The organism is Mycobacterium kyogaense (genome assembly GCF_003254575.1).
GTDB classification, from domain to species: Bacteria; Actinomycetota; Actinomycetes; order Mycobacteriales; family Mycobacteriaceae; genus Mycobacterium; species Mycobacterium kyogaense.
In genome coordinates this window covers 57,672-115,342 of the sequence record NZ_QJUA01000006.1, presented here as the reverse complement: position 1 = coordinate 115,342, position 57,671 = coordinate 57,672, and the positions used below count along the sequence as shown (strand labels likewise).

Here is a 57,671-nt window from a genome sequence, read left to right as displayed (position 1 = left end):
GTTCACACGGCGCTTCGCGAGTTCGGACACATCGACATCCTCGCCAACATCGCCCAGGGTGCGATGGGCGACATGGTCTTCCTGGATGCGACCTCGACGAGCCAGGCTCTCGAGTCCTACGTCACCGGGCCGTTGCAGAGCATGCTGTTCATGCAGAAGTGCCTGCCGCACATGAAGGCGCAAAATTACGGGCGGATCATCAACACGGCCTCCCATTCGGCACTGCGCGGTGAGCCCGGTTTTGCCGCCTACGTGATGGCGAAGGGCGCGGTCATGGCGCTGACTCGGTCCGCCTCGCAGGAATGGGGTCGGTACGGAATCGTGACGAACACCTTTCTTCCAGTGATTCGGACGCCTGCCTATGACCTCACTGAGCAGGGTAGGGCGGCAGCCAAGATGGTCGAGGCGCAGAATCCTTCCGGCCGCTTCGGCACCGCCTACGAGGACTGTTCGCCCGTCATTGCCTTTCTTGCCAGCGAAGGGGCCGGCTACCTCAACGGTCAGGCCATCGGGATCGACGGGGGCCAGACGCTGATCGCCTGATCAGTTGCCCCGGGACGCTCCAGCGGTGTCGATCACCGCCTTCTCGGTTGAAGGTCATACCTCGCCCGACCAACACGGCGCGCGAACGGAGCTGCGCTACTGCCGGTGCCGGCTAGGTATCGGCTGGCGCCGTCGGGGTGTCCCGCTTGCGCTCGTCGAGGTGCAGCAACTCCCTCACCGCAGTGCGGGTTCCGTACGGACGGAACATTCGGCTGGCCGGGCTGGGCCGGACGTTGCGCGGCCACCAGAACCAGCGGCCCAGTAGCGCCGCGATCGCCGGTGTCATGAACGAGCGCACGACCAGGGTGTCGAACAACAGACCGAGTCCGATCGTGGTGCCGATCTGACCGAGCACCACCAGATCGCTGAAGATGAACGACGACATCGTCGCCGCGAAGACCAACCCTGCTGCAGTGACGACGCGGCCGGTACCGGCCATCGCTCGGATGATGCCGGTCCGTAGGCCCGCATGCATCTCCTCCTCGAACCGCGAGATGAGCAGCAAGTTGTAGTCCGCACCGACCGCGAGCAACAAGATGATCGCCAACGGAACGACGATCCAGAACAGGTGGATGCCGAAGATGTACTGCCACAACAGGACTGACAACCCGACCGACGCCCCGAGGGACAGTGCCACGGTGCCGACGATCACGATCGCGGCCACGATGCTGCGGGTGATGAACATCATGACCAGCAAGATCAACGCCAACGCTGCCAGCGCGGAGATCAGCAGGTCGTACGTCATTCCCTCCTGGATGTCCTTGTTGGTCGACGCGAGGCCCGCGACGTAGATCTTCGCGTCCGACATCGGGGTGGCCTTCAGTGCGTCGAACGCCGCGTCCTTGATGGCATCGATGTGCGGAATGCCCTCGGGGTCAGCCGGATTGCCCTGATGGGTGACGATCATTCTGGCCGCTTTGCCGTCCGGCGACAGGAACAGCTTCAGGCCACGCTTGAAGTCCGGGTTGTCGAAAGCCTCCGGCGGAAGGTAGAACGAGTCGTCGTTCTTGGCGTCGTCGAAGGCCTTCCCCATGGCAGTGGCATTGACCAGGGCCTCTTGGCTCTGGTTGTTGGTTCCACCTGTGGTCGCGTAGTTCGACAGCGTCAGCTCGCGGTTGCGTTCCTGAATGGCGATCTGCGGTGGCAGCAGCGCAACCAGTTGGGGCTGGAGTGCATCCAGTTTGTCCAGGCTGGCGGTGATGGCATTGAACTTGTCAGCCAGCTCCGAGATCCCGTCGAGGGAGTCGAACACCGAGCGCAGCGCCGCGCACATCGGGATGTCGAAACAGTGCGGCTCCCAATAGAAGTAGTTGCGCAGCGGCCGGAACTGATCGTCGAAGTTGGCGAGCTTGTCACGCAGATCGGTGACCGTGTTGACGGTGTCGTGGAACGCCTCGGTCTGCTCGTGTGTGACTGCGGCACTTTGTTGTTGCAGGGCCAACTGCTGCCGGAGCACGTTGATGGTGTTGTCGATTTCATTGGCCTGCTTGAGCAGATCCTGAGCACGGTCTTGCTGGTAGCTCAGGTTCATGATCTGGCTGGCACTCGACGCACTGATCTGGAACGGGATGGAGCTGTGCGTGATCGGCGTCCCGAGGGGCCGGGTGATCGACTGGACCAGCGCAATACCCGGCGTGTGGAGGACCGCTTTGGCGACGCGCTCCAGGATGAGCATGTCGGCCGGATTACGCATGTCGTGATCGGTCTCGATCATCAACAGCTCCGGATTGATGCGAGCTTCGGTGAAATGCCGTTCGGCGGCCTGCATACCGACCACACCGGGCGCACTGTCCGGGATGTAGGGCCGGTTGTCGTAACTGGTCTGGTAGCCGGGCAGGGCGAGCACGCCGATCAGCGCGATGCCCAGTGTCACCACCAGGATGGGGCCCGGCCAGCGCACGATGGCGGTGCCGATCCGGTGCCACCCGCGGGCCTGTAGCTTCCGCTTCGGTTCCAGCAACCCAAAACGGCTGGCGATCAACAGAACTGCGGGCCCCATCGTCAACGCCGCGGCCAAAGTGACCAGCACGCCGAGCGCCGCCGGTATGCCCAGGGTCTGGAAGTAGGGCAGCCGGGTGAATTGCATACACGCGACAGCGCCCGCGATGGTCAGGCCCGAGCCGAGGATGACGTGCACGGTGCCGCGGTACATGTCGTAGTAGGCCGGCAATCGTTCGAGCCCTTTGCTGCGCGCCTCCTGGTACCGGCCGACGACGAAGATCGCGTAGTCCGTCCCAGCCGCGATCGCTATCAGCGTCAACAGATTCGTGGAGTAGGTGGACAGGCCGATGAAACCGGAATGGGCCAGAACTGCGACCACCCCGCGGGCCGCCATCAGTTCGACGGCCACCGTGAGCAGAACGATCAGCATCGTCACCACCGAGCGGTAGACGACCAGCAGCATGATCGCGATGACGAGGAAGGTGATGGCCGTGACCTCGTGGGTGCCCTCGCTGCCGACTTCGAAGTTGTCGGTGACCAAGGGCGATGCGCCGGTGACATAGGCTTTCACACCCGGCGGCGCCGGAGTGTCGGCGACGATCTTGCGGACCGCGTCGACCGATTCGTTGGACGCCGCCTCACCCTGATTTCCGTGCAGGTAGAGCTGCACGGTTGCGGCCTTGCCGTCCTTGCTCTGCGATCCACCGGCCGTGAGCGGGTCACCCCAGAAGTCCTGGATGTGCTCCACGTGTTCGGTGTCCGCCGACAGCCGCTTGACCAACCGGTCATAGAACTCGTGTGCGTCGGCACCCAACGGCTTGTCGCCCTCGAGCACGATCATCGCCGCGCTGTCGGAGTCGAATTCACCGAACACCTGCCCGATGTGGCGCATCGCCATGATCGACGGCGCGTCCGGCGCGTTGAGACCCACCGAGCGTTCTGCGCCGACGACCTCGAGTTGGGGGGCCATCACGTTGGACAGCACCGCGATTGCGACCCAGATCAACACGATGGGGAGTGCGAGCCGCCGGATCAGGCGGGCCATCCGTGACCCCTCGACGGTCTCCGCGCTGTGGTTGCTCATGCGGTCTTGTCCAGGCAGGAGATGTAGCCGTTCACGTTGTTCGTGGACCTTTCGTCCTTGACTATCCCGTTGACCGTGATGCGGCATCCGATGGTCGCGCCGTCGCCTTGAGCGCGCAGGTCGGCATACAGCGTCGGGTCGTCAGTGGTCAGCGTCTGCGTCCACGGCAGCGGAACGTCGTCGACGCGCTGCGGTTGGGCGTGTATGTCGAGGTAATTGATCGTGGCCACCGATCCCGGGGACCCGAAGACCTCGAAGATCACCTGCTTGGGGTTGAACCCCGTGTTCTCCAACGCGTCCGACCCTGGCCGGGACACCTCGTTGTCGGATCCGAAGATGCCGTGCAGCCGGACCACGGTGAACGCAACCACCGCGACGACAACGACGGCGACGATGACGGTCCACCACCGCCGCGCCAACCGGCCAACCGAAATCCCACTCACTGGTGCGCCTTTCGCATCCGGCCGACACAGCCGGCACCGGCCGCGTCTGTCGGTCATCCCGTAGACCGCATGAGAACGGTACGGTACCGTTCAACGCGTCGCAACCGCTTGACGCGCGCACGAACGACTGCTCTCCCCGCTGCGAACGTCAGTGATCGCGGATGCATTCCGATCTAAGGTGAAAAATGTGAACACCGAGTCCACGGAAGACACCGCGCAGTGTCCATGGACGACGCGTGAAGCTGAACTGCTCGCCGTCACGCTGCAGCAGTTGCAGCAGCACGGATACGACCGGCTGACCGTCGAGGCCGTCGCGGCGGCAGCACGGGCGAGCAAGGCGACCATGTACCGGCGCTGGCCCTCGAAAGCAGACCTGGTGCTAGCGGCATTCATCGAGGGCACCCGCAGCTCATCGGTGCCGCCCCGTACCGGCTCACTGCGTACGGATCTGCTCGAGATCGGGCGCGCCGTGTGCGAGCATTCCCGCGACCACACTCCGACCATGCGGGCGGTACTGAACGAGATGTCCCACAACCCGCGGCTCAGCCAGGCATTTCAGCAGAAGTTCGTCATACAGCGCAAGATGATCATCGACGGCGTGCTCGCCGCCGCGGTGGAACGAGGCGAGATCGACGCATCGGCGATCAACGAGGAGATCTTCGATCTGCTGCCCGGATACCTCGTGTTCCGAGCGTTGGTCGCCGACCGACCGCCGACCGAGGAAACCGTGCGAACCCTCGTGGACACGGTGCTGCTGCCCAGCTTGACCAGGAGGGTCACCGACTTCTAGTGGCAGTGCACGTGCTCGACGGCCGTTGCCGCGGTCACCGGATCGACCGCGACATCCGAGCCCACGCGATCGGTCAGCGTTCCGGTCGAGTGCGCGACCGTCCCGTCGACCATCGTCAGCTCGGCGCGCTGGTGCAGTAGCGCCTCCGGCGAGCTCTGGTAGTCGTACAGGTCACCGGACCACACCACGAGATCGGCCAACAGCCCGGTCCCGATGCGGCCCCGGTCATGTTCCGCGTGCCACGCGCGCGCACCGTGGACGGTGTAGGCCTCCAGGCCGCGATCCAGGCCGACCCGTTCGTCGACGGTCCACGGATCGGAACCGTCCAGCCCGGCTCGCGTCGCCGCCGAGTACAGGCCGACGAGCGGATCCATCTCCCCCACCTGCCAGTCGCTCGAGAATGCCACGGTCGCACCGGATTCCAACAGGCTGCGGAAACGCCACGCGCGATCCCACCGCTCCTCGCCCACGTTCTCCATCCAGGTGCCCGCGACCAGATCCGGCGAGCAGTGTCGTGGTTGCATCGCCGCCGTCACACCCAGTTCCGCGAACCTCGGCAGGTCGTCGGGGTGCAGGCACTCGACGTGCACGATTCCGTGCCTGCGGTCGCGCGTCCCGTTCACCCGAGCGGCGTCCTCGATTGCGTCGAGGGTCAGGCGTATTCCCGCGTCTCCCGTCGCGTGGGTGTGGGTCTGGAATCCCATCCTGTCGAGTTCGCCGATGACGGCGACGAGATCGCGTCCCGGATAACTCGGCCGTCCTCGCTGACCCGGCCGGTTGGCGTAGTCCTCGAGCATCAGCGCGGTGTGCGGTTCGATGACGTCGTCGGCGTACAACTTGACCGGACCCAGTCGCAGCATCGGGTGGTCCGCCGCTGAATCGACCGCGTCACGCAACCGCCGGCGGAAGCCGCCGTCGGCGCCGACGGGATGGAACAGCGCCGCGATCACCCGCGACGTCAACACCCCCTCGGCCAACGCCCGTTCGAACAACGGCAATTCAGCAAGCGGCACCTGTGGTTCCACGACCGTGGTGATGCCCAGCGCTGTCGCCATCCGCATGCTCGACTGCAGCTTTCGATAGCGGCGGTCGGGCGAGTACATCGGGACGTCGGCTTGCAACGCCGCAAGGCCCGCCTCGGTCATGGCGCTCGTGTAGAAGTCGGTCACCCACCCGGTGGGATCTCCGGTGACCTCGTCGCGTTCGGGCCGTCCCCACGGCACGTCGGTACCGTCAGCGATGCCGAGCACCGCCAGCGCTGCGCGGTTGAGCCATACCGAGTGCTGGTCGTAGGTCGTAATGAACAGCGGCTTGTCGGTGAGCCCGTCGAGGTCGCCCGCGTTGGGGCGACGTCCCTCGACCACCGAGTAGACAGCGTTCTCGGCGCAGATCCACGTCAGATCACCTCGCCTGCCGGCGAATTCGGAGATGCGTCGGCGGACCTCCGTGAGATCGTGTGCACCCTCGAGCGACACGGCGTCCTCGTCGAAGCCGAGCAGCAGGTGGTTGTGGCTGTCGACGATGCCCGGCGTCACCAACCGGCCACCCGCATCGATCACCTGCCGGGCTGCGGGAGCGTCGGCGGCGGGGCCGACGAAGGCGATGCGGCCGGCACGGACGCCGACCACCTCGGCCCACGGCAGGGCGTCGTCGAACGTACGGACGCGCGCGTTGGTGATGAGAGTGTCCATCTGCGTCAGCCCTCCTCATCGCGCACGTCGAGCAACAGCAGGTGAGTGCCCGCCCGCGAGCGCAGATAGCAGAAGTAGTAGGCGTATCCGGCCGCGACGATGCCGACCGCGATGCCGAGACTCAGCCACTGGTTCGGGTCGAGCACGCCGACCACGAAGATCGCCACGATCGCGAGCAGCGCGGCCACCGGCGGCAGCGGCCACCACGGCATCCTGTAGCCGTCGCCGGGAGAAGACTTGCGCCGCATGATGATCGCGGCGAGCGCTATGAACCCGTAGCTGAAGGCCAGTGTCGATCCGGTGGCATTGAGAAGCACGTCCAGCGGTACCAGGCAGCCGGCTGTGGCGAGCACGCCCATCACGATGGTCGCGGCCCACGGCATCTGCGTCGACGCCGATACGCGGGTCAGCGGGGCCGCGAGCGAGGCGGGCAGGGCCTGGTCGCGTGCCGCGGCGAACAGCAGGCGGCCGGACTGCAGTGCGATCGCGATGATCGCGTTGACGATCGCCAGCGCGATCGACACCAGCACGAACACCGTCACGGCGTGTCCGGCACGTTCCTCGAGGAACGCCTCGACCGGCAGATCCGACCCGAACAGATCGGTCAGTGAACCCGTGCCGAGAAGGATCGCGGCCAACGGAACGATCTCCGCTGCGATCGTGATCGCGGCGCTCCACAGCACCGCGCGGGCGACAGCACGCCTGGCGTTCTTCGTCTCCTCGGCGAAGTACACCGCACCGCCGTAGCCGTTGTAGGAGAAGATCCCCTGCGTGACGGCGATGACGAGGCCGGCGATTCCCAGCGGCGCCAGGCCACCCGTCGCGGCGTCGAACGCCTGCGGATCGAGCAGGGCACTGACCGGCCGCTCGACGTGTACGAAGCCGAGGACGGCCAGCAGCGCAAGTGCGGCCATCTCCACGAACAGGAACGCGCCGGTGACCCACGCGTTCGCGCGGATGTTCAGGCACGCCGTCGCCGTGGCCAGCACCGTCACGACGACCGCCGTCCACAGCGGGTCCAGGCCTGCGATCGCGACGCCGAGGTAGTCGGCGACGCCCAGCGCGAAGATCGCCACGATCAGCGGCAGCGTGACCAGGCCGACGAAGAACACCGCGACACCCGTTGCGGGGCCGAGGGTTCGGCTGACCAGCGAGTAGTCACCGCCCGCGACGGGATGGCGGGATGCGAGCTCGGCGTAGCAGAGCGCGATCAGCAGGCTGATCGCACCGGCGATCGCAAAACCCCAGAACACCCCCGTGCCGTAGGCGGTCAGCGCGGCGCCGCCGAGGACGAAGACGCTGGAGGCCGGCGAGATGCCCGACAGTGTGATCAGGACGTTGCCGCCCACGCCGAGCGAACGCGAGAGCACGCCGTCGTAGGTCGCAGGCGGCTGGCCGGTGACGCCGGGGGGCGTCGTCGATCGGGTCATTTCGGGTCCAGACGTCGGGGTGAAGAATTCTTTGACAGTAACGTCGAAGAATGTGACATGTGACCTCGATTACTGTCAACCCATGGCTCGACCGCGTAATCAGGGCGCCCGCCGACAGGCCCTCATCGAGGCCACCTACAGCGCCGGACAGAAGCGCGGCCTGCGATCGCTGTCCCTCACCGATGTCGCCGAGCAGGCCGGACTGAGCCGCGGCACGGTGCTCTACTACTACGACGACCTCGACGCACTGCTCGTGGAGGCGCATTCCGCCGGCGTGGAGCGATTCTGCGACGAGCGCGATCGCCTGGTCGGCGAGACGACGGACGCTCGCAGGCAACTCGGCATCGCGATCCGGGCGGGCCTTCCCAGCGGACCCGACGACGCGCTGATGCGACTGCTCTACGAATTCGACTTTCTAGCAGGCAATTCCGCGCTGCACGATGAACTCGTGCAGAAGATGTACCTCCGCCAGACCGCCACCTACCGCGGCATCGTGGCCTCGGGCAGGCGCAGCGGCGCGTTCACGCCGAACCTCGACGACGATCAGCTCGCGATGACGTTCGTCGCGCTCGAAGACGCCTACGGGTTGCACGTCGTCGCGGGCAACTCGCTGCTCACGGTGGACGCCGCGGCGGCCGCCATGGTCGCGGTAGCAGCTGAATTGGGTTGCCCACCAAGCGAATAGACGGCGGTCCATGGACGTCGTGATCGTTCGCCCATCCAGAACTCGTCATTGAATCAGGGCATCAGCCCGCTACCATCGCATGACACGCATACTCCGCCGCCCCCACGGCCCCGTCCTCCCGCCCCGTCTGGCATATCCCGATCACGAGCCCCTTGGTCGCTGCCGGCCGGGCATGCTCGTACACCTGCTGCCGCACCGCCGACAGGACCACATTCTCCGCGCCCCGGATGCCCGTCGAGACGAAGACCGCCGCGGGGTTGAGGATCGTCACCAACCCGGCGATCGCATAACCCACGTCTTTTCCCGCAGAACGCAAGAGCGCTGTCGCAGAGGGATCTTCCAACAGCGCCGCCTGCCCGATTGTCTGCATCGACAGCGGGCCCGCAGCACGCAACTCCGCCAGGGCCGGCGAAGCCCCCGACGACGCCAGCGCTTCCGCCTCCCTCACCAACGCCGGCGCTGACACCGACGCCTCCAGGCATCCCGTGTTACCGCACGCGCACACCGCATCGCTCGCCGGGTCGACGCACACGTGCCCGATGTCCCCCGCGTACCCGTCGCTGCCCCGCACCAGCGCGCCGTTCACCACGAGCCCGCACCCCACGCCGCTGGAGATCTTGACCACCGCGTAGTTACGCAACCCAGACGCCGGCCCACCCCTAGCCCGCTCCGACACCGCCAGTACATTGACGTCGTTCTCCACGTAGACCGGAACACCGAACCGGCCCGAGAAAAAAGCCCCGATCGACACACCCGCCCACGCCGGCATCGTCGGAGGAGGCTCCGATACCTGACCCGCGTTGTCGATGTCGGCCGCGATCGACACCCCGATCAACCGCATCGTGGTCCGCGCACTGGTCAACTCTGCCTTCAGCGCCACAGCGATCGCTGTCAAGGACGGCCCAGGATCCGAGGGTGCCGAACACTCCACCACTCGCCGCGTCACAACCGTCCCGTCGAGCTGCATCAGCACCAGCGACACCCCACCCGCGTCGATGTCCACCCCGGCCGCCACACCGAACGAGCCGTCCCCCAGAGCCAACCGTGTCGCCCGCCGGCCACCCGTCGAGGCCATCGACTCTTCCTCACGCACAACTTTTTTCGTGATCAGCGATCCCACTTCCGGCGACAACCGCGACCGCGACACGTCCAGCCGTTCCGTCAGATCCGCCCGCGCCAGAGACCCTCGGGTCAACAGCTCCCCCACGACCCGACGTTGCAGCGGCGTCAGCCGCACCAGTTCCGTCATGAAAAGACGCAAGATGTTCTAGACACGGACAGAAGGGTCTCATAGCGTCGAGAACGACAGCAAGACCCCGACGTTCTAAGGGATGGCAATGAGGCTCGGCTTCTACACCGACTACAGCGGCGACATCGCAAAGTTCGCCCAGGACACCGGTTTCACGTCAATGGAGCTGTCCGCGTGGCCCCAGTCGTCACTCAACGCCGACGAGGTCACCGATGAACGGCTCAGAGAGATTCGAGCCGACCTCGACAACCGCGGCATCGCGATCTCCGCGCTGGGTTATTACCCCAACTACCTCGCTGCCGACGAAGCCGAAGCCACTGAGTACAAGCGCTACTTCCGTAAGGTGATGCAGCTCGCCGCTCGCATGGAGGTTCCCGCCGTCTGCACATTTGCCGGTATGACCCCGGGCCTCAGCGTCGAAGACTGCATGCAACCCTTCACCAACCTGTACACCGAATTCACCAAAGAGGCAGAGGATCTCGGTATCAAGATCGGCATCGAGAACTGCCCGATGCTGCATCACAAGAACCGCACCGGCGAGAACCTCGCCTTCTCTCCCGAGATCTGGCAGGCGATGTTCGAGGCCGTCCCCTCCCCCGCCCTGGGCCTGGAGATCGACCCGTCACACCTGGTGTTTCTCGGCATCGACTACCTCCAGGCGATATACGACTTCGGCGACCGCATCGTGCATTTCCACGCGAAGGACATCGACATCGACGAGCGCAAACGCGGCCGCCTCGGCTTCTACGGCAACGCCTTCGGGCCGATGCAGGGATTCGGAAACGGTTGGTGGCGATTCCGCGCCCCCGGCTGGGGTGTCATCGACTGGCGCCGCGTCATCACCGCCCTGACCGATGTCGGCTACACCGGCAACCTCGACATCGAGCACGAGGACGAGGTGTTCGCCAAGGCCGCGATGTCGAAGATCGACAGCGAGGCCGACATCGTCGAGATGCTCGGAAAAGAGCCCAACGCCTTGGTTTTGGGGTACCGCTATCTGGCGCCGATGATGCCGCTGGACTCTGCAGAACTGCTTCCGCACTAACCCTCAGGAGCCGGTCATGAGTCGCATCAAACACATCCTCGCCGTCACTGCAGTCGGTGTCCTCGCCATGGGAGGAGTTTCGGCCTGCGGCAGCTCCAGTGAGAGCACCTCGTCGTCCGGGGCATCCAGCGCCGGTGTCACGGAGAAGCCGGCCACCAAACCCGGCCGCCTCGTCATCCGCATCTGGAGCGGCGACCAGGAGAAGGTCTACGCCGACACCGCCGCGGCGAAGTTCACCAAGGACACCGGCATCCCTATCGTCTGGGACACCACAGACGAAGCGGTCAGCTACACCAAGCTCAACCAGGAGATGCAGTCCGACCAGCGTCCTAGCGCCGACGCCTCTTTCAACGCCCAGCAGCGTGCCTACACCAATGCCGCACGCGGATGGACGATTCCTCTCAACCCCGAAGTCGTCCCCAACCTGAGAAAGGTCACCGCTGAGACCGCCGCCCCGCCCGACCACACCGACGGACCGTGGGCGTACCTCAACCCCTACAGCTTGACCGTGCCGTTCCTCGTCCGCACCGACAAGATCGACCCTGCGACCGTGAAGACCTGGGACGACCTGTTCAAGCCCGAACTGCGCGAAAGTCTCGCCGTCGACACCATCTACTCGTCGACCGCATTCGGCTTCGCCCAGTCGATGGGGGTCGACCCCGCGAACAACCCGCCCGCCGGCATGGATTACGTCTGGGCCAAGATCTCCGAACTCAAACCCAACCTCGCTCAACTCGGTTCCAATTCCGACCTCGTGACCGCACTGACCACCGGCTCGGTCAAGATGGCGATCAGCAATTCAGGCACCGGCATCCAGGCGCAGAACGCAGGTGCCCCCGTCGCACTCGTCGCACCGTCCGAAGGCATCTATGTCGTCGGCGACGCCTACTACATCCACAAGGGGATTCCGGACGAGAATGCCTACTACGCCCAGGTTTTCGCCAACTACCTGCTCGACCCCGAGGTGCAATCGGTCGTCGCCGACAAGCTGGGCCTGATTCCGGTCAACCCGGACGCCACCGTGCCCGCCTACATGGCAGACAACAAGGCCGTTTTTCCACGCAGCGCTGAGGACCTGAAAGCCGTCAAAGCGGTCGTGGCGCCCATCCCGCTGATGGCGAAGAATGACGAGGCATGGCAGAAGGCCTACGACGCTGCGATCGGCCGCTAGGACGCACGTGATGAACTCGACCGCCGCCATCCGGGTGGAGCATGTCGTCAAGACCTACGGGCACATGACTGTGCTCGACGATGTGTCCGTCGAGATCGGCGTCGGCGAGTTCTTCACGCTCCTCGGCCCTTCGGGCTCCGGCAAGTCCACCCTGCTCAGGGTCATCGCCGGCCTGCTCGCCGCCGACAGTGGTGACGTCATCATCGATGGCCGCAGCATGACCGGCCGCCCGCCGCACACCCGCGACCTCGGCGTCGTGTTCCAGTCTCTAGCCCTGTTCCCCCACCTGTCCGTCGGTGACAACGTCGCATTCCCGCTGCGGATGCGTCGGGTCGGCCGCAAAGAGATCGCCCGGCGCGTCAGCGAGGCACTCGATCTCGTTCAGCTGCCCAACCTGCAGCAGCGCGCCGTCAGCGAGCTGTCCGGCGGGCAGAGCCAACGCGTTGCATTGGCGCGTGCGCTCGTCTACGAACCACGCATCCTGCTTCTCGACGAACCGCTCTCCGCGCTCGACCGCCGGCTGCGCGAATCCATGCAGCTAGAACTCACCCGCATACACCGCGAGCTCGGCGTCACCATCGTCAACGTCACCCATGATCAACGCGAAGCCCTCCTGGTCAGCGACCGCATTGCCGTCATGGACGCCGGCCGTGTCGTGCAGTGCGGACCGGGTTCCGAGCTGTATGCCAATCCTGCAACCACATTCGTGGCCGGATTCCTCGGCGACCCGCTTCTCCTCGAGGGCTCCGTCGACAGCGCGGGGACGTTGCGGTGCTCCGCCGATATCTCGGTCACCGTCGCCGTCGGGTCCTCCGTGCCACTGGGCCGTGCCACCGCGGTCATGCGGCCCGAACGCCTGCGCCTCGTCCCCGCGGACGAGCGACATTGCTATGACAACGGGCTCCCGGGCGAGGTGCAGTTCTCCGCGTTCGACGGCCAAGGCACCTTCTATCAGATCCGACTGGAGTGTGGGCCCACCGCCGCCGTGCACATCCCTGCCAGTCGCAACGGCATGACCCACGACGTAGGCGACGCTGTCGTCGTCGCCTGGAACACCGACGACGTCCCCATAGTCACGCAGGCGTGACCGATGCACTCGCGCAACGTCTCCGAGAAGTGGCACTCCCAGGACACCCCTGCGCTGTTCCGCATCATCGACAGCCTCATCGTCGTGCGCACAGCCGTCTACAAGGCTGTGCCTGCGCGGGTCGGACGCATCGCCGCACTGATACCCGGACTGATCCTGGCCGGCTCCCTGGTCGCCGGACTCGGCGTGCTGCTGTGGAGCAGCATCCGCGAGTACGACAGCTTCCTCGCCGATGAGGGCGACCTGTCCTTCACGCAGTACCGTGACCTCGTCGCCGACCCCCAGTTCCACACCGTGCTGTCGCGATCGCTGGTGATGGCTGTGCTCGTTCCTCTGGTGGCGATCACCATCGCCATCCCGTATGCGTTGACACTGACCCGAATCCGGTTGCGTTGGCTGCGCCTCGCCCTCCTCATCGGAGTGTTCGTGCCGATGCTCACCGGAGACATCACCCGCACCTTCGGCCTGCTCGTGACCATCGGGCCGGGCGGGCCCGTCGAATGGATGACCGGCGCATCCCTGGTCGGTGGCCTGTGGGGCATCGGGATCGGTATCGTGCAGATCCTGCTGCCCGCTGCCGTCGTCGTGCTGCTCCCCGCCGTGCTGCGCGTCAACCCTGAACTCGGCGCCGCTGCAGCCACTCTCGGGGCCACACCGTTCATCGTCTTCCTACGAATCACGCTGCCGCAGTTGCGAGTCGGGATCATTGCCGCTTATGCCGCCTGCTTCGCGCTGACGATGGCCGCGTTCGCCGACCCCGCCATCCTCGGCCGCGGCCTGAAGAATTTCGTGTCGAACTTCCTGCAAGACCGCTACCTCGGGCTGGGCAACCCACCGCAGGGCGCCGCGATCGGCATCTTGCTGCTGCTCATCCTCAGCGTCGGCACTGCGCTCATCCTGTTCCTCGGACGGGCCAGGAGAGGCCGGTGAAGCGCATCCGCGTCACCGCCGTCATCACCGGCCTGGCGCTGATCCCGCTGTTGGCGCCGACGCTGCTGGTACTCGTGGCGTCGCTGTCGTCCGGCGAGGTGCTGACTTTCCCGCCGCAAGGCTTCACGACGCACTGGTACACCGACATGTTCAGCAACCCCGACGTGTGGATGGCGCTGGGCAACAGCCTTTTCGTCGCGGGCATCAGCGTGGTCGTCAACGTCGTCTGCGGCGTCCCGGCCGCGCTGGCGCTGCCAAATGTGGGGCGTTACAGCAGGATGCTTTTCACGGTGTTGCTCTCGCTGGGGTTGTCGTCGCCGACGATCGTGACGGCATTCGCCTATTTCGACCTGTACGGCTGGCTCGGGGTCCGCGGCAGCCTGACCGCGGTCGCCGTAGCCGTTGCGGTGACGTGCTTCCCTTTCATGCTGTGGACGGTGCTGGCAGCGATCGAGGACACCGACCCCAACCTGGTGCCCGCCGCGGCCACGCTGGGAGCAGATCCCGTCGAACAATTCCTGTTCGTGCGGCTGCCGCTGCTGGCGCCTGGCATCGTCACGGGCGCATTGGTGGTGTTCGTCCTGAGCATGACCGACTTCGTCGTCAGCCAGGTGCTGACCAACATCGACAACCAGACGCTGCCGGTGTTCGTGTACTCCGGTCTGCGGGGCGCGATCACGCCCGCCCTCGGAGCGGTGTCCGCGTTCTTCATCGCGGTCGTGGCCTTGGCGTTCGCCATCGTGCTGCGCCTGGGCAAGGTGGAAAGGTTTCTGTTCCGTTCATGAAAGCTGGCATCGTCGGAACGGGCTTCATGGCCCGCACCCACGCAGAGGCCCTCGCTCGGCTCGGTATTTGCGTCGGCGGTGTCGTCGGATCGCGGACCGTCGACTTCGCGCCCACCTACGGCAGCTTCGACGACATGCTGGGCGACGCGGACGTCGTACACGTCTGTTCGCCGAACCATCTTCACTTCGAGCAGGCGCTCGCCGCATTGCGGGCCGGCAAGCATGTCGTCTGCGAGAAGCCGTTGGCCCTGTCGTCGTCGCAGGCGCATCAACTCTGCTCTGCCGCGGACGAATTCGGTCTCGTCAACGCTGTCTGCTTCATTTCGCGGTTCTACCCGCTGTGCCAGGAGGCAGCGTCTCGGTTCCCGGGCGAGGTGCGCCTCATCACCGGAAGCTATCTCCAGGATTGGCTGTCGAAAGACACCGACTGGAATTGGCGACTCGACCCCGCTGTGGGAGGACCGCTGCGCGCAGTCGGCGACATCGGTTCGCATTGGCTCGATCTCGTCAGCTACGTGACGGGTCAGCGGATTGAGGCCGTGATGGCAGATCTGACGACGGTAGTGCCCACTCGTCAGCGACCGACCGGCGCGGTGGAGACGTTCGCCTCCTCGTCCGGTCCGATTGAGCCAGTGCAGATGTCGACAGAGGACGTGGCAGGAATGCTGCTGCGGTTCGAGGGCGGCGCGCGCGGGGTACTGACACTGTCGCAGGTGTCGCCGGGCCGCAAGAACCATCTGAGCTTCGAGATCAGCGGCGCCTCGGAATCTCTGGCTTGGAACACCGAGGATCCCGAGCGCCTGTGGATCGGGCATCGGGACGAGCCCAACCAGATCCAGCTGCGTTCCACCGGCGACTACCCGGCCGGCCACGCCCAGGGCTACCCGGATGCGTTCAAGGCACTGTTCCGCGCGGTGTACGCCGCCGTCGACGGCGGCCCAGCAGAGGGTTATCCGACATTCGAGGACGGCTTCGAACAGGTCGTCGTCGGCGAGGCCATCGCGGAGAGCGCACGCTCCGGACAGTGGGCGTTCGTCCAGCGCTGAGTGGCTCTACCGCCATCGCGGTGGGGCGAGGGTCGTGCGGGGTGACTGGACATGGCTGGGGCTGGAGCACAGAGGCAGCGCAGGTGCGCGTGGCGGTGCAGATACCCATTAGGGAAATTGAACGACGTGAAGAATCTTTAGCTGTACTTGCTCCCGCAGGCTGCCTACCGTCGTCGTCATGTCCCCCGCCGCCCTGGTTCTCCTGACGGGCTTCGCCACGTCCATGGCGCTGATCGCCGCGATCGGCGCGCAGAACGCCTTCGTACTTCGACAGGGCATCCGCGGTGAACACGTCCTGCCGGTCGTCGCTGTGTGCACGGTGTCGGATCTCGTCCTCATCGCCGCCGGCATCGCGGGCTTCGGGGCACTGGTCAGCGCACACCCGCGACTCGTCGACGTCGCAACCTATGGCGGCGCGGCATTCCTTCTCGTCTACGGGCTCCTCGCCGCGCGCCGCGCATTACGCCCAGGCGTGCTGACCGCCGCCGACGCCCGGCCGGCGCGCCTGGCCGGTGTCCTCGCCACCTGTCTCGCGCTGACCTTCCTCAACCCGCACGTGTATCTCGACACCGTGGTCCTGCTCGGCACCCTGGCGAACGAGCATCGCGATCAGCGGTGGTTGTTCGGGGTCGGTGCCGTCACGGCCAGCGCCGTCTGGTTCACCGCGCTGGGCTTCGGGGCCACGCGACTGCGCGGTTACTTCGCCTCTCCGCGCACGTGGCAGGTGCTCGACGGGACCATCGCGGCAGTGATGATCGCGCTAAGTGTGACACTTGTCCTCAGCTGATCCGATTCGCAGATCTGCGCTCAAGACTGCCGCCACAATCGACGGATGTCCCTAGAACACACTGAGGGGCTTCGCGAACGCAAGAAGCGTCAGACCCGCGAAGCGGTGCGATGCGCCGCCTTTCGGCTCTTCGAGCAACTCGGCTACCCCAACACGACCGTCGAGCAGATCGCCGCGGCGGCCGACATCTCGCCGCGCACCTTCTTCCGCTACTTCCCCACCAAAGCCGCGCTGCTGATCCCCGATCAGTTGACTGAGCCGGTCATCGAACTGTTCCTGGCGGCGCCCGCCGAACTCTCTCCCATCGCGGCCTACCGGTACGCCGTCGAGCAGATGTTCACCGGCATGGACGGACCGGTGTGGCGCGACGAGATGGCACGCCAGCGGCTGCTCTACACGCTGCCGGAGGCCAACGGCGCGCTCTACATGACCTATATCGAGACCATCGAGCTGATCACCGACGCCCTCGCGACCCGGCTCGACCTCCCGGGCGACGACCCGCGCCTGCGCATCACCGCCGGCGCGATGACCGGGGTCATGATGGCCGCGCTGCACAACACCCCCATCGATCCGGCCGCGATCAGCAGGGGGCTGAACTTCCTCGACGAGGGTCTACCGCTGACGTCATAGCTCGGCAATGTCCGGCGACGTCGGGGTCGGCTCTATATTCTCGCCGGGTGCCCGAAGTGTGGACCCGGCGGAATGTTCTGGCATTGACGGCAGTGGCGGCGATGCTGACCGCCTGTCGATCCGAGAAGCCGGGTGCGGTGGCCTCCGACGGTTCGGTCACCGTGACACACGCCTTCGGAGAGACCAAGATTCCCAAACCTCCGACGCGCGTCGTCAGCGCGGGGCTCAACGACGCCGACGACCTGCTGGCGCTGGGCGTGGTGCCCGTCGCGATCACCGACTGGTTCGGCGGGGAGCCCTTCGGCGTCTGGCCCTGGGCGCAGGCGCGACTGGGCGGCGCCACCCCGGCGGTGTTGTCTCTGGCCGACGGCGTCCAGGTCGAGCAGATCGCCGCGGCGCGGCCCGACCTCATCGTTGCGACCAACGCAGGCCTCGACCAGGACACCTACCAGGCCTTGACGGCCATCGCGCCGACCATCGCACAGTCCGGCCGCAGCGCCTTCTTCGAGCCCTGGCGCGACCAGGCCGCGCTGATCGGACAGGCCACCTTCCATCACGACGACATGACGAAGATGGTCGCGGACATCGACGCATCGCTGAAGAAGGTCAAGGACGACCACCCGGAGTTCGCGAACAAGACGGTGCTGCTGCTCGACGGCCGGGTGGACGGCGGCGGCGCCCGGGTCACCGGCCCTGCCTGGCGACGGGCGTTCCTCACCGACATGGGCCTGACCCTCGCCGATGCCGACGGCACCATCGCGCCGGACCGGCTCGGTCAGGTGCTCGACTCCGCTGACGTCGTCATCTGGGCCACCGAGAGCGACGAGGAGCAGGCCGCGCTGGTGGCCGACCCCGTCGTCGCCGCGTCGCGGGCGACCACCCGCAAGCACACCGTGTTCACCGGCAAGGAACTCGCCGGTGCGATCGCCTACGCCTCGGTGCTGTCCTATCCCGTGGTGATCGACAAGCTCCCGCCGATGATCTCCACCGCGCTGAGCTGATCTAATGGGCCGGTGACCGAGACCCACACCGAACAGCACGCCACCTTCGCGCGCGTCGGCTCGGCCTACTATCCGATCCTCGTCGCGGTGTTCACCGCACTGGTGATCATCTCCAACGTGACCGCCACCAAGGGCGTCGCGTTCGGACCGATCATCACCGACGGCGGGTTCATCGTGTTCCCGCTGACCTATGTGATCGGCGACGTGCTGAGCGAGGTGTACGGGTTCAAGGCCGCCCGGCGCGCCATTTTCGCCGGGTTCGCGATGAACATCCTTGCCGCCCTTGCCTTCTGGGTGACCATCTACCTACCCGCCGCGGACTTCTACACCAACCAGGAGCACTTCGAGAACGTCGTGCACGCCTACACTCAGCTGATCGTGGCCGGGCTCGCCGGCTTCATCGTGGGCCAGACGCTCAACGCCTGGGTGGTGGTGGCGATCAAGGAGCGCACCAAGGAGAAGCACCTGTGGGCCCGGCTGGTGGGGTCGACATTCGTCGGTCAGCTCGGCGACACCTTGGTGTTCTGCACGATCGCCGCGAGTGCCATCGGCATCTCGACGTTCAAAGACTTCGCCGTCTACACCGCGCTCGGTTGGGTCTACAAGACCGCGGTCGAGGTCGTCATGCTGCCGATCACCTACCGGGTCATCGCGGTGATCAAGCGCCGAGAGCCCACGTATCAGCTGGTGGGCTAACCGACTTCGATGTGCATGTCGGCCTGCCGGCCACCGCTGCGCGCCGCACCCACCCCGGCGATCACCACCACGAAGATGCCGATGATCGCGGACACGCCGAGCTCCTGATCCAGCAGCGTGAAACCGACCACGAAGGCCAGCGCCGGCTCCAGACACATCAGCGTGCCGAACGCCGCCGTCGTCAACCGGCGCAGCGCCAGCAGCTCGAGCACGAACGGCACCACCGGCAGCAGGATCGCCATGCCCAGACCGATGAGCACCACCTGCCACGTCATCCTCTCGAACACCGTCGAGCTGACGGTGAACGTCGACACCAGGCCCGCGATGGGCATCGACACCGCCAACCCGGTCACCCCCGCCACCTGATCGCCGACGTTCTGGGTCAGCAGGATGTAGAGCGCCCACGCCGCACCCGCGGCGAGCGCCAGCATCACGCCCTTGAGGTCGACGCCACCGCTGAAGGGCTGGCTGAGCAGGATCACCCCGAGTGCGGCCAGCCCCGGCCACAGCACCCGCGCGAGACCGCGGCCGTGCGCGGCGGCGACCGTGAGCGGACCAAGGAATTCCAGCGCGGTCGCGGTGCCGAGCGGCAACCGGTCCAGCGAGGCCATGAAGAACAGCGACACCGCGGCACTCACCACGCCGAGCACCACGCACATGGCAAAGGTCTTGGCGGTGAACGCCGACGGGCGCGGCCGCACCCAGAGGAGCAGGATCAACCCCGCCCATGCCAGCCGCAGCCACGCGGTGCCGTCGGAGCCGATGTGGTCGATCAGTTTGACCGCGACCGCCATACCCAGCTGTACCGAGACCATGGCGGTCACCGTCATCAGCGCGCCGGCGCGCGCCGACCCCCCACCCATTCGTGCATTCAACCGTGCGCGCGACGGTAGCGTTGGCAGATGGGTGTGACAGCAGCCGCGGTGCACGATTACGGCGATCGGGCGCTGCTCCTGGAATTCGGCACGACGGCCGAGGTGCTGGCCTGGACGGAGGCCCTGCGCGCGGCCGAGCTACCTGGCGTGGTCGACCTGGTGCCCGCTGCCCAGACCGTCCTGATCATCCTGGCGGGCGCCAGCCACCAGGCCCCGACCCGTCAGCGGATCGGCCGAGTCGCGCCCACCGCCGACACCGTCGCCGAATCCAGCGCTCCCCCTGACGGGCAGGCCGTCGTCCTCGACGTGGTCTACGACGGAGCGGACCTCGACGAGGTGGCCCGGCTGACCGGACTGTCTGTCGACGAGGTCGTCGCCGCGCATACAGGCCGGCCCTGGCGCGTCGGATTCTGCGGATTCGCACCGGGTTTCGGCTACCTGCTCGACGGCGACGAGCGACTCGAAGTCCCCCGGCGCGCCGAACCCCGCACCAAGGTGCCCGTCGGTGCGGTGGCGCTGGCGGGATCGTTCAGCGGCGTCTACCCCAGGGAATCGCCCGGTGGCTGGCAGCTCATCGGGCGAACCGACGCCATGCTGTGGGACATCGATCGTGACGAACCCGCGCTGCTGACACCGGGGCGCTGGGTGCAGTTCCGGGCGGTGACGCCGTGACCGGGGTGACCCTGGAGATCCTGCAGCCGGGCCCACTGGCCCTGGTCGAGGATCTCGGTAGACCGGGTCTTTCCCACCTCGGGGTGACCCGCTCCGGGGCCGCCGACCGGCGCTCCCACACGTTGGCCAACCGGCTGGTGGCCAACCCCGACGACCGGGCCACCGTCGAGGTCACGCTGGGCGGGTTCACCGCGCGGGTGTGCGGCGGCGATGTCACCGTCGCGGTGACCGGCGCCGATGCCGATCCAGCGGTCAACGGAATCCCGTTCGGCACCAACAGTGTTCACCACGTTCGCGCGGGCGAGGTGATCTCCCTGGGGCCGGCCCGCTCGGGTCTGCGGTCCTACCTCGCGGTGCGCGGCGGATTCGACGTCGACCCCGTACTCGGATCACGCAGCTACGACGTACTCTCCTCGATCGGACCTCGCCCGCTGACATCCGGGGACGTGCTGCGCGTCGGCGAACACACCGACGAGTTCCCCGAGCTCGACCAGGCGCCGGTCGCCGCACTCGACGACGACGTCATCGAACTCCGGGTGGTCCCCGGGCCCCGCGACGACTGGTTCGTCGACCCCGACGTCCTCGTACGCACCAACTGGCAGGTCACCGACCGTAGCGACCGCGTGGGTGTCCGGCTGGTCGGCATGCCGCTGGAGTACCGCTGGCCGGATCGCCAGTTACCCAGCGAAGGCGCGATGCGTGGGTCGATTCAATTGCCGCCCAACGGTTTTCCCGTGATACTCGGCCCCGACCATCCTGTCACCGGCGGCTACCCGGTGATCGGCGTCGTCGTCGACGACGACGCCGACGCCATCGCGCAGGCCCGGCCGGGCCAGACGGTACGGCTGCACTGGGCGCGCCCGAGGGCGCCGTTCTCACCACCGGACGAGGGCCTGGCCTGGTAGACCTGCAGGTGTGCGTGCCCGCCTCGTCCACACCTCCGATCTCGACGACGACCTCCGCGCCGATGCCCGGCGGATGCTCACCGAGGCATACGACGGTGAGTTCTCCGACACCGACTGGGAGCATGCACTGGGCGGTATGCACGCGGTGATCTGTCAGCGCGGGGCGATCGTCGGCCACGCCGCAGTGGTCCAGCGGCGGCTGCTCCACCACGACACGGCACTGCGGTGCGGTTACGTCGAAGCAGTGGCGGTGCGGGAGGACCACCGCGGTCAGGGGTTGGCGCACGCGCTGATGGAGGCCGCCGAGCAGGTGATCCGCGGCGCCTACGTCATCGGCGCGCTGAGCACCAGCGACCTGGGGCGGCCGCTGTACTCGAGCCGGGGCTGGACGCCGTGGCCCGGCACGACATCGGTGCTGACCCCGAGTGGCCTGGTACGCACCCCGGACGACGACAGCAGCGTCTTCGTCCTGCCGGTGACCTCGTCCGTCGACCTCGACGCGGCCGGCGACCTCGCCTGCGACTGGCGGGACGGCGACGTCTGGTGAGGCCTCACACGGAGCCCGCATCGGCGGTGAGCATAAATTCACGGCCTGTCCGGCGGTGACACCGCACGGCAACGACGGAGTAACCGGCGCGAAACACGACCTGTTTAGACAGTGGTCATGAAGGAGCCGGACTGGTCGCCGCTCACCGGATTCCGAGTCGCGGTGACCTCAGCACGGCGCGCCGACGAGCTCGCCGCCCTCCTGACCCGCCGCGGCGCGACCGTCACCAGCGCGGCCGCCATCGAGATGGTGCCGCTGCCCGACGATGACGAGCTGCGCCAACGCACGCAGGCGCTCATCGACGAACCGCCCGACATCGTGGTCGCCACCACGGGCATCGGACTGCGCGGCTGGATGGCAGCGGCCGACGGCTGGGGCCTGGCCCCCGAGCTCACCGCGGCTCTGAGCAGGGCCCGCGTGGTGTCCCGCGGCCCGAAAGCCACCGGGGCGCTACGGGCGGCCGGCCTGCCCGAGGAGTGGTCGCCGGATTCGGAATCCTCCCGCGAAGTCCTGCACTACCTGCTCGAGGGCGGCATCGCCGGGGCCCGCATCGCCGTGCAGCTGCACGGTGCGACAGCCGACTGGGACCCGTTCCCCGAATTCCTCGACGAACTGCGCGCCGCCGGCGCCGACGTGGTGGCCATCCGCGTGTACCGCTGGCACCCGGCGCCGCGGCACGGCGACTTCGACGCCCTCGTCGTCGGGATCGCCGAGGAGAAGTTCGACGCCGTCAGCTTCACCTCCGCACCCGCGGTGGCCTCGGTGTTGATGCGGGCCCAGGAGCTCGGCGTCGAAGACGAACTGCTGGCCGCCCTGCGCGGCAGCGTGCACGCCATGTGTGTCGGCCCGGTGACCGCCCGCCCGCTGGTGCGCCTCGGGGTACCGACCTCGGCACCGGAACGAATGCGATTGGGCGCGTTGGCCCGTCACATCACCGACGAACTACCAATGCTGCAGGCCCGCACCGTCCGGGTGGCCGGGCACCTGCTCGAGATCCGGGGCAACTGTGTGCTGGTCGACGGGGCCGTCAAGGCGATGTCACCGGCGGCGATGGCCACCATCCGCGCGTTGGCCCAGCACCCCGGCTCGGTGGTGTCGCGAGCCGATCTGCTGCGCGCCCTTCCCGGCAGCGGCACCGACACCCACGCCGTCGAAACCGCGGTCCTGCGACTGCGAACCGCATTGGGAGACAAGAAGATGGTGGCCACCGTGGTCAAACGCGGCTACCGGCTGCCGGTCGACGAGGCGTACGCGTCATGAGTTACGTCCTGGTGGCCCACGGCACCCGCAAGCCGCAGGGCGTGGAGCTGATCGGTGACCTCGCCGCCCGGGTGTCGGAGCTGGTGAAGAACCCCGTTCATGTGGCGTTCGTCGACGTCATCGGACCCACGCCCACCGAGGTACTCGACGCCCACGCCGACGAGCCCGCCGTGCTGGTACCGGCATTCCTTGCGCGCGGCTACCACGTGAGCACCGACATTCCCGCGCACGTGGGCGCCAGTGACCACCCTGCCGTCACCGTGACTCCCGCACTGGGACCGGATCCTGCGCTGGTACGTGTAGTCGTCGAGCGGCTCGTCGAATCAGGCTGGCGTGCCGATGATTCGGTGATCCTCGCGGCCGCCGGCACCTCGGATCCGGCCGCGCTGCGCGATCTGCACACCACGGCGGCGTGGGTGTCGGCGACGATCGGTACGCGGGTGGAACTCGCGTTCGCCGCGACCGGAGAACCTCGGGTGGCCGACGCTGTCACGGCTCTGCGCCAGCCCGGCCGACGCGTTGTCGTCGCGTCATATCTGTTGTCCGAAGGGCTGTTCCAGGATCGACTGCGCAACAGCGGCGCCGATGTCGTGACCGAGCCGCTGGGCCGGCACCCCGGCATCACCCGGCTGATCGCCCAGCGCTTCCTCCGGGCCAGGCTGCCGAGCCTCGCCCGTCAGGGGTGAGTTGTCAGGGACGGCGGCTGCGCAGCCACCAGCGGGGTGTCGACGCCGATCCGGCCCAGTGCCGCCGCGCCACCGGGGTCCCCGATGGGGGCGTCGCGGCCGGGCAGCACCGCACTGAAGAACGCCGCATTGTCCTCGAGGTGCGCGAATTCCTCGTCGGGCAGGTCGGTTTCGTAGTAGATGGCGTCGACGCGGCACGCGAGCCGGCACGCGCCGCAGTCCACGCACTCGTTGGGGTTGATGTACATCGCCCGCGCGCCCTCGTAGATGCAGTCGGCGGGGCACTCCTGCACACAGGATTTGTCGACGATGTCCCTGCACGCGCTACCGATCACATACGTCATGCCTACGACGGTAGGTAGTTGTCAGCGCGGTGTCGCGGGCCGAAAGTCCCTAGTTTGTTCGTCGCCATTGAGAAGCCATGGCTGTGAAATCACCTGAACTGCAGCCGGGAATGCTATTCCGCGGGTGGTGAGCCCACTTCGACGTCGCCGGCCGGGGTGATCCGCGTGGCATACACGGGCAGCTCGTAAGTCGGATCGTCCAGGCACACCCCGTCGTCGAGGGCGAACGCCTGCTTCTTCAGCGGCGACTGCACCGTGACGCGCCCACCCCGATCGCCGACGATGCCCCGCGACATCACCGCCGCGCCGGTGAACGGGTCGATGTTGCCGACCGCGTGCAGGCTGCCGTCGTCGAGGCGGAACAGCGCGGCCTGCGAACCGTCGGGCAGCAGAACCCCGACGCCGCGGTTGGGCAGCAGGACGTCGTAGGGGCAGGCCGTGGTCCAGACACCGACCCTGCCGATGTCGCTGAGAATCGTCACCGCTGCACCACCTTCGGCAATCCGAGCGGGGTCGGCACCATGCGCCCCGCACTCTGTGTGAACGTGATCGTCGGGTCCGCGGTATCGGGCGCGTTGACGAACGAGACGAAGCGCGCCAGCTTCTCGGGGTCGTCGAGCACACCCTTCCATTCGCACGCATAGCCCTCGATGTGCCGGGCCACCGCGGCCTCGAATTCGGATGCCAAACCCAGAGAGTCGTCGCACACCACCTCGCGGATGTGCGCGAGCCCCTTTTCCTCCACCCACGGCGCCGTGCGTTGCAGGCGGTCGGCGGTGCGGACGTAGAACATCAGGAAGCGGTCGATGTAGCGCACCAGCGTCTCGTCGTCGAGATCGCCCGCCAATAGTTCGGCGTGCCGCGGCGTCATTCCGCCGTTGCCGCCGACGTAGAGGTTCCATCCGGTTTCGGTGGCGATGACGCCGACGTCCTTGCCGCGCGCCTCCGCGCATTCGCGGGCGCATCCCGACACGCCCATCTTGATCTTGTGGGGAGCGCGCAGGCCGCGGTAGCGCAGTTCCAGATTGATGGCCATCTGCACCGAATCCTGTTGCCCGTAGCGGCACCAGTCACTGCCGACGCAACTCTTGACCGTGCGCAGCGACTTGCCGTAAGCATGTCCGGATTCCATGCCGCCCTCGACCAACCGTCGCCAGATCTCGGGGAGCTGATCGACCCGCGCGCCGAACATGTCGATGCGCTGACCGCCGGTGATCTTGGTGTAGAGCCCGAAATCGCGGGCGATCTCGCCGATCAGGATCAGGTGCTCGGGGGTGATGTCACCGCCGGGCACGCGCGGCACCACCGAATAGCTGCCGTTGCGCTGGATGTTGGCCAGGAAGTGGTCGTTCGAATCCTGCAGGGACGCCTGCTCCCCGTCGAGGATGTGATCGCTGCTCGTCGACGCCAGGATCGACGCCACCACGGGTTTGCAGATGTCGCAACCTTTTCCGGTGCCGAATCTGTCGACCAACCCGGAGAAGGTGCGGATCTCGGTGGCACTGATGATCTCGAACAGCTCGGCCCGGGACTGGCTGAAATGCTCGCAGAGCGCTTTCGACTGCGCGACCCCCTGCGCCTCGAGCAGCTGCTTGAGCAGTGGCACGCACGATCCGCACGAGGTACCCGCCTTGGTGCAGGACTTCAGCGCGGGGACGTCACAGCACCCCGAGCCGATCGCTTCGGTGATGTCGCCCTTGGCGACGTTGTTGCAGGAGCAGATCTGCGCCGTCTCGGGTAGAGCACCGACACCCAGAGACGCTGCGCCCGAATCGCTTCCGGCCGGCGCGAGAAAGGACATCGGGTCGGCCGGCAGCTGTTCGCCCACCATGGGACGCAACACACCGTAGGCCGACGCATCGCCGACCAGGATGCCGCCCAGCAGGGTGCGCGCATCGTCGGAGAGCACCAGCTTGCCGTAGGTCTGCGCGACCGCGTCGTTGACCACGACTTCGAGGCAACCTGGTGTGGCACCCATCGCATCGCCGAAACTCGCGACATCGACACCGAGGAGCTTGAGCTTTGTCGACATGTCCGCGGTACCGAATTCCGCTGCACCACCGAGCAATCGGTCGGCGACGACCTCGGCGCTGGTGTATCCCGGCCCCACCAGGCCATAGCAGCGACCCTCGATCGCGGCGACCTCGCCGATCGCGAAGATGCGGGGATCTCGAGTCGCACAGGATGTGTCGGTCAGCACGCCACCCCGCTCGGCGATGGCCAATCCGGCCTCGCGAGCGAGTTCGTCACGGGGTCGGACACCGGCGGCGAAGACGATCACGCCGGCGTTGACGACGGTCCCGTCGCTGAGCGTGACGCGCGCTCCCGAGTCGGCTGACTCGATGCGCTCGGTACCCACTCCCACGTGCACGGCGATGCCCAGTTCGCCGATCATGCGGGCCAGCAGAGCTCCGCCGGCCTCGTCGAGTTGCTGGGCCATCAGCCGGGGCGCCATCTCGACCACGTGCGGAGTCATCCCGAAGCCGCGCAGGGCATTGGCCGCCTCCAGCCCGAGCAACCCGCCTCCGATGACGACACCGGCGGCGTCATCGGAGTGGGCTGCCACTGCGCGTTGCGCGTAGGTCTTGATCGCGTCGAGATCGTCGAGGGTGCGGTAGACGTGGCAGAGCGGCAGGTCGTGGCCCGGTATCGGCGGCACGAAGGCGTACGAACCGGTCGCCAGCACCAGCGCGTCATAGCCGAACCGATCTCCGGCGACCGTGGTCACCGTCGACGCTGCCGAGTCGAGCGCAACCACACGGTGCCCGAGTCGCAGATCCACCCGATCGTCGCCGGCATAGGTGTTGCCCGACAACGCAAGTCGCGGACGCTCCCAGTGGTCGGTGTAGCCCGTCAGACCGACCCGGTCGTAGGCGGCGTCGAATTCCTCGGCCAGCACCGTGATCTGCCAGCGATTTTCGGTGTCGCGCGACCGCAGCGCCTCGACGAACCGGTGGGCGACCATGCCGTGGCCGACGACCACAACCCGTGAAGTTGCCATGCGGCCACGCTAGAAAGCGCATATTGCCGCTGTGTTCTGCTGTGTGAAGGGGTCATCACGGTGTGCTCACCGACAGCGATCACCCGCTGTGAGCGTCAGTCGGTCGCGGGCACATCAACTGCCGGGGAGTCAACTGCGACGACGTCTTCGACGGTGACGTTGACGGCCTGCCCGGGGAACTCGCGGGCCACCGCCTCGCGGACCGCGGCGGCGGTCTCGCGCACCGGCGCCCCTTCCCGCACGGTCAGGTGCACGTCGATGTCGTTGTCGCCGAGCCGGACACCGTCCACCCGCCGCCCCGGCAGGTAGGTGCCGACCTCACCGAACATTCCGGGATGCAGCCCGGCGACCCCCGGGGTGGCGAGCACCGCGTCGGCGACGGTGTCGGCCGCTTCACGGGTGGTCATACGACCCGCAGCTCGTCGGAGGTGCGCTTCGCGTCGACGTCGCGGTCATCGTCTGCGACGTACACGTCGTGCACCGTGATGTTCACCTCGACCACCTCCAAGCCCGTCATCCGTTCGAGGGCGGCGATGACGTTACGCCGGATACCGGCCGCGAGATCGTTGATGGACACGCCGTACTCGGCGACGATGTCGACGTCGACCGCGGCCTGCTTCTCCCCGACCTCCACCGACACGCCCTGCGCGTGGTTGACGGAGGCACCGGGAATGCGATCGCGCAGCGCGCCGACGGCGCGCGTCGCGCTGCCGCCCAGTGCGTGTACGCCGGTCACCTCACGCGCCGCCAGGCCTGCGATCTTCGCGACCACCGTGTCGGCGATCGTCGTCTTGCCTCGTTCCGTGCTCATGGTTCTCCTGTCCTCGATCTCCACTGAGGGTGAGTCGCAGCGTGCCCGCCGATCCGAATCCCTGATTTGTGTGTCACTGCCCACATCATGATCCCGCGGATGACTAGGCTCGCGGCGTCACGCGGTTTCGCGTAATGGATAGCCGAGAGGATCGATACCGACGATGTCTGTTGGCGACCCCCTGGTCGAGGACCTCGAGGTCGACGACCGGGAACTGGCGGCCGCGGCAGCCGCCGGGGACCGCAGCGCCTTCGAGTCCCTGATCCGCCGTCACGGTCCCGCGCTGCATCGCTATGCGCGCCGTATGACCCGCGACGAGGCCGCGGTGCAGGACATCGTGCAGGAGACATTCGTTGCCGCGTGGCGGCAGATCGACAAGTTCCGCGGCGATGCGAGCCCACGGACGTGGCTGTTCGCGATCTGCTCCCGCAAGGTGGCCGACTCGCACCGGGTGAAACGGGCCATCCCGCTCGACGACCGCCTCATCGATCCCGTCGATTCCTCTGCGTCCTCCGACCCGTTCGCCACGCTGTCGAACACCGAATTCCTCGGGGCGCTGGAGGAGGCGCTCGCCGAACTGCCGCCCCGGCAGCGCGCAGTGTGGATGCTGCGAGAAGTCGAGGAATTGACCTTCCCGCAGATTGGGACGATCCTGAGTCTGAGCCCAGACGGTGCGCGGGGGCATCATCACCGCGCCAAAACCACTCTCCAACAGAGGCTGGAACGATGGCGATAGGCGATTACGACGTGCTGGCCCGGGCGTCCCGGGAACTGCGCGCGGCGCCTGAGCTCGGTTGGCCGGTTGTCGAGCGCAGCGTCATCGCGGCCGTGCGCGCCACCCCCCGCTCCGGGTGGCCGGTCACGGTCGTCGATCCACGGCCGGGCCGGACCCCCGGCCGTATCCAGGTCAGCGATCTCGTGGTGCGGGCCCACCTGGCCCGCGTACTGCGCGCCATTCCCGACGTCAAGCTGGCCGACGTCAGCGTCTCCGTCGAGGACACGGAGCTCAAGGCGGTGCGCATCGAGGTCAGCGCTCTCTACGGCGCCGACCTGGCCGTCCTCGCGGACCACGTCCGAGCGAAGGCCCTCGCGGTCATCCGCGACGTCATCGGCGACGCCACCGACGTGGACGTCGACGTCGCGATCACCGACGTGCATCGCTGACCGGGTTCGGGTCGCCCCGTTCTGGGTAACTGCTTGAGTGAACACTTGTACGCTGACGTTCACGCCAGGAAAGGGGCAACGCGTGACCTCGTACCAGACCATCGTCGTCGGAACCGACGGCTCGGACACCTCGCTGCGCGCCGTGGACAAGGCGGCGGCCCTGGCCGCAGAGTCCGGCGGGCGCCTGATCATCGCGTCGGCCTACTCGTCGAAGCACCATGACGCCGCGGGCCCGGACCCCGACCAGCCGCGCGGCGAGGGCTACCGCACCGAAGGTGATGCTCCCGTCTACGGCTTGCTCCGCGACGCGGCTGAGCGCGCCCGGACCGCGGGCGCCCGCACTGTCGAGGAGCGTGCGATCCACGGCGTACCCGCCGATGCGCTGATCGAGCTGGCCGAAGAGGTCGGCGCCGATCTGCTGGTCGTGGGCAGCGTCGGCATGAACTCGATGGTCGGCCGACTCGTCGGCTCGGTGCCGCGGATCGTCAAACGCAAGGCCGGCACCGAAGTGCTGGTCGTCGACACGAACTGACCAGGCTCAGCGCCAGCGCGCCAGGATCTCCTTCGCCCGCTCGGCGAGTGCCGCCTGCCAGAACGGGCCGAAGCTGATGCGCGCCACGCCGAGCGGTCCATACGATGCGGGATCTGCCTTGTCGGGTGCGCCGATCGCGTTCACCGGCAGCGGTAGCTCCGACGTCAGCCGCTGCATGGTCTCCGGTCCGTGCAGACCCACCGGATAAAGAACGTCGGCCCCGGCGTCGGCGGCCAGCCGCAGCCGGGCGATCGCGCGGTCCACTCGATCGGCCTCGTCGCCGTCCTGGCGCAGGAACAGATCGGTGCGCGCGTTGACGACAACGTGCACGCCGGCCGCATCGGCGGCCGAGCGCAGCTTGCCGACCAACTCGGCGTGCTCCTCGGGGCTGCGTAGCCGACCCCCCTCGCTGTGCACGGTGTCCTCGATGTTCAGGCCCACCGCCCCGACGCCGAGAAGCCCCTCGATCAGCCGGGCCGGCGCTTCGGCGTAGCCGGACTCGATGTCGACAGACACCGGCAGGTCGGTCGCCGCGGTGATCTGCGCGACGCGGGTGATCAGATCGTCGAACGTCATGCCCTCGTTGTCGGCCTTGCCGACCGAGTCGGCGACCGGATGGCTACCGACGGTCAACGCCGCGAACCCGGCCCCCTCGGCCAGCCGGGCCGACCATGCGTCCCAGACCGTCGGCAGAACCACCGGATCGCCGGGCCGGTGCAACGCCAGCAACGTCTCAGCGCGGGCCTTCAGCAGGTCTTGCGTCATTGTTACCTCCATGCATCAAAGTGATCTGTCTCACCCCATTAGTGGGTGATGTGGCTAGCATCGAGTGCGTACTGTGATGCACGACACCCTTCAGCCCAAGGAGGTCACTTGTCCACCACCACCGAGCTCGCCGAGCTTCACGATCTGATCGGGAACCTGCGGCGATGCGTGACCACGCTGGCGTCGCGATACGGGGACAGCCCTGCCACCCGTCGCATCGTCAACGATGCCGAGCGCATCCTCAACGATATCGATCGCCTCGATATCGACGCCGAGGAGCTGGAACTCGCGCGCGGGCTGTCCCGGCATCATCACGTCGGCGAGCGCATCGCGATTCCGGACACCCAGTACGACACCGATTTCTGGCGCGGTGTCGACGACGAGGGTCTCGGCGGCACGCGCTGAGCTCGGGGCCGGCCGGACAGGTCTGCCCCGCAAACATTCATCGAGAGGGAAACGTGAGTGCACCCACCGCCGACCGCAAGGCGACCGGCGTCTTCTCCCCAGGCCGAGCGCAGATCGCGGCGCGCACCCTGCGCACCGACAACTGGCTCAAGTCGCCGATCGTCACGGACCTGGGGTTCGCCGCGTTCATCATCTACGCGACGGTGCGTGCGTTCATGCGCGACGACTTCTTCGTCGAGAAGTACCACTACCTCACGCCGTTCTACTCACCGTGCCTGAGCAAGGCGTGCGGCGAAGCCAGTGAGTTCTGGCCCCAGATCCTGCCCACGTCCGGGCCACTGTCGCTGCTGCCGTACGCGCTGCTGTCGCTGCCGTTCCTGCTCCTGTTCCGGATCACCTGCTACTACTACCGCGGCGCCTACTACCGCTCGGTGTGGCAGTCGCCGACCGCCTGCGCCGTGGCCGAACCCCACGCCAAGTACACCGGCGAGACGCGCTTCCCGCTGATCCTGCAGAACCTCCACCGCTACTTCTTCTACATCGCGGCGCTGATCTCACTCATCAACACCTGGGACGCGATCAAGGCCTTCCACTCCGAGGACGGTCCCGGCGGCTTCGGCTTCGGGCTCGGCAACGTCATCCTCGTGATCAACGTGGTGATGCTCTGGGTGTACACGATCTCGTGCCACTCCTGCCGCCACGTCGCCGGCGGCCGGCTCAAGCACTTCTCCAAACATCCTGTCCGGTACTGGATGTGGACGCAGATCAGCAAGCTCAACACCCGGCACAAGCTCTACGCCTGGGTCACCTTGGGCACGCTGATGTTCACCGACTTCTACGTGATGCTGGTGGCCAGCGGGACGATTTCCGATCTGCGGTTCGTCGGCTGAGAAGCGCACGCGCACACAGTTTTTCTATTGATCAAGGACGAGTGAGGGTTGATGGCTTCGCATGAAGCAGTACCGGATGGTCTTCGCGCAAGCGGCTCATCCGAGGTAGAGATCGAACGGCACGAGTACGACGTCGTCGTTATCGGTGCCGGCGGGGCGGGACTGCGCGCCGTGATCGAGGCCCGGGAACGGGGCCTTCGCGTGGCGGTGGTGACGAAATCGCTGTTCGGCAAGGCACATACGGTGATGGCCGAGGGTGGTTGCGCCGCAGCCATGCGCAACGTCAACACCAAGGACTCCTGGCAGGTGCACTTCGGTGACACCATGCGCGGCGGCAAGTTCCTGAACAACTGGCGGATGGCCGAGCTGCACGCCCAGGAAGCCCCCGACCGGGTGTGGGAGCTGGAGACCTACGGCGCGCTGTTCGACCGCACCAAGGACGGCAAGATCAGCCAGCGCAACTTCGGCGGCCACACCTACCCGCGGCTGGCCCACGTCGGCGACCGCACCGGTCTGGAGATCATCCGCACGCTGCAGCAGAAGATCGTCTCGCTACAGCAGGAGGACAAGCGCGAGCTCGGCGACTACGAGGCGCGCATCCGGGTGTTCCACGAGGTCGCGATCACCGAGCTCATCAAGGACGGCGACAAGATCGCCGGCGCATTCGGCTACTACCGCGAGACCGGCGACTTCGTCCTGTTCGAGGCGCCCGCGGTGGTGCTCGCGACCGGCGGAATCGGCAAGTCCTACAAGGTCTCCTCGAATTCGTGGGAGTACACCGGGGACGGGCACGCGCTAGCGCTGCGGGCCGGCTCGTCGCTGATCAACATGGAGTTCATCCAGTTCCACCCGACCGGCATGGTCTGGCCGCTGTCGGTGAAGGGAATCCTCGTCACCGAGGGCGTGCGCGGCGACGGCGGAGTGCTGAAGAACTCCGAAGGCAAGCGGTTCATGTTCAACTACATCCCCGACGTGTTCAAGGGTCAGTACGCCGAATCCGAAGAAGAAGCCGACCAGTGGCTCAAGGACAACGACTCGGCGCGGCGCACCCCTGACCTGCTGCCCCGCGACGAGGTGGCCCGCGCGATCAACACCGAGGTCAAGGAAGGCCGCGGCACCCCGCATGGCGGGGTGTATCTCGACATCGCCTCCCGGATGACGCCCGAGGAGATCAAGCGCCGCCTGCCGTCGATGTACCACCAGTTCATCGAGCTGGCCGAGGTCGACATCACCACCGACGAGATGGAAGTCGGGCCCACCTGTCACTACGTGATGGGCGGCATCGAAGTCGATCCCGACACCGGTGCGGCTGCCACGCCAGGGCTTTTCGCCGCCGGTGAATGCGCCGGCGGCATGCACGGTTCGAATCGGCTCGGCGGGAACTCGCTGTCCGACCTCCTCGTGTTCGGCCGCCGCGCCGGCCTCGGCGCCTCCGACTACGTCCGCGCGATGTCCGACCGGCCCGCGGTGACCCAGGATGCGGTGGACACGGCCAAGGACATGGCGCTGGCGGTGTTCGACGGTCCGTCCGACGGCTCGTCACCCGAGAACCCGTACACGCTGCAGCTGGATATGCAGGACACCATGAACAATCTGGTCGGCATCATCCGCAAGGCCGACGAGATGCAGGAGGCCCTGGACAAGCTGCAGGAGCTGCGCGATCGCTACAAGAGGGTCAGGGTCGAGGGCGAGCGAAAGTTCAACCCCGGCTGGCACCTGGCGATGGACCTGCGCAACATGCTGCTGGTCAGCGAGTCGGTGGCCAAGTCGGCGATGACACGGACCGAGAGCCGCGGCGGCCACACCCGCGACGACTTCCCGACCATGGACGCCAGCTGGCGCAACCACCTGCTGGTGTGCCGCTCCGAAGGCGACGACCCAGTGGTTCCGGACGTCGCCGTCTCCAAGGAGCGTCAGCCCACGATGCGGACCGACCTGCTGGAGACCTTCGAGCTCTCCGAGCTCGAGAAGTACTACACCGACGACGAACTCCTCGAACACCCGCAACGGAAGGGCTGAGGCCATGGGTGCCTATAACGCGAAGATGCGGGTCTGGCGCGGCGACGCCTCCGGCGGCGAACTGAAGGATTACACCGTCGAGGTCAACGAGGGCGAGGTCGTTCTCGACATCATCCACCGGTTGCAGCAGACCCAGACCGGTGACCTCGCGGTGCGGTGGAACTGCAAGGCCGGCAAGTGCGGATCGTGCTCGGTGGAGATCAACGGCCGTCCGCGCCTGGCGTGCATGACGCGCATGTCGACCTTCGGCGAGGACGAGACCGTCACCGTGACCCCGCTGCGCACCTTCCCGGTGATGCGGGACCTCGTCACCGACGTGTCCTTCAACTACGAGAAGGCCAGGGAGATCCCGTCGTTCACGCCGCCGAAGGATCTGCAGCCCGGTGAGTACCGGATGGCGCAGGAGGATGTGAACCGCTCCCAGGAGTTCCGCAAGTGCATCGAGTGCTTCCTGTGTCAGAACGTCTGCCACGTCAACCGTGACCACGAGGAGAACAAGCTCGCGTTCTCCGGCCCGCGGTACCTGATGCGGCAGGCCGAGCTGGACATGCACCCGCTCGACACGCACGGCCACCGCGCCGAGCAGGCCCAGGAGGAGAACGGCCTGGGCTACTGCAACATCACCAAGTGCTGCACCGAGGTGTGCCCGGAGCACATCAAGATCACCGACAACGCGCTGATCCCGATGAAAGAGCGTGCGGCAGACCGCAAGTACGACCCCGTGGTGTGGCTGGGCAACAAGCTGTTCCGGCGGAAATGACAGCTGACGGCCGGGCTGTTGCCGGGTCGATCTCGACGACGGACAGCGTGGCCGTCGCCGGGTCGATCGGCACCGTCAACAGTGTGGCCGTCGCCGGCTCGATCGGCACCGCCGGCAGCGTCGGCGTCGTCGGATCCGTGGGCACTGCAGGCAGCGCCGCCGTCGCGCGGGCGATCGGGACCGCAGGCAGCGCAGGCGTGGCCGGGTCCATCGCCACGGCGGGCAGCGCAGCCATCGCAGGCTGTGTGCTCGCCGTGCTGTGTATCGCGTGCCGGGGATGTCTGGCCTGCCTGGCGTGCGTCGACTGCGCGCGGTGCCGGGCCTGCGTCGGATGCGTCAGCTGTGACGACTGCATCGGCTGCGTGGGGTGCGTGAACTGCTCAGGGCTGCGCGACGCCGTCGGACTTCGTGACGTTCACGCCTGACGGACAGCCGAGGGCGCTACGTTGGCACGCATGCCGACTGCGCGCCTGCTGAACCCGCACACTTTCGATTCCGACCGGCTCGACCCCGAGTCCCGCCGGCAGCTGCGGGCGCTGATCGACTGGTTCGAGGAGCGCGGCAAGACGCGGCTGCTGCGTGACGACCTCGACGCGGCCTGGGTGTCGGACTTCCTTGACTTCGTCAAGCGTGAGCGGCTGTTCGCGACGTTCCTGACGCCGTCGGAGTTCGCCGGCGGCAACCCCGACAAACGGTGGGACACCTCCCGCAACGCCGTGCTGAGCGAGATCCTCGGCTTCTACGGGCTGTCCTACTGGTACGCCGAGCAGGTCACGATCCTCGGGCTGGGGCCGATCTGGCAGAGCGACAACGTCAAAGCGAAGGAGAAGGCCGCAGCACAGCTGGAGGCCGGTGAGGTGATGGCGTTCGCGCTGTCGGAGCGCGAGCACGGCGCCGACATCTACAACACGGACCTGGTCCTCACCCCGGCCGATGAGCGCTCGCGCGAAGAGGAGACAACCCAGCCCGATGACAGCGAAGGCGTGCTGTTCCGGGCATCCGGGGAGAAGTACTACATCGGCAACGGCAACGTGGCCGGCATGGTGTCGGTGTTCGGGCGGCGCGCCGACGTCGACGGGTCCGACGGCTACGTCTGGTTCGTCGCGGACAGCTCGCATGAGAACTACGAGCTGATCGGCAACGTCGTGCACGGTCAGATGTTCGTGAGCACCTTTGCGCTGCACGATTATCCGGTGTACGAGGAGGACATCCTGGTCGCCGGGCCCGACGCGTTCTCCGCGGCCCTGAACACCGTCAACGTCGGCAAGTTCAACCTGTGCAGCGGGTCGATCGGAATGTGCGAGCACGCGTTCTACGAGGCGATCAATCACGCCAACAACCGCATCCTCTACGGCAATCCGGTCACGATCTTCCCGCACGTGCGGGCCAGCTTCGTCGACGCCTACGCCCGCATTCTCGCGATGAAGCTGTTCAGCGACCGCGCCATCGACTACTTCCGCAGCGCAGGCCCCGAGGACCGTCGCTACCTGTTGTTCAACCCGGTGACGAAGTCGAAGGTGACCTCCGAAGGCGAAAAGGTGGTCACGCTGTTGTGGGACATCCTGGCCGCCAAGGGTTTCGAGAAGAACACTTACTTCAGCCAGGTGGTCCGGTTGATCGGTGCGCTACCGCGACTCGAGGGCACCGTGCACGTCAACGTCGCGCAGATCCTCAAGTTCATGCCGAACTACATGTTCAACCCGGCTTCCTACCCGCAGATCGGCACCCGCGACGACCCGGCCGACGATGTGTTCTTCTGGTCGCAGGGTCCGGCCCGCGGCGCCTCGAAGGTGCAGTTCGCCGACTGGGCGCCGGTCTACGAGCGCCACCTCGGAATCGCGAACGTAGGCCGCTTCTACGAGCAGGTCGGCGCATTCAAGGAGTTCCTGACCACCGCGGCGCCTGACGCGGCACAGCAGAGCGACCTGGATTTCGTGCTCGTGGTCGGCCACCTGTTCTCGCTGGTGGTCTACGGCCAGCTGATCCTCGAGCAGGCCGAACTGACGAACCTCGACTCCGACCTGACCGACCAGATCTTCGACGTGATGGTGCGCGACTTCTCCGCCTATGCGGTCGCGCTGCACGGGAAGCCCAGCTCGACCGAGGCACAGCAGGCGTGGGCGCTCTCGGCGATCCGCAAACCCGTCGTCGACTCCGACCGCTTCGACAAGGTGTGGCATGAGGTGGCCGCCTACGACGGCGCCTACCAGATGAACCCCTGAATGAACCGTAGCCGGTATCAGACTCCGGGAGTACGCTCGCAGCCAGCAGCCAATCAGCGTCGAAAGGCAGCGCCGTGTCGCTACATCAACCGTTGAGTGTCAACGACATTCGAACCGCAATCCGTGAGATCAGCAGCCGGGCGGAGCTCGCGCGCCGAGAGGGCAGGGCCGCTGACGCGGCCGAACTGGACCAGCGCGTGCGCCATTACCGCGAGGAACTGAGCGCCCGGCCCTGATCCGTCGTCAGCACCCAGCCGTCAGGCACCCAGCCGGCGGAACGTACTGCGATGGAACACGATGGGCGCCACCTCCGGGTGCACCGTGATGCCGCTGACCCGCAGCACCACGATCGTGTGATCACCGGCAGGCACCTGCTGCTCGATGGAGCTCTCCAGCCACACGCTGGTGCCCTCGACGAACACCGCTCCGCGGTCGGTCGACGCTGTCTCCAACCCGGCGAACCGGTCCCCCGTCTTGGCGGCCAGCGTCCGGGCCGCCGCGTCGTGCGCCTCGCCGAGCACGCTGATCCCCAGATAAGGGGCGTCGACAAGACGCGGCCACGTGGTCGAGGTGTTCTGAACGCAGAACGACACCAGCGGCGGGTCCAGCGACACGGGGACGAACGTGCTGGCCGCCAGCCCCACCCGGGTGCCGTCGATTTCCGCCGCGATCGCGATGACGCCGGTCGGGAAATGCCCGAACGCCTCGCGTAGCGAGGTCGGGCTCAGGTCGACCTGCGCGTGTCTTCCGCTCATCACCACCCATCTTCACACGAGGTCGCGGGGCACCGCCACGATGAGAATCCCGCTGAGTGCAACCCCCGGTAAGTTGACGCCCATCATGTGGATTCCGCTGCTGCTGATGGCTCTCGCGGTGAGCCTCGAGCCGTTCCGGATCGGCATGACGGTCGTGATGGTGAACCGCCCGCGACCTGCGTTGCAGCTCCTCGCGTTCCTGGCCGGCGGATTCCTGATGGGCACCGCGGTGGGGGTGGTGGTGCTGTTCGTGTTGCGGCCCGCACTGGACTCGGCGCGGTTCACCCTGCCGGTGGTGCAGATCGTCGTGGGCGCCGTGGTGCTCGCGAATGCGGCGCTGATCGCGGCCGGGGTGCTCGGGCGGATGCCGGCGACCGACGGGCCGATGCTGACGCGGATACGGCGCCTGCTCGGCGGTCGCTCGCTGTGGATCGCAGGCGGTGCCGGACTGGGGATCGCGTTGCCGTCGGTCGACTATCTCGCCGCCCTGGCGCTGATCGTGGCGTCCGGCGCGGAAGCGTCCGTCCAACTCGGCGCACTGATCCTGTTCAACGTGGTGGCGTTCGCCCTCGTCGAGGTCCCGCTGCTGGCCTACCTGATCGCCCCCGACCGCACGCGCGCCACGGTGATGTCGGTGCACGACCGCATCCGCGCCGGCGGCCGGCGGGCCGTCGCCGCGCTGGTGGCCGCCGTCGGCGGCGTCCTCGTCGTGGTGGGACTGGCCGGCCTCTAGCCCTGGTGGTTCACCACGTACTGCAACCCGGCGAGGAGCTGGGACACCGGATCCGAACCGCCGCCGAACGCCGCCTGGGTCGCCGGAGCGGTCACCGCGGCCGGGTCGTATCCGTTCACCGGATCCACCGTGATAGGCGCGGTCGCCGGATCGTCATTGCGCGAGTACCCGGCGTCGACGTAGGGCTGCAGCACCTTGTCCAGTTCGATCAGCGTGTTCTTGTCCACGCCGAGGTACTTGAACGGCAGCACCAGCGGTAGGTGCTCCTCGGGGATCATGAACGTCGTCGTCTTCGCGCCCCGAGAGTTCACGGTCGTCCGGATGTTCTGCGGTGGCACGTTGCTCGGTGTTGTGAACGCGACCGCGGTGTGGCCGGTGGCCAGCCCGACGATCGCGTTGGCCACCGACATCCAGTTGTCCGGCCGGTCCGGCCAGTCCGCGATGCTGTCGTAGGCCGAGACGAATTGATAGGTGTCGTACTGGCTCTCCACCGGCTCCGGGATGCGGTAGTCGAGCGACGGCACCACGCTGCCGACGGGGAAGTTCTGCGTCAGGAAGCTCTCGCCGAACGCGTGCTTGCCCACCGGATCGCCGTACATCGCGAAGCTCAGCTGATCCGGCGGCGGGGCGGCGGGATCGTAGGCGAGTTTGGCTTGGACGTCGTTGAGCACCATCGCACCCTCCGACAGCCCGATCGCTGTGCCCCGCCCGCCCTGGCGCACCGCGTTGACGACGTTGGGCGTACCGATGTCGACCGACTCGCCGATGCTCGGGCCGTCGAGCCCGAGACCCGGGACGAAGCGTTCCCCGAACGCGCCGATGCCGGGGAACAACCGCTCCAACGTGTGCCCCTGCACCTGACCGGCCGGGTAGTCGACGATCTGACGGTCCAGCCCGGGGAACCAGTCGGCGCCGGTGCGCATGATGTATTCGTCGTACGGGATGCCGAGCACGTGGGCGCCGCCGAGGGCGTAGGCCCGGCCCGGGGTCCCAAGCACGGGAGTGCCGGGAGGGGGCGGCGGTGGCGGCTCGTCCGCGTTCGCGATGCCCGTGCCCAATCCGCCCGCAACCCCGACCGTGATGAGCGCGGTGACCGATGCCAGGGCTCTGCGCATGTTCACTCTTCCCGTCATCTCTGGTTGCGACACTCAGGCATCCAATCGTTCGAACTGGTCGGCTCGGTAGTGCTCCACGCAGGCTGCGCGGCGAACCTTGCCGCTCGTCGTCGTCGGTATCGAGCCGGGTGGCACCAACACGAGGTCTTCGACGCTGAGCCCGTGCACTGTCGAAATTGCCGACGTCACACTGCTTTTGACGTGGTGCATGTCGGCCGGCTTCTTCAGTTCGATGACGGTGACCAGCTTCTCGGTGCTGTTCACCGGAACCGCGATCGCGGCGACCCGGCCACGGGTGATCTCCTGGACCGTCGCCTCGATGTCCTCCGGATAGTGATTGCGGCCGCGGATGATCAGCAGATCCTTGATCCGGCCGACGATGAACAGCGCGCCGTCGTGGACGAACCCGAGATCGCCGGTGCGCAGCCACGGTTGCGCGGGTGTGCCGGGTGAGGGATCGCTGATGGTGGCGCCGAAGCACTGCTGCTCCTCGGCGGTGCGGCTCCAGTACCCGGCGGCGACGTTGTCGCCGCAGACCCAGATCTCGCCGACCACCTCGGGTGGGCACTCCACGCCGGTGTCGGTGTCGACGATGCGCAGGACCGGAGACTGGGGCAGCGCGTAGCGAACAAGCGCGGAGCCACCCGTGCGGCACCGCTGCACCCGGCCCGCCGAGAGTTCGTCGGTGTCGAACCGGTCCACCACCGCCGTGTCGTCCCACACTCCCGACGCGACGAACACCGTGGCTTCGGCCAGACCGTAGGAGGGCCGCAGCATGTCGTCACGAAAGTTGAAGTGCGCGAAGCGATCCGAGAAGCGGGCGAGTGTACCCGGGTCGACGCGTTCGGCTCCGTTGATGATCCCGGCGACGCCGCCGAGATCCAGACCGGCGAGCTGGGCGTCGGTGGTCTTGCGGGCCGCCAGCTCGAACGCGAAATTCGGTGCCGCGGAGAACGCGTTCTTCGCGGTGGCCAATGCCCGAATCCAGCGGGACGGTTGTTCGAGGAACGCGACGGGGCTGGTGAGATCCGCCGCGAAGCCGCCGAGGATGGGTGCGCAGACCCCCAGCACCAGGCCCATGTCGTGGTAGAACGGCAGCCACGACACGACCGTCAGGTCGGGCAGTTGCCGCCCGCCGAGGAGGCTGCGCATCAGCTGCTCGAAGTTCGACGACAGGTTGCGGTGCGAGATCATCACGCCGGTGGGCAGCCGCGTCGACCCCGAGCTGTATTGCAGATAGGCGGTTTCCGGCGTCGCGGCGGCCGGGGTGAACGCGGCGCCGTCGGCATTCGGGTCGATCGCGTCGACGTGGAGCACCGTCGGTGCGGCGTCCAGGCGCGACTCATCGATGTAGTCACGGACATCGGCGGCGACGGCCGAGGTCGTCAGCACCACCGCCGGTGTGGTGTCGGCGAACACCGCGCTGACCCGGTCGTGGCTGGAACCGCGATGCGGCAGCGGCAGCGGCACGGCGATGAGCCCGGCCTGCATCGCACCGAGGAACGCGAGGATGTACTCCAGACCCTGCGGCGCGAGGATCACCGCGCGATCGCCGACGGCGCCGTGCGCGGCGATCTCGGCGGCGACACTCATCGTGCGCCGCGACAGCTGCGACCAGGTCAGCGTCTGCGCGCGGCCCGCCGGATCGTCGCTGTAATCGGTGAAGGTGAACGCGGTGCCGTCCGGGCGCATCGCGGCCCGGCCGTGCAGCATCGACAACACCGACGACGAACCTGTCTGCGTCATGATCCCAACCCCCGACCGCTGAGCACGCGTTGTCGTAGTGTCACACAGTCCGTCTGCCGGTGCGAAACCTCGGACACGTCAGCTCACCTCCACCACATCGTCGGCGGGCGCCGCCTTCTGAACCCGCGACGGCCACCAGTTGGCCCGCCCCACCAGCGCAGCGATGGCGGGCACCGTGATGGTGCGCACCACGAACGTGTCGAGCAGGATGCCCACGCCGATCACGAAGCCGCCCTGGACCACGATGCCGATCGACGAGAACAGCAACCCACCCATCGATGCCGCGAAGATCAAGCCTGCCGCGGTGATCACACCGCCGGTAGACCCCAGCGCCCGGATCACACCGAAGCGCACGCTGTGCGGTGACTCGTCGCGCAACCTCGACACGAACAGCATGTTGTAGTCCGCGCCGACAGCGACCAAGACGACGAAGGCCAACGGCGGAACGGTCCAGTGCAGCGGTTGGTCGAGCAGGTACTGGAACGTCAGCACCCCGATCCCGATCGCGGCGAAATACGAAAGCACCACGGAGGCGACCAGATACAGCGGCGCGACGAGTGAGCGCAGCAACACCATCAGCGTCAGCAGGACGATCGCCAGCGTCACCGCGATGATGAACCGGATGTCCTGCTGGTAGTAGTCACGGGTGTCGCGAAGGGCGGCGGGATAGCCGCCCATCGAGATCGTCGCGTCCGCCAGCGTGGTGTTGGGTTGCGCGCCGCGCGCGATGTCGTTGATCGCGTTGACCTGATCCATCGCCTCGGGGCTGAACGGATTGAGCTTGGTCTGAACCAGATAGCGAGCGGAGTGGCCGTCGGGCGAGATGAACGCCGCGGACGCCTTCTGGAACTCCGGGGCGGCCAGCACCTCCGCCGGGATGTTGAAGCCCGCCATCGACGAGGCCGCCGCATCCTTGCGCATCGTCAGCAGGAACGTCGACGCCTGGTCGAGGCCGGCGGCCAGCACCTGGATCTGCTCGACCAGCTGGTCCACGCCGCCGGCGACCTGCCGGCTGCCGTCGGCGAGCCGGTTGGCGTTGCGCTGCAGCTCGTTCACCCCCGAGCGCGCGCCGGCGGGACTGTCCAGACCGAGATCGGAGATCGTCTTGGTCAGCTTGGTGAACATGCTGTTGAGCTGGTTCACCGTCGAGGTCAGGTTGCCCTTGTCGTCGACGCCCTGCAGCTGGCCTGCGAGCTGGTTGATCTCGTCCACGCGGCCATCGTTGCGCGCGGCGGCGAGCTTCTCGAACTGCGCGCGGGTGTCGACGCAGGACGGGTTGGCGTCGCACGTCGCGTTGCCCTGCAGCGCGGTCAGCACCGGCCCGATCCAGGCGAACATGTCCTTGACCGCGCGGAAGTTCAGGCCCATCGACAGACCGAGCTTGTTCACGCTGTCGACCAGCTTCGCCGCGGTCGCGACGTCGCGGACCAGCTTGTCGCCGCCGTACTGGACGCGGATCGAGGACATCGTGTCGAGCAAACCCTTGAGGCTCGGGGCGATGTCGTTGACCTGGGCCCGCACGTCGCCGAGGCTGTCGGCCAGTGTGTCCGCGCCGCCGGCGAGCCGGCTCAGGTCACCGCGGCGCTCCCCGATCTGCGCCGAGCCGGTGGCCAACCGATCACCGACGATCCCGGCCTGGAACGTGGCCCGGAACTCGGGCGGCACCTCACCGAGCGGGCGGGTGATGCCGCTGACCAGCCCCACGTCGGGAAGCTGCGCGATGCGCGACGCCATCTGCTCGAGGTCGGCGAGCGCGGCCGGTGAGCGCAGGTCGCGCGGTGATTGCACCAGGACGTACTGCGGGATCGACTGGCTGATCGGGAAGTGACGCTCCAGCGCGGCGTAGCCGACCGAGCTCGGCGCCGACGGCGAGACCGCCTTGCGGTCGTCGTAGTTGAACGTTCCGAACGCCGCCGCGCCGGCGAGCAGGACCAGCACCAGCACGCTGGCGATCAGGTGCGGAACCGGTCGGCGCACGATGCGGATGCCCGAACGCCGCCACATCTGCGCGGTCAGCTCCCGGCGTGGCCCGATCCAGCCGCGCGGCCCGGCGAGCACCATGATCGCCGGCAGCAGCGTGAGGCCGGCCAGGAACGCGACCGCGACGCCGATCGCCGCGGACACCCCGATCGTCTTGAAGACGCCCATGGTCGCGAAGCTCATCGCCAGGAACGTGATGCCGACCGTGGTCGCCGAGGCGGTGATCACCTTGCCGATCGAGATCATCGCGCGGGTGACGGCGTCGGCGACGCCCGACCCGTCGCGGATGTAGTCGTGGTAGCGGCTGATCAGGAACACCGCGTAGTCGGTGCCGGCACCGGCCAGGATCGCGCTGAGAAACACGATCGACTGGTTGGACACCCCCGCACCCGTCAGGTGCGAATAGCCCGCGACCACGCCCTGGGCGATCAACACCGACGCCCCGATCGTGATCAGCGGCAGCAGCATGGTGAACGGGTTGCGGTACACCACCAGCAGGACGGTCAGCACCAGGATCGCGATCGCGAGTTCGATCGGCAGCCGATCCTGCTGCCCCGCGACAGTCAGGTCGGCGACCGTCGCGGCGGGCCCGGTGACGTGCACGACCAGCGGGCTGCCGCGCGGCGGTGTGGCATGCGATATCACGTCGGTGACGCGGTTGAACGACTCGTAGGCGCGCGGAGTGCCCAGCTCCCCGACCAGCGTCACCGGCAGCACCCAGGTGGTCTTGTCGTCGCTGGTCAGGAACTTGCGCAGCTGCGGGGTGCTGATGAAATCCTGCACCGACACCACGTCGGTGACGTCGTCGCGCAGCGCGTCGACGACCTTGCGGTAGACCGCCTCGTCGTTGCGGGTGAGCCCGGATTCGTTGATGAACGCGACGACGAGCAGGTTGTCCGAACCCGGCTCCTTGAACGCCTCGGCCATCTTCGTCGCGGTGACACTCGACGGCGCATCCGCGGGAAGGATCTGCAGCGGATGCTTCTGAGCCATCTCGTTCAGAGACGGGAAACTCAGCGGCAGGGCGACGGCCAGCGCCACCCAGACGGCGATGACCACCCACGGAAAGCGCACCACCAGACCGGCTAGCCGCCGCATGTCGACCTCACCCCCGAGCCCTCGCAGTACCTCACGCTAGGCGACGCGTCCCCACTGGCCACTGTCGGCGACACGCATCGTCACCGACTTCATCGCCGCCATGTAGCGGTCCACGGATTTGGCGGCGACAGCGTTGTCCGGGTGCATGATCGCCATGGCCGTGCCCTCGCCGTAGCGGAAGATGTAGATCGTCAGCTGGTAGGAGTACCGGCCGTCGGGGTAGATGCCGATGTTGTCGGCGAGCCCCATCTCACCGGCGGCCAGGATCGCGTTCATCGGGGCCGCGCCACCGTGCAGGAAGTTCGTCACCGGGAAGTTCGCCTGCGGCCACCGCAGCCACGGTGCCAGTTCGAGCACCCGGTAGTAGGGCACCTTCGCCATGGCCAGCCCGGCGTCGAAGGTCGACTGGGCCGACCACGCCGCGTCGGCGAACGACGCCGCGCCGATCGGCACGACGATCGGGATCAGACCGGTGAACCAGCCCTGGGTCATGAAGTTGTCCGACGCGCTGCGCGAATCGCGGGGGGTCAGGCCGTAATAGGTCAACGCCCCGCTCAGCTCGTGCTCGACCTGGGCCTGGCAGGCGAACAGCCCGCCGACGAACCGGGCTCCGGCGCCGGCGCACGCGGCCTCGAAGCGCTCGGTCTGCGCGCTGTCCATCAACATCAGCGATGTCATCGTGCTGCGCGTCGCCTGCTGCGGGTCGCCGAGCGGCAGCGGGAACTCCGGGAAGCCGTCGGCGTTGTTCTCGGCGAAGTCGAGCCACGCCGTCACGCCGGGCGAGTCGGTGGTGAGTTGATCGGTGTACTCGCGTTCGCGCACGCAGAAGTCGTCGAAACTGCCGGCGTCGGGTAGCTGCAGCGCTTCCCCACCCAGGCTGAGCGCCGAGTACATGCCGTTGGCTTCCATCATCGTGGTGCCGATCAGCGTCGCGTCGCCGTGCACGTGGTCCATCGACGCGAAGAAGCTGAAGTGGTCCTCGCCCTGGATGACACCGAAGGTGAAGCAGCCCCAGTCGAGCGGGCTGGGGATGTCGACGACGTGCGCGTGGATTTGCTCGACGGTCATGTGGCCGTGCTCGACGGGGACGAATTCGATGTCGTCGGGGTCTTCCAGAGCGCGCCGCAGGAAACCGCCGTCCTCGGTGGGCTGGAACCAGCTGCGGAACGTGTCGTGGCGCCGCAGGTAGTTGTTCACTGCGTGGTCCATCGCCGCGATGTCGCACTGGCCGGCGACGTCGCAGCTGGCGATGATCTGGCGCGAGAAGTTGAGGCCGGCAGCCTTGCGGTCGCAGTAGTTACGGAGATGTTGACCCTGCATGTAGCTGACCGGGACCGGGCTCAGCGGTGCCTGGCTCGCCTTGTCCCTGGCCGCCGCGGTCGGATGCCATGAGATGACCTTGCCGGGACGCAACGACCACTCGTCAAGTGTGCCAACCGTTATCGTGCCGATGCGCAACGCGTGGTCCTCCCCACCATCGCTGCCGTCCCCGGGCGGAGGGGTTCCGACAGCCCGCACTCTCGCGGGATCAACATAGCGAACGCGGACGTCCGCCGGCCCGTGGCGAGCACCGCCTCAGCAACATCACACCCGATTCTCGGCGTGTGCGATCGTGGGCGGCGCCGTGGTGTCGGGCGCGACAGACATGACGTTCGAGTGACATTCTGCACGATGCTCGCGCTAATCTGACCGCCGAGTAAGTTTCACCGCTGATAAGGGGGAAGCGGCATGGTCTCCGCTGCAGATCCGAACGAGCCGGCACCGCGCTTCGCCGTCGTGGGGTACGCAGCGCGGTTACCAGGATCGCCGGACGCCGACGCGTTCTGGGACCTGCTGAGCGAGGGCCGCGACGCCATTTCCGAGGTGCCGGCCGACCGCTGGAACGCCGAGGCCTTCTACGACGCCGAGCCGGGCGCGCCGGGCAAGGTGGCGACCCGGCGGGCCGGGTTCGTCGACGACGTCACCGGATTCGACGCGCCGTTCTTCGGCATGTCCACCCGTGAAGTCCGGCAGATGGATCCTCAGCACCGCCTGCTCCTGGAGATCTCGTGGCACGCGCTCGAGCACGCCGGCATCGCGCCGTCGACGCTGGCCGGCACCGACACCGGCGTGTTCGTCGGCCTGGCGACCCACGATTACCTGGGCATCATGTCCGATCAACTGGACTATCCCGAGATCGAGGCCTACATGGCCATCGGGACGTCGAATGCGGCTGCTGCAGGGCGGATCAGCTACCGGTTGGGCCTGCAGGGGCCGGCCGTGGCCGTCGACACCGCCTGCAGCTCGTCGCTGGTCGCGATCCACCAGGCCTGCCAGGCACTGCAGCTCGGCGAGTGCGACCTGGCGTTGGCCGGCGGCGCGAACGTGCTGCTGACGCCGGCCACGATGATCACGTTCTCCAACGCCCACATGCTGGCGCCCGACGGCCGGTGCAAGACCTTCGACGCGGCCGCCGACGGGTACGTGCGCGGAGAGGGCTGCGGGATCATCGTCATCAAGCGGCTCGAGGACGCGATGCGCGACGGCGACCACATCCGCGCCGTGATTCGCGGCAGCGCGATCAACCAGGACGGCGCATCGGGCGGTCTGACCGTGCCCAACGGCGTCGCCCAGCAGCGCGTGATCGGTGCCGCGCTGCGCCGCGCCGGCGTCGCCCCGCGCGACGTCGACTACCTCGAAGCCCACGGCACAGGCACCTCGCTCGGTGACCCGATCGAGGCGCAGGCCGCCGGAGCGGCACTCGGTGAGGGCCGCGAGGCCGACCGGCCCCTGCTGATCGGCTCGGCCAAGACCAACATCGGACATCTCGAGGCCGCCGCGGGCATCGCGGGCGTCATCAAGGTGATCCTCGCCCTCGAACACGAAACCCTGCCCAGGCACCTCAACTTCGAGAACCCGTCGCCGCACATTCCGTGGCACCGGCTGCCCGTGCAGGTGCTCACCGAGGCCCGGCCCTGGCACCGCGAGGACCGGCCGCGTATCGCCGGGGTGAGTTCGTTCGGCTTCGCCGGCACCAACGCCCACGTCATCCTCGAAGAGGCGCCCCTGCCCGCACCCGGCGACCTCGGGCAGGCGGCGGACGGTCCGCAGCTGCTGCCGCTGTCCGCCAAGACGCCCACCGCGCTGCGTGCGCTCGCCGGCGCGTACCGCGACTGGTGGACCGCACACCCCGATGCGACGCTGGCCGACGTCTGCTTCACCGCGGGAGTGGCCCGCGCGCACACCGAGCACCGGGCCGCCCTGGTGGCCGACTCCCGCGACGGCGCGCTCGAACTGCTGGCCGCCGTCGCCGACGACCGGCCCGCACCGGGACTGGTCCGTGGCGAGGCCCACGACGTCCCGAAGACGGCCTGGCTGTTCACCGGCCAGGGCAGCCAGTACCCCGGCATGGCACGCGGACTGTACGACTCGGAACCGGTGTTCGCCGCGACGGTCGACGCGTGCGCCGACGCCGTCGCCGATCTGCTCGACACCCCACTTCTCGACGTCGTGTTCGACACCGACAGCGACACCGACAGTGCGGAAGCCCAGGACGCCCTGCGGCAGACGGCCTATGCCCAACCCGCACTGTTCGCGGTGGAGATGGGGCTGGCTCGACTTTGGCAGTCGCGGGGTCTGCAGCCCGATGTCGTGCTCGGCCACAGTGTCGGGCAGTACACCGCGGCCTGCGTGGCAGGCGTGTTCGACCTCGCTGCCGGCGCCCGGCTGATGGCGTTGCGCGGCAAGCTCTTCGGCAGTCTGCCCGCCGGCGGTCGGATGGCGGCGATCTTCGCCCCCGCGGACCGGGTGGAGGCCGTGGTCGACGACATTCCGACGCTCTCGGTGGCCGCCTACAACGGCGCCAACACCGTGCTGTCGGGTCCGGCCGCCGATCTCGAGAAAGCAGTGGCCGCACTGGCCGCCGACAACATCCGCTGCGACTGGCTCGAGACCAGCCACGCCTTCCACTCCGCGCTGCTCGATCCGATCCTGGACGAATTCGAATCCGCCGCAGACCAATTCACGTACGGCACGCCGCAGCGAATACTCATCGACAACCGCACCGGCGCTGCGCTGGGCCGCAGCACGAGCCTCGACGGTGCGTACTGGCGTCGCCACGCCCGCCAACCCGTCCAGTTCGCCGCCAGCATCCGCACCCTGGCCGAGATGAACTGCAAGGTGCTGGTGGAGATCGGACCCCGGCCCGTCCTGACGGCGGCCGCCCTGTCCGCCTGGCCGGACCCCGCCACCACGCCGCGGGTGATCGCGTCGCTGCGGCCCACGGTCGACGACCGCAGGCAGATCACCGAAGCCCTGGCCGACGCCTACGTGCTGGGCCACCACCCCGATTTCGGCGCAGTCTCCCCCGCGACCGCGCGCGTGCTCGACCTGCCCACCTACCCGTTCGAACATCGGCGGTACTGGTTCCGCGACGAGAACGAGCAAGCCGAGGCGCCGAAGCAGGCAGGCGCGCGCACCGCCGCGGTGGCGCTGCTCGAGGACGGCCGCATCGAAGAACTCGCCACCCTGCTGGGCTCCTCCGCCGACGATCCGCTCGCCCGCGATCTCCTGAGCAGGCTTGCTGCACAACACAATCAGCAGCGTGACGCGCAGTCGATCAGCGACGCCCGCTACGAGATCCGCTGGGATACGCTCCCGGCCGCACGCCTCGACACCGGCGATGCGCCCTCCTGGCTCGTGGTCGGCGACGACACCGCCGCGGTCCGTCCGCTGATCGACCTGCTCACCGACCGCGGGCACCAGCACCGCATCGTCGGGCTGCCGACCTCCGACGCCGAGGAAGCTGCGCTCACCGACACGATGCGCGAGGCCGCCGACGAGCCGAACCTGCGCATCCTGCATGTCGCCGCTCTCGACGACGGTGAATCGTCGATGCGCTCCCTGCTGCGCATGCAGCACAGCGTGCTGCCGGGGACCCGGCGGCTGTTCCGCGCGGCCGCAGCGGCCGACGTGCGAGCGCCCGTCTGGGTGCTCACCCGCGGCGCGCAGCGCGTCGCCGACGGCGAGGCGGTGGCACCGGATCAGAGCTGCCTGTGGGGCTTCGGCCGCGCCGCCGCGCTCGAAACCCCGGCGCTGTGGGGCGGCCTCGCCGATCTGGGGGCCGGTACCGCCGAGGAGTGGTCGGCGCTGATCGGTCAGCTCAGCCGGGCAGACATCGGCGTCCGCGAGGACCAACTCGCGATCCGCGCTGACGGCGTGCGCGTGCCCCGGTTGACCCGCCGCACCGGCCAACCGGTCACCGACGCACTCCCCATCCGTTCCGACGCAACGTATCTCGTCACCGGCGGGCTCGGCTCGATCGGCCTGGAGATCGCCACCTACCTTGCCTCCCGCGGTGCATGCCACCTGGTGCTCACCAGCCGGCGGATGCCCAGCGAGGCCGTCAGCGCGCGCCTCACCGCGCTCGCCGACCAGTACGGTTGCCAGATCGAGGTCGTCACCGCCGACGTCGCCGACGCACACGCCGTCGCGAAACTGCTCGCGCCTCATGCCGACCGTCCACCTCTGGCGGGCATCGTGCACGCGGCAGGCGAAATCGGCGCCAGTCCGATGAGCGCCCAGGACGACATCGAGCTCGACCGCGTCTTCGCCGGGAAGGTCTGGGGCGCCTGGAATCTCAGCGAAGCAGCCCGTGACCTGCCGCTCGACTTCTTCCTCAGCACGTCGTCGATCGCCTCGGTCTGGGGCAGCTTCGGGCAGACGGCCTACGGGGCGGCCAACGCCTTCCTCGACGGGCTGTCCTGGTCCCTGCGTGAGCGCGGCATCACCGCGACCGCGGTGAACTTCGGACCGTGGGCATCGGCGGGGATGGCCGATGCCCAGGCCCGGGCACGCCTGGAAGAGCGTGGCGTCCTCCCGCTGTCGCCCGCCGACGCGCTGGCCGGCCTCACCGACGCGTTCGCCGCGAGTCTGGCGCAGGCCGTCGTGGCTCGCGTCGACTGGTCCCGCTTCCTTCCGCTGTACGAGCAGACCGGTCGGCGCGGCCTCCTCGCTGCACTCAGTCACGAGGTGCCGCAACAGGTCTCGTCTCCCCCGGCGGGCGGGCCCACCGACCTGGTCAAGCGCCTCACCGATGCGCCGGTACAGCAGCGCCGCAGGCTGCTGATCGGCTACCTGCGTGACGCGGTGGCCGGGGTGACCCGGGTGGACGTCGACGAGATCCGCGAGGACGCCGGCTTCTTCGACATCGGCATGGACTCCCTGATGGCGGTGGAGCTGCGCCGTCGCATCGAGACAGGGGTGGGTCGCGAGATCCCCGCGACGCTGGCCATGGATCACCCGCGCATCGATGCCGTCGCCGACTACCTGCTCGGCGACGTCCTCGGTCTCACCGACGCCCCGGCGGCGCGCCCGGTCACGATCACCGCCGCCCGCACCGACGAGCCGATCGCGATCGTCGCCGTGTCCTGCCGATTCCCCGGGGCTCCCAACCCGGAAGCCTTCTGGGAGGTGCTGGCCGGCGGAGTCGACGCGATCCGCGAGGTGCCCGAGGACCGCTTCGACATCGACGAGTTCTACGACCCCGACCCTGACGCCCCGGGCAAGATCTACACGCGATTCGGCGGATTCCTCGATGGCATCGACGGATTCGACCCCGAGTTCTTCGGCATCTCCCCCCGCGAGGCCGTCTGGATCGAACCTCAGCAACGGTTGATGCTCGAAACCGTCTGGGAGGGTCTGGAACGCGCGGGGTACTCCCCCGCATCGTTGCGGGGCAGCCGCACCGGCGTGTTCACCGGCGTCGCCGCCAACGAGTACGCCCATCTGCTGTCCGCAGAATCGATCGACAAGATCCAACCGCACTTCATCACCGGCAATGCGCTGAACGCGATCTCCGGCCGGGTGGCCTTCGCACTCGGTCTCGAAGGGCCCGCCGTCGCGGTCGACACCGCCTGCAGCTCCGCCCTGGTGGCCGTGCACCAGGCGTGCCAGGCCCTGCATTCCGGGGACTGCGACCTGGCCGTCGCCGGCGGCGTCAACGTGCTGCTGAGTCCGGTGACCACGGTGGCGGCCTCACGGGCCCGGATGCTCTCACCGGTGGGCCGGTGCAAGACGTTCGACGCATCGGCCGACGGCTACGTGCGCAGCGAAGGCTGCGGGGTGCTGGTGCTCAAGCGGCTCAGTGACGCTCAGCGCGACGGCGATCCGATCGCCGCCGTCATCGCCGGTAGCGGGGTCAACCAGGACGGCGCGTCCAGCGGCCTGACCGTGCCCAATGGCGGTGCGCAGCAACGGTTGATCGGATCGGTGCTCGCACGTGCCGGGCTGTCCGGCAGCGACGTCGACTACCTGGAAGCCCACGGCACCGGCACCCCGCTGGGTGACCCGATCGAGGTACAGGCCGCCGCGGCCGCCTATGGCGACTCCCGCACCGAGCCGCTGCTGATGGGCTCTGTGAAGACGAACATCGGCCACACCGAATCCGCCTCCGGCGCAGCAGGTCTGATCAAGGTCGTGTTGTCCCTGCAGAACGAGATGCTGCCCAAGAGCCTGCATTTCGACACCCCGTCGCCGCACATCCCGTGGGACACGCTGCCCGTGCGGGTTCTCGGTGACGCGACGCCGTGGCAGACCACCGGCCGGCCGCGCCGGGCCGGGGTCAGTTCGTTCGGCTTCACCGGGACCAACGCCCATGTGCTCGTCGAAGAGGCACCTCAAGTGTCCGAGCCGGCCCCGGCCCCTGAATCAGCTGACACCACCGTGAGTGTGCTGCCGCTGTCCGCGCGATCACCCGAGGCCCTCGAGGCGCTGGCTCAGCGCTACGAGGCATGGGTGACCGCGCACCCGGAGGCCGACATCGCCGACGTGTGCCGCACGGCCGGCACCGGGCGCTCGCACTTCGAGCACCGCGCGGCACTGGTGGTGGAGTCGACGGCCGATGCCCGCATCGGACTGGCCGACCTGGCGGCGAACCGGTTGCGGCCCGGCGTCGTTCGCGGTGAGCACACCCACCGTCCGACGACGGCGTGGCTGTTCACCGGCCAGGGCAGCCAGTACCCCGGCATGGCCCGCGAGCTGTACCAGACCCAGCCGGTGTTCGCCGAGACCGTGGACGAATGCGCCGCGGCGATCGAGGACCTGCTGCCCACACCCCTGCTGGAGGTGCTGTTCGCCACCGACCGCGAGACCGGTGGCCAGGCCGGAAAACGGCTGCGGCACACCTCGTTCGCGCAGCCTGCGCTGTTCGCTGTCGAGATGGGTCTGGCCCGGCTGTGGCAATCGTGGGGCATCGAACCCGACGTCGTGCTCGGCCACAGCGTCGGGCAGTACGCGGCGGCGTGCGTGGCCGGGGTGTTCGGCCTCGCCGACGGTACCCGGCTGATGGCAGAGCGGGGCCAGTTGTTCGGCGAACTGCCCGAGGGCGGTCGGATGGTGGCCGTGTTCGCCGACGCCGGCCGGGTCGAACAGGCCGCCGGAGCGTATCCGCGGGTGTCGGTGGCGGCCTACAACGGCCCCAACACCGTGCTGTCCGGGCCCGGCGAGGATCTGGAGCAGATCGTCGCGACCTTCAGCGAGGACGGCATCCGGTGCACCTGGCTGGAGACCAGCCACGCGTTCCACTCGGAGCTGCTCGACCCGGTCCTCGACGACTTCCAGTCCTATGCGGCGCAACTCGACTTCGCCAGCCCGACCCTGCCGCTGGTGTGCAATCGCACCGGCGCCGTGCTCACCGGGCACGCCACGCTCGACGCCGAATACTGGCGCCGCCATTCCCGCCAGCCGGTGCAGTTCGCCGAGAGCGTGCGCACCGTGGCCGGGCTGGGGTGCTCGGTCCTGATGGAGATCGGCCCCCAGCCGGTGCTGACCGGCGCGGCCGTGCAGGTGTGGCCCGAACACGTTGCGGCGCCGCGCGCGATCGCCTCACTGCGCAAGGGTGTCGGCGACCAGCGGCAGATCGCCGACGCGCTGGCGGGGGTGTACATCGCCGGCCACCGACCCGACTTCGCGGCGGTGGCCCGTCGCGAGCGGCACGTACTGGAACTGCCCACCTACCCGTTCCAGCGCCGACGGTTCTGGCCCAAGACCGCCGTCATCGCGATGGACGGCGGGGCCACCGCAGCGGGGTCCGGCATCCTCGGCGCCGCCAAGGAGCTGGCCTCCGGGGACACGATCTACACGAGCAGGCTGTCGGTCAAGACACAGCCGTGGCTGGCCGACCATGTCATCTACGGCACCGTCGTCGTCCCCGGCGCGACCTACGCGGCGATGGCACTCGCCGCCGTCGGAGCCCCGGCCCACGCCACCGACGTCTTCTTCTACGAGCCGATCATCCTGCCGGAGAAGGCGTCCCGCGAAGTACAGCTGACGTTGCACCCGGCGGCCGACTCGAGTCAGTGGTCGTTCCAGGTGCACAGCCGCGCCTACGGCGAACAGGGTGCCGAGTGGGCACTCAACGCCGAGGGCACGGTCGTCGCCGGACGGGACGAGACGACATCCGAGGGCGAGCCGGACAGTGGCCCTGTCGAAGATGCGCTGGAACGGCTCACACGGATGCGGCCACAGGAGCTGTTCGAGACCTTCGCCGATCTCGAGCTGGCATGGGGGCCGAACTGGTCGGGTTCGTTGAAGTCGTTGTGGCTCGGGGACGGTGAGGCGATCGGCGACATCCTCGTCGGCGAAGAGCTGACCGAACACCTCGGCACCGAGCCGATGCACCCGGTGCTGATGGACTTGTGCACCGGCGTCGCCTTCCCCGCGTTCCCGGCGGTGCTGGCCGCCGAACAGGGCGTCTCCGATCTCTACCTGCCGCTGCGGTACGGCCAGGTGTCCGTGCAGCAACCGATGCCCCGACGGTTCTACTGCCGCGCGACGTGGCACCAGAGCGCCCTCGACAGCGAAACCCAGGTGTTCGACCTGGATTTCGTCGATCGTGACGGCAACCGCCTGGGCGGCATCCGGGAGTTCACGGTCAAGCGTGCGCCCCGGGAAGCCCTGCTGCGTGGCCTGGGCGGCGACACCGGCCGGCTGCTCTACACCGTGGGCTGGCACGAGGTTCCCCTCCCCGAGACCGAGACCGAGACTGAGGCGGTGCCGCCGAACGGCACCTGGCTGATCGCCAACTTCGCCGAGCTGGCCGCCCTCGTTCCCGGCGCCATCGCCGTCGACCGCGCCACCGACACGACCCCGCTCGGCCAGGTGCTGACCGAGGCCCAGCAGCGCGGTGTCGGCTTCTCCGGGGTCGTCTGGCGGGCGGCCGGGCCGCAGGAGGGCACGCCGGATGTTCGTCTGGAGCGGGAGATCGCCGAACTGCTCAGCGCGGTGCATGCCGTCCAGGGCGGCGAGGTGAAGTTGCCCGGCGGACTGTGGATCGCGACCGAGCGGGCCGTGGCCTGCGAGTCCGGAGAACCGGTCGATCCGGTGCAGGCGGCGCTGTGGGGTTTCGGCCGCACCGCGGTCAACGAGGAACCGGCGCTACGACCCCGGCTGGTCGACTGCGACGGTTCGGCCGAGGCCGTGGCGGTTCTCGCCCGTCTGGTGTCTGCGCCCGTCGACGAACCGGAAATGGCTGTGCGACAGGGCAAGCTGCTGGCATCGCGACTGCTCCCGTGGTCGCGCAGCGGACACTTGAGCGTCCCACGCGCGAGCGACTATGTGCTCGCGCCCACCGAACGCGGGGCGATCGACAACCTGCGGCTGACCGAGACCGAGGTCGAACCGCCCGCCGACGGATACGTACAGGTGCGGGTGGAGGCCGCGGGTCTGAACTTCCGCGACGTGCTCAACGTGCTCGGCCTCTACCCCGGCGATCCGGGCCCGATCGGCGGTGACTTCGCCGGCACCGTCACCCAGATCGGCGACGGCGTCACGGGGTTGACCGTCGGTCAGCGCGTCTACGGGTCCATGCAGGGAGCCTTCGCGAGCCGGTTCAACGTGCCCGGCCAGTTCCTCGCGCCGATCCCCGACGGCATCAGCGCGGTGGACGCTGCGACCATCCCCGCGGCCGCGCTGACGGTCCGGCTGTCGTTCGACTGGGCCCAACTCAAGCCGGGCGACAAGGTGCTCATCCACGCCGCGAGCGGCGGTGTGGGCCTGGCCGCCGTGCAGATGGCGCAGCGCTGCGGCGCCGAGGTGTTCGCGACCGCGAGCACGTTCAAGCGCGACACCCTGCGCCGCCTCGGCGTCAAATACGTCTACGACTCGCGCACAACGGAATTCGCCGACCATATCCTGGCCGACACCGGCGGCGCCGGCGTCGACGTGGTGCTCAACAGCCTGACCGGCGAAGGGTTCATCGACGCGACGCTGCGCGCGACGGCTCAGGGCGGTCGGTTCGCCGAGATCGCCAAGCGCGACATCTGGAGCACCGAGCAGATGGCTGCCGCCCGCCCCGACATCGCCTACGAGATCGTCGCGCTGGACACGGTCATGTTCAGCGAACCCGACCGCATCCGGGATCTGCTGACCGAGGTGTCGGACGGACTGGCACAGGGCGAATGGACACCACTGCCCGCCGAGATCTACCCGCTGACCGAGGCCCGGTCGGCGTTCCGGCGGATGCAGCAGGCCCGTCACATCGGCAAGATCGTCGTGCAGATGCCCGCGCCGCTGCAGCCGCGCTCAGACCGGACCTATCTGATCACCGGCGGCCTCGGGGCGATCGGGCTGCACACCGCGGCACACCTGGCCCAGCTCGGCGCGGGGGACCTGGTGCTCACCAGCCGCCGGGCCCCGTCGACAGAGGCCCAGCAGCTCATCGACGACATCGTCGAGCGACACCGCTGCCGCGTGCACGTCGTCACCGCCGACGTCGGAGACTCCGACGACGTGCACCGGCTGCTGGCGCACATCCGGGCCGAGTTGCCGCCGCTCGGTGGGGTCCTGCACCTGGCCGGGGTGCTCGACGACGCGCTGCTGTCCGGTCTCGATCTCGATCGATTCCGGACGACGTTGGCGCCCAAGGCGTTCGGCGCATCCCATCTGGATCGGCTGACCCGAGACGACGATCTCGAGTTCTTCATCGTGTCGTCGTCGGTGTCGAGCATCTTCGGCTCGCCGGGCCAGGCCAACTACGCGACCGCCAACGCGTACCTGGACGGGCTGGTCGCGCAGCGCCGCGCCGCCGGCCTTCCGGCGACCGGCATCAACTTCGGCCCCTGGGGCCGGGGCGGGATGGCGTCATCGGAGGCCGCGAGTGCCAACATCAGCGCCCAGGGTTTGATCCCGCTGGAACCGTCGGCGGCGCTGGGCGCACTGGCCGAGGTGGTGGCCAACGGGACCGGGCAGGCGACGGTGATCAAGGCCAACTGGGCTCGCGCGGCCAAGGTGTTGGGTGCGGCGCGCCCGCCGATCCTGGACCTGGTCCTGCCTCGCGACGGCGGTGAGGTCACCGGAGACAGTGAGCTGCTGCGGCAGCTGCAGGAGATCCCCGTCCCCGCGCGGGCCGGGTTCGTCACCGAGTTCCTGCAGCGCGAGGTGCAGAACTTCCTGCGCCTGGCGCAGCCGCCGGCAGCGTCGTCGCGGTTCCTGGACCTCGGCACGGATTCTCTGATGGCGATCGAGCTGCGGAACCGGCTGCACAGCCAGTTCGGCGGCGCGTTCACGATCAACGCCACCGCGGTGTTCGACTACCCGACGATCGGCGGGCTGGCCGAATACCTGGTGGGCCAGCTGCCCGACGCTGAAGCAAACGCTGAACCAGCCGCCGACGCGGAGCAGTCCGGATAAATCGAACAGAATTCCGACGTCCTGACCGCGCCGGCCGGCGGCGCACACCCGCCCGGTAGGGTGGGGCGCCATGGTTGACAGTTATCAGCCCACGCGCTCGAAAAACGTTATCGCGCTCGCGATCTCGATCGCGGCCGTCGTCGTGGCGTCGGCGCTGGGCGGTCTCGCGTCGGCCACGTCCGCCGAGGACTACGCCCGGCTTGACCAGCCGGCGTGGGCGCCGCCGTCGTGGGTGTTCGGCCCCGTGTGGACATTGCTGTACACGATGATGGCTGTCGCGGCCTGGCTGGTGTGGCGCAGCGGACCGTGGTCGCAGACCCGTCCCGCCCTGGTCGCCTACGCGGTACAGCTGCTGCTCAACGCGGCGTGGACACCGCTGTTCTTCGGTCTGGGCTGGCGTGGCATCGCGTTCGCCGAACTGAGCGTGCTGGTGCTGGTCCTGATCGGCACCGTCGTCCTGTTCTTCCGCAGGAGCGCGGTCGCCGGCTGGCTCCTTGTCCCCTACCTGGCATGGTCAGCGTTCGCGCTGTGCCTCAATTTCGCTGTCTGGCAACTCAATTCCTAGAAGGAGCAACGCATGACCAGATCGGTCTTCATCACCGGCGGGGCGACCGGCATCGGTCGTGCCACCGCACTGCTCCTCGCCCAGCGCGGCTACTTCGTCGGCGCCTACGACATCGACGACG

General features: G+C 67.9%; 48 protein-coding genes (2 of these 48 cut by a window edge). 31 read left to right on the top strand and 17 right to left on the bottom strand.

The genetic code is table 11. The annotated features are described in order from the left end of the window. A protein-coding gene (locus DMB80_RS06790) for an SDR family oxidoreductase (RefSeq protein ID WP_111509149.1) crosses the window boundary here: on the top strand, positions 1-543 show its 3' portion. It extends 297 nt beyond the left edge of the window; only the last 543 of its 840 coding nucleotides appear in the window; the start codon falls outside the window, past its left edge; the stop codon is at positions 541-543. A gap of 112 nt (positions 544-655) precedes the next feature. Here DMB80_RS06790 and DMB80_RS06785 read toward each other — a convergent pair whose 3' ends face one another. Both DMB80_RS06785 and DMB80_RS06780 read right to left on the bottom strand, forming a co-directional pair. Then, positions 656-3,568 (bottom strand): MMPL/RND family transporter, encoded by a 2,913-nt coding sequence (locus DMB80_RS06785; RefSeq protein WP_111509148.1) that lies wholly within the window; start codon positions 3,566-3,568, stop codon positions 656-658. Beyond that, positions 3,565-4,011 carry an MmpS family transport accessory protein gene (locus tag DMB80_RS06780; protein WP_111509147.1) on the bottom strand — a complete coding sequence of 149 codons (447 nt, stop codon included), beginning with the start codon at positions 4,009-4,011 and terminating at the stop codon, positions 3,565-3,567. The genes DMB80_RS06785 and DMB80_RS06780 overlap by 4 nt, the downstream gene beginning before the upstream one ends. A gap of 178 nt (positions 4,012-4,189) precedes the next feature. On the opposite strand from DMB80_RS06780, the gene DMB80_RS06775 reads away from it, so the two are divergent. Then, entirely contained in the window at positions 4,190-4,801 is a 612-nt protein-coding gene (locus DMB80_RS06775) for a TetR/AcrR family transcriptional regulator (protein WP_162938434.1), read from the top strand. Here DMB80_RS06775 and DMB80_RS06770 read toward each other — a convergent pair. Next, positions 4,798-6,492, bottom strand: a complete 1,695-nt coding sequence (locus DMB80_RS06770) for an amidohydrolase (RefSeq protein WP_111509145.1) — start codon at positions 6,490-6,492, stop codon at positions 4,798-4,800. The genes DMB80_RS06775 and DMB80_RS06770 overlap by 4 nt on opposite strands. A 5-nt stretch (positions 6,493-6,497) precedes the next feature. After that, the gene (locus tag DMB80_RS06765; protein WP_111509144.1) at positions 6,498-7,922 is read right to left on the bottom strand and encodes an APC family permease; all 1,425 of its coding nucleotides are present in this window, start codon (positions 7,920-7,922) and stop codon (positions 6,498-6,500) included. 82 nt (positions 7,923-8,004) lie between these two features. On the opposite strand from DMB80_RS06765, the gene DMB80_RS06760 reads away from it, so the two are divergent. Further along, entirely contained in the window at positions 8,005-8,607 is a 603-nt protein-coding gene (locus tag DMB80_RS06760; protein WP_111509143.1) for a TetR/AcrR family transcriptional regulator, read from the top strand. A 61-nt stretch (positions 8,608-8,668) separates the two neighbouring features. On the opposite strand, the gene DMB80_RS06755 is transcribed toward DMB80_RS06760, so the two are convergent. Continuing rightward, entirely contained in the window at positions 8,669-9,856 is a 1,188-nt protein-coding gene (locus tag DMB80_RS06755) for an ROK family transcriptional regulator (RefSeq protein WP_162938433.1), read from the bottom strand. Positions 9,857-9,938: 82 nt separating this feature from the next. Between DMB80_RS06755 and DMB80_RS06750 the strand changes: the two genes are divergently transcribed. The 10 genes from DMB80_RS06750 to DMB80_RS06705 all read left to right on the top strand — a co-directional run bounded on the left by DMB80_RS06750 (position 9,939) and on the right by DMB80_RS06705 (position 19,034). Then, positions 9,939-10,901, top strand: coding sequence for a sugar phosphate isomerase/epimerase family protein (locus DMB80_RS06750; RefSeq protein WP_111509141.1), 963 nt, complete (start codon positions 9,939-9,941; stop codon positions 10,899-10,901). Between the two features lie 16 nt (positions 10,902-10,917). Continuing rightward, complete coding sequence (locus DMB80_RS06745; protein ID WP_111509140.1) at positions 10,918-12,072, top strand: ABC transporter substrate-binding protein; 1,155 nt, start codon at positions 10,918-10,920, stop codon at positions 12,070-12,072. A 10-nt stretch (positions 12,073-12,082) separates the two neighbouring features. Continuing rightward, positions 12,083-13,159 carry an ABC transporter ATP-binding protein gene (locus tag DMB80_RS06740; RefSeq protein ID WP_111509139.1) on the top strand — a complete coding sequence of 359 codons (1,077 nt, stop codon included), beginning with the start codon at positions 12,083-12,085 and terminating at the stop codon, positions 13,157-13,159. Positions 13,160-13,162: 3 nt separating this feature from the next. Then, positions 13,163-14,089, top strand: coding sequence for a hypothetical protein (locus DMB80_RS06735; RefSeq protein ID WP_111509138.1), 927 nt, complete (start codon positions 13,163-13,165; stop codon positions 14,087-14,089). Continuing rightward, the gene (locus tag DMB80_RS06730; RefSeq protein WP_111509137.1) at positions 14,086-14,874 is read left to right on the top strand and encodes an ABC transporter permease; all 789 of its coding nucleotides are present in this window, start codon (positions 14,086-14,088) and stop codon (positions 14,872-14,874) included. The genes DMB80_RS06735 and DMB80_RS06730 overlap by 4 nt, the downstream gene beginning before the upstream one ends. Then, positions 14,871-15,920 (top strand): Gfo/Idh/MocA family protein, encoded by a 1,050-nt coding sequence (locus DMB80_RS06725; protein WP_111509136.1) that lies wholly within the window; start codon positions 14,871-14,873, stop codon positions 15,918-15,920. The genes DMB80_RS06730 and DMB80_RS06725 overlap by 4 nt, the downstream gene beginning before the upstream one ends. Before the next feature lie 178 nt (positions 15,921-16,098). Beyond that, positions 16,099-16,707, top strand: a complete 609-nt coding sequence (gene lysE, locus DMB80_RS06720) for an L-lysine exporter (RefSeq protein WP_111509135.1) — start codon at positions 16,099-16,101, stop codon at positions 16,705-16,707. A 45-nt stretch (positions 16,708-16,752) separates the two neighbouring features. Then, the gene (locus DMB80_RS06715) at positions 16,753-17,337 is read left to right on the top strand and encodes a TetR family transcriptional regulator (protein ID WP_111509134.1); all 585 of its coding nucleotides are present in this window, start codon (positions 16,753-16,755) and stop codon (positions 17,335-17,337) included. Positions 17,338-17,384: 47 nt separating this feature from the next. Continuing rightward, entirely contained in the window at positions 17,385-18,338 is a 954-nt protein-coding gene (locus tag DMB80_RS06710) for an ABC transporter substrate-binding protein (RefSeq protein ID WP_162938432.1), read from the top strand. Positions 18,339-18,350: 12 nt separating this feature from the next. After that, positions 18,351-19,034, top strand: coding sequence for a queuosine precursor transporter (locus DMB80_RS06705; protein WP_111509133.1), 684 nt, complete (start codon positions 18,351-18,353; stop codon positions 19,032-19,034). On the opposite strand, the gene DMB80_RS06700 is transcribed toward DMB80_RS06705, so the two are convergent. Then, positions 19,031-19,897: an EamA family transporter gene (locus tag DMB80_RS06700; RefSeq protein WP_111509132.1), complete on the bottom strand. Its 867-nt coding sequence runs from the start codon at positions 19,895-19,897 to the stop codon at positions 19,031-19,033. The two genes, DMB80_RS06705 and DMB80_RS06700, sit on opposite strands and share 4 nt — an antisense overlap. Positions 19,898-19,936: 39 nt before the next feature. On the opposite strand from DMB80_RS06700, the gene DMB80_RS06695 reads away from it, so the two are divergent. The 5 genes from DMB80_RS06695 (at position 19,937) to DMB80_RS06675 (ending at position 23,979) form a co-directional block, all read left to right on the top strand. After that, positions 19,937-20,581 carry a 5-oxoprolinase subunit B family protein gene (locus DMB80_RS06695; protein WP_111509131.1) on the top strand — a complete coding sequence of 215 codons (645 nt, stop codon included), beginning with the start codon at positions 19,937-19,939 and terminating at the stop codon, positions 20,579-20,581. After that, the gene (locus DMB80_RS06690; RefSeq protein ID WP_111509130.1) at positions 20,578-21,486 is read left to right on the top strand and encodes a 5-oxoprolinase/urea amidolyase family protein; all 909 of its coding nucleotides are present in this window, start codon (positions 20,578-20,580) and stop codon (positions 21,484-21,486) included. Before DMB80_RS06695 ends, DMB80_RS06690 begins: the two co-directional genes overlap by 4 nt. 10 nt (positions 21,487-21,496) lie before the next feature. Continuing rightward, a complete protein-coding gene (locus DMB80_RS06685) occupies positions 21,497-22,033 on the top strand; it encodes a GNAT family N-acetyltransferase (RefSeq protein ID WP_240431037.1) in 537 nt (178 codons plus the stop codon). Positions 22,034-22,150: 117 nt separating this feature from the next. Next, the gene (locus DMB80_RS06680) at positions 22,151-23,293 is read left to right on the top strand and encodes a uroporphyrinogen-III synthase (RefSeq protein WP_111509224.1); all 1,143 of its coding nucleotides are present in this window, start codon (positions 22,151-22,153) and stop codon (positions 23,291-23,293) included. Further along, positions 23,290-23,979: a sirohydrochlorin chelatase gene (locus DMB80_RS06675; RefSeq protein ID WP_111509129.1), complete on the top strand. Its 690-nt coding sequence runs from the start codon at positions 23,290-23,292 to the stop codon at positions 23,977-23,979. The genes DMB80_RS06680 and DMB80_RS06675 overlap by 4 nt, the downstream gene beginning before the upstream one ends. Here DMB80_RS06675 and fdxA read toward each other — a convergent pair. The 5 genes from fdxA to DMB80_RS06650 all read right to left on the bottom strand — a co-directional run bounded on the left by fdxA (position 23,970) and on the right by DMB80_RS06650 (position 28,135). Then, a complete protein-coding gene (gene fdxA, locus DMB80_RS06670; RefSeq protein WP_111509128.1) occupies positions 23,970-24,323 on the bottom strand; it encodes a ferredoxin in 354 nt (117 codons plus the stop codon). The two genes, DMB80_RS06675 and fdxA, sit on opposite strands and share 10 nt — an antisense overlap. A 113-nt stretch (positions 24,324-24,436) precedes the next feature. Further along, positions 24,437-24,805, bottom strand: a complete 369-nt coding sequence (nirD, locus tag DMB80_RS06665; RefSeq protein WP_111509127.1) for a nitrite reductase small subunit NirD — start codon at positions 24,803-24,805, stop codon at positions 24,437-24,439. Next, positions 24,802-27,324: a nitrite reductase large subunit NirB gene (gene nirB, locus DMB80_RS06660; RefSeq protein WP_111509126.1), complete on the bottom strand. Its 2,523-nt coding sequence runs from the start codon at positions 27,322-27,324 to the stop codon at positions 24,802-24,804. Before nirB ends, nirD begins: the two co-directional genes overlap by 4 nt. A 95-nt stretch (positions 27,325-27,419) precedes the next feature. Beyond that, on the bottom strand, positions 27,420-27,731 hold the full coding sequence (locus tag DMB80_RS06655) for an Asp23/Gls24 family envelope stress response protein (protein WP_111509125.1): 312 nt from the start codon (positions 27,729-27,731) through the stop codon (positions 27,420-27,422). Further along, positions 27,728-28,135 (bottom strand): Asp23/Gls24 family envelope stress response protein, encoded by a 408-nt coding sequence (locus tag DMB80_RS06650; RefSeq protein WP_111509124.1) that lies wholly within the window; start codon positions 28,133-28,135, stop codon positions 27,728-27,730. The genes DMB80_RS06655 and DMB80_RS06650 overlap by 4 nt, the downstream gene beginning before the upstream one ends. 163 nt (positions 28,136-28,298) lie before the next feature. Between DMB80_RS06650 and DMB80_RS06645 the strand changes: the two genes are divergently transcribed. The 3 genes from DMB80_RS06645 to DMB80_RS06635 all read left to right on the top strand — a co-directional run bounded on the left by DMB80_RS06645 (position 28,299) and on the right by DMB80_RS06635 (position 29,831). Beyond that, positions 28,299-28,871 (top strand): RNA polymerase sigma factor, encoded by a 573-nt coding sequence (locus DMB80_RS06645; protein WP_046361582.1) that lies wholly within the window; start codon positions 28,299-28,301, stop codon positions 28,869-28,871. After that, a complete protein-coding gene (locus DMB80_RS06640) occupies positions 28,862-29,299 on the top strand; it encodes a hypothetical protein (RefSeq protein WP_162938431.1) in 438 nt (145 codons plus the stop codon). Before DMB80_RS06645 ends, DMB80_RS06640 begins: the two co-directional genes overlap by 10 nt. A gap of 82 nt (positions 29,300-29,381) precedes the next feature. Next, positions 29,382-29,831, top strand: a complete 450-nt coding sequence (locus DMB80_RS06635) for a universal stress protein (RefSeq protein WP_111509122.1) — start codon at positions 29,382-29,384, stop codon at positions 29,829-29,831. 6 nt (positions 29,832-29,837) lie between these two features. On the opposite strand, the gene DMB80_RS06630 is transcribed toward DMB80_RS06635, so the two are convergent. Beyond that, positions 29,838-30,596 (bottom strand): isocitrate lyase/PEP mutase family protein, encoded by a 759-nt coding sequence (locus DMB80_RS06630; RefSeq protein ID WP_111509121.1) that lies wholly within the window; start codon positions 30,594-30,596, stop codon positions 29,838-29,840. A 108-nt stretch (positions 30,597-30,704) separates the two neighbouring features. Here DMB80_RS06630 and DMB80_RS06625 point away from each other — a divergent pair, with 108 nt between their 5' ends. From DMB80_RS06625 to DMB80_RS06600, 6 genes are read left to right on the top strand one after another with little or no spacing between them, the layout of a single operon-like run. Beyond that, a complete protein-coding gene (locus DMB80_RS06625) occupies positions 30,705-31,001 on the top strand; it encodes a hypothetical protein (protein ID WP_046361586.1) in 297 nt (98 codons plus the stop codon). A gap of 53 nt (positions 31,002-31,054) precedes the next feature. Then, positions 31,055-31,891 carry a hypothetical protein gene (locus DMB80_RS06620; protein ID WP_046361587.1) on the top strand — a complete coding sequence of 279 codons (837 nt, stop codon included), beginning with the start codon at positions 31,055-31,057 and terminating at the stop codon, positions 31,889-31,891. Positions 31,892-31,942: 51 nt separating this feature from the next. After that, on the top strand, positions 31,943-33,910 hold the full coding sequence (locus tag DMB80_RS06615) for a fumarate reductase/succinate dehydrogenase flavoprotein subunit (RefSeq protein ID WP_111509120.1): 1,968 nt from the start codon (positions 31,943-31,945) through the stop codon (positions 33,908-33,910). Between the two features lie 4 nt (positions 33,911-33,914). Then, positions 33,915-34,670 carry a succinate dehydrogenase/fumarate reductase iron-sulfur subunit gene (locus tag DMB80_RS06610; protein WP_046361589.1) on the top strand — a complete coding sequence of 252 codons (756 nt, stop codon included), beginning with the start codon at positions 33,915-33,917 and terminating at the stop codon, positions 34,668-34,670. Then, the gene (locus tag DMB80_RS06605; RefSeq protein ID WP_111509119.1) at positions 34,667-35,095 is read left to right on the top strand and encodes a hypothetical protein; all 429 of its coding nucleotides are present in this window, start codon (positions 34,667-34,669) and stop codon (positions 35,093-35,095) included. The genes DMB80_RS06610 and DMB80_RS06605 overlap by 4 nt, the downstream gene beginning before the upstream one ends. Positions 35,096-35,125: 30 nt before the next feature. Continuing rightward, on the top strand, positions 35,126-36,892 hold the full coding sequence (locus DMB80_RS06600; RefSeq protein ID WP_111509118.1) for an acyl-CoA dehydrogenase family protein: 1,767 nt from the start codon (positions 35,126-35,128) through the stop codon (positions 36,890-36,892). A gap of 257 nt (positions 36,893-37,149) precedes the next feature. On the opposite strand, the gene DMB80_RS06595 is transcribed toward DMB80_RS06600, so the two are convergent. Further along, positions 37,150-37,647 carry a flavin reductase family protein gene (locus DMB80_RS06595; protein WP_111509117.1) on the bottom strand — a complete coding sequence of 166 codons (498 nt, stop codon included), beginning with the start codon at positions 37,645-37,647 and terminating at the stop codon, positions 37,150-37,152. An 85-nt stretch (positions 37,648-37,732) separates the two neighbouring features. Here DMB80_RS06595 and DMB80_RS06590 point away from each other — a divergent pair, with 85 nt between their 5' ends. Next, positions 37,733-38,380 (top strand): GAP family protein, encoded by a 648-nt coding sequence (locus DMB80_RS06590; protein WP_111509116.1) that lies wholly within the window; start codon positions 37,733-37,735, stop codon positions 38,378-38,380. Here DMB80_RS06590 and pe read toward each other — a convergent pair. The 4 genes from pe to DMB80_RS06570 form a co-directional block, all read right to left on the bottom strand. Then, positions 38,377-39,495: an acyltransferase PE gene (pe, locus tag DMB80_RS06585; RefSeq protein WP_111509115.1), complete on the bottom strand. Its 1,119-nt coding sequence runs from the start codon at positions 39,493-39,495 to the stop codon at positions 38,377-38,379. The genes DMB80_RS06590 and pe overlap by 4 nt on opposite strands. A gap of 33 nt (positions 39,496-39,528) precedes the next feature. Continuing rightward, entirely contained in the window at positions 39,529-41,241 is a 1,713-nt protein-coding gene (locus tag DMB80_RS06580; protein WP_111509114.1) for an AMP-binding protein, read from the bottom strand. A gap of 78 nt (positions 41,242-41,319) precedes the next feature. Beyond that, the gene (locus DMB80_RS06575) at positions 41,320-44,319 is read right to left on the bottom strand and encodes an MMPL/RND family transporter (protein WP_111509113.1); all 3,000 of its coding nucleotides are present in this window, start codon (positions 44,317-44,319) and stop codon (positions 41,320-41,322) included. Positions 44,320-44,355: 36 nt separating this feature from the next. Continuing rightward, the gene (locus tag DMB80_RS06570) at positions 44,356-45,777 is read right to left on the bottom strand and encodes a condensation domain-containing protein (RefSeq protein ID WP_111509112.1); all 1,422 of its coding nucleotides are present in this window, start codon (positions 45,775-45,777) and stop codon (positions 44,356-44,358) included. 270 nt (positions 45,778-46,047) lie between these two features. On the opposite strand from DMB80_RS06570, the gene DMB80_RS06565 reads away from it, so the two are divergent. The 3 genes from DMB80_RS06565 to DMB80_RS06555 all read left to right on the top strand — a co-directional run. Then, positions 46,048-56,985, top strand: a complete 10,938-nt coding sequence (locus tag DMB80_RS06565) for a type I polyketide synthase (protein ID WP_111509111.1) — start codon at positions 46,048-46,050, stop codon at positions 56,983-56,985. 70 nt (positions 56,986-57,055) lie between these two features. After that, positions 57,056-57,550, top strand: coding sequence for a TspO/MBR family protein (locus DMB80_RS06560; RefSeq protein ID WP_111509110.1), 495 nt, complete (start codon positions 57,056-57,058; stop codon positions 57,548-57,550). A gap of 12 nt (positions 57,551-57,562) precedes the next feature. After that, on the top strand, positions 57,563-57,671 hold the beginning of the coding sequence (locus DMB80_RS06555; RefSeq protein ID WP_111509109.1) for an SDR family oxidoreductase. Its footprint extends 683 nt past the window's final position; 109 of the gene's 792 nt are visible here — the first part of the coding sequence; the start codon lies at positions 57,563-57,565; its stop codon lies off the right edge, out of view.

Coding starts and splice junctions, on each gene's coding strand:
- DMB80_RS06640 (WP_162938431.1), top strand. CDS start 28,862: ATGGCGATAGGCGATTACGACGTGCTGGCCCGGGCGTCCCGGGAACTG.
- DMB80_RS06560 (WP_111509110.1), top strand. CDS start 57,056: ATGGTTGACAGTTATCAGCCCACGCGCTCGAAAAACGTTATCGCGCTC.
- DMB80_RS06600 (WP_111509118.1), top strand. CDS start 35,126: ATGCCGACTGCGCGCCTGCTGAACCCGCACACTTTCGATTCCGACCGG.
- DMB80_RS06615 (WP_111509120.1), top strand. CDS start 31,943: ATGGCTTCGCATGAAGCAGTACCGGATGGTCTTCGCGCAAGCGGCTCA.
- DMB80_RS06610 (WP_046361589.1), top strand. CDS start 33,915: ATGGGTGCCTATAACGCGAAGATGCGGGTCTGGCGCGGCGACGCCTCC.
- lysE (WP_111509135.1), top strand. CDS start 16,099: ATGTCCCCCGCCGCCCTGGTTCTCCTGACGGGCTTCGCCACGTCCATG.
- DMB80_RS06745 (WP_111509140.1), top strand. CDS start 10,918: ATGAGTCGCATCAAACACATCCTCGCCGTCACTGCAGTCGGTGTCCTC.
- DMB80_RS06630 (WP_111509121.1), bottom strand. CDS start 30,596: ATGACGCAAGACCTGCTGAAGGCCCGCGCTGAGACGTTGCTGGCGTTG.
- DMB80_RS06595 (WP_111509117.1), bottom strand. CDS start 37,647: ATGAGCGGAAGACACGCGCAGGTCGACCTGAGCCCGACCTCGCTACGC.
- DMB80_RS06645 (WP_046361582.1), top strand. CDS start 28,299: ATGTCTGTTGGCGACCCCCTGGTCGAGGACCTCGAGGTCGACGACCGG.
- DMB80_RS06770 (WP_111509145.1), bottom strand. CDS start 6,492: ATGGACACTCTCATCACCAACGCGCGCGTCCGTACGTTCGACGACGCC.
- DMB80_RS06715 (WP_111509134.1), top strand. CDS start 16,753: ATGTCCCTAGAACACACTGAGGGGCTTCGCGAACGCAAGAAGCGTCAG.
- DMB80_RS06565 (WP_111509111.1), top strand. CDS start 46,048: ATGGTCTCCGCTGCAGATCCGAACGAGCCGGCACCGCGCTTCGCCGTC.
- DMB80_RS06755 (WP_162938433.1), bottom strand. CDS start 9,856: ATGACGGAACTGGTGCGGCTGACGCCGCTGCAACGTCGGGTCGTGGGG.
- DMB80_RS06590 (WP_111509116.1), top strand. CDS start 37,733: ATGTGGATTCCGCTGCTGCTGATGGCTCTCGCGGTGAGCCTCGAGCCG.
- DMB80_RS06680 (WP_111509224.1), top strand. CDS start 22,151: ATGAAGGAGCCGGACTGGTCGCCGCTCACCGGATTCCGAGTCGCGGTG.
- DMB80_RS06785 (WP_111509148.1), bottom strand. CDS start 3,568: ATGAGCAACCACAGCGCGGAGACCGTCGAGGGGTCACGGATGGCCCGC.
- DMB80_RS06760 (WP_111509143.1), top strand. CDS start 8,005: ATGGCTCGACCGCGTAATCAGGGCGCCCGCCGACAGGCCCTCATCGAG.
- DMB80_RS06580 (WP_111509114.1), bottom strand. CDS start 41,241: ATGACGCAGACAGGTTCGTCGTCGGTGTTGTCGATGCTGCACGGCCGG.
- DMB80_RS06700 (WP_111509132.1), bottom strand. CDS start 19,897: ATGGGTGGGGGGTCGGCGCGCGCCGGCGCGCTGATGACGGTGACCGCC.
- DMB80_RS06605 (WP_111509119.1), top strand. CDS start 34,667: ATGACAGCTGACGGCCGGGCTGTTGCCGGGTCGATCTCGACGACGGAC.
- nirB (WP_111509126.1), bottom strand. CDS start 27,324: ATGGCAACTTCACGGGTTGTGGTCGTCGGCCACGGCATGGTCGCCCAC.
- DMB80_RS06655 (WP_111509125.1), bottom strand. CDS start 27,731: ATGACCACCCGTGAAGCGGCCGACACCGTCGCCGACGCGGTGCTCGCC.
- pe (WP_111509115.1), bottom strand. CDS start 39,495: ATGCGCAGAGCCCTGGCATCGGTCACCGCGCTCATCACGGTCGGGGTT.
- fdxA (WP_111509128.1), bottom strand. CDS start 24,323: ATGACGTATGTGATCGGTAGCGCGTGCAGGGACATCGTCGACAAATCC.
- DMB80_RS06740 (WP_111509139.1), top strand. CDS start 12,083: ATGAACTCGACCGCCGCCATCCGGGTGGAGCATGTCGTCAAGACCTAC.
- DMB80_RS06575 (WP_111509113.1), bottom strand. CDS start 44,319: ATGCGGCGGCTAGCCGGTCTGGTGGTGCGCTTTCCGTGGGTGGTCATC.
- DMB80_RS06750 (WP_111509141.1), top strand. CDS start 9,939: ATGGCAATGAGGCTCGGCTTCTACACCGACTACAGCGGCGACATCGCA.
- DMB80_RS06765 (WP_111509144.1), bottom strand. CDS start 7,922: ATGACCCGATCGACGACGCCCCCCGGCGTCACCGGCCAGCCGCCTGCG.
- DMB80_RS06725 (WP_111509136.1), top strand. CDS start 14,871: ATGAAAGCTGGCATCGTCGGAACGGGCTTCATGGCCCGCACCCACGCA.
- DMB80_RS06675 (WP_111509129.1), top strand. CDS start 23,290: ATGAGTTACGTCCTGGTGGCCCACGGCACCCGCAAGCCGCAGGGCGTG.
- DMB80_RS06735 (WP_111509138.1), top strand. CDS start 13,163: ATGCACTCGCGCAACGTCTCCGAGAAGTGGCACTCCCAGGACACCCCT.
- DMB80_RS06695 (WP_111509131.1), top strand. CDS start 19,937: ATGGGTGTGACAGCAGCCGCGGTGCACGATTACGGCGATCGGGCGCTG.
- DMB80_RS06650 (WP_111509124.1), bottom strand. CDS start 28,135: ATGAGCACGGAACGAGGCAAGACGACGATCGCCGACACGGTGGTCGCG.